General features: G+C 70.8%; 52 protein-coding genes and 1 pseudogene (1 of these 53 only partly in view). 19 read left to right on the forward strand and 34 right to left on the reverse strand.

Annotated features, from left to right (window positions below; genetic code table 11):
* Window positions 1-1,497: condensation domain-containing protein (locus MTF65_RS24115; protein ID WP_243631020.1), on the forward strand; the 1,497-nt coding region annotated here is incomplete at its 5' end.
* A gap of 103 nt (window positions 1,498-1,600) precedes the next feature.
* Here the strand turns inward: MTF65_RS24115 and leuD are convergent.
* From leuD to MTF65_RS24130, 3 genes are read right to left on the reverse strand one after another with little or no spacing between them, the layout of a single operon-like run.
* On the reverse strand, window positions 1,601-2,188 hold the full coding sequence (gene leuD / locus MTF65_RS24120) for a 3-isopropylmalate dehydratase small subunit (protein WP_243631021.1): 588 nt from the start codon (window positions 2,186-2,188) through the stop codon (window positions 1,601-1,603).
* A 4-nt stretch (window positions 2,189-2,192) separates the two neighbouring features.
* Entirely contained in the window at window positions 2,193-3,602 is a 1,410-nt protein-coding gene (leuC, locus tag MTF65_RS24125) for a 3-isopropylmalate dehydratase large subunit (RefSeq protein ID WP_243631022.1), read from the reverse strand.
* Complete coding sequence (locus MTF65_RS24130) at window positions 3,599-4,780, reverse strand: pyruvate carboxyltransferase (protein ID WP_279399481.1); 1,182 nt, start codon at window positions 4,778-4,780, stop codon at window positions 3,599-3,601. The genes leuC and MTF65_RS24130 overlap by 4 nt, the downstream gene beginning before the upstream one ends.
* A 266-nt stretch (window positions 4,781-5,046) precedes the next feature.
* On the opposite strand from MTF65_RS24130, the pseudogene MTF65_RS24135 reads away from it, so the two are divergent.
* Together MTF65_RS24135 and MTF65_RS24140 are read left to right on the forward strand one after the other, a co-directional pair.
* Window positions 5,047-5,541 (forward strand): annotated as a pseudogene (locus tag MTF65_RS24135) (thymidine kinase); the annotation flags it as partial.
* A 193-nt stretch (window positions 5,542-5,734) separates the two neighbouring features.
* Window positions 5,735-7,702, forward strand: coding sequence for an NAD(P)/FAD-dependent oxidoreductase (locus MTF65_RS24140; protein ID WP_243631024.1), 1,968 nt, complete (start codon window positions 5,735-5,737; stop codon window positions 7,700-7,702).
* 20 nt (window positions 7,703-7,722) lie between these two features.
* On the opposite strand, the gene MTF65_RS24145 is transcribed toward MTF65_RS24140, so the two are convergent.
* Together MTF65_RS24145 and MTF65_RS24150 are read right to left on the reverse strand one after the other, a co-directional pair.
* A complete protein-coding gene (locus tag MTF65_RS24145) occupies window positions 7,723-9,693 on the reverse strand; it encodes a CASTOR/POLLUX-related putative ion channel (RefSeq protein WP_243631025.1) in 1,971 nt (656 codons plus the stop codon).
* A gap of 182 nt (window positions 9,694-9,875) precedes the next feature.
* Window positions 9,876-10,661 carry a VOC family protein gene (locus MTF65_RS24150; protein ID WP_243631026.1) on the reverse strand — a complete coding sequence of 262 codons (786 nt, stop codon included), beginning with the start codon at window positions 10,659-10,661 and terminating at the stop codon, window positions 9,876-9,878.
* 177 nt (window positions 10,662-10,838) lie between these two features.
* Between MTF65_RS24150 and MTF65_RS24155 the strand changes: the two genes are divergently transcribed.
* Entirely contained in the window at window positions 10,839-11,675 is an 837-nt protein-coding gene (locus MTF65_RS24155; protein WP_243631027.1) for a sulfurtransferase, read from the forward strand.
* 86 nt (window positions 11,676-11,761) lie between these two features.
* On the opposite strand, the gene sepH is transcribed toward MTF65_RS24155, so the two are convergent.
* The 3 genes from sepH to MTF65_RS24170 all read right to left on the reverse strand — a co-directional run bounded on the left by sepH (window position 11,762) and on the right by MTF65_RS24170 (window position 15,780).
* On the reverse strand, window positions 11,762-12,778 hold the full coding sequence (gene sepH / locus MTF65_RS24160; protein WP_243631028.1) for a septation protein SepH: 1,017 nt from the start codon (window positions 12,776-12,778) through the stop codon (window positions 11,762-11,764).
* A 460-nt stretch (window positions 12,779-13,238) separates the two neighbouring features.
* A complete protein-coding gene (locus MTF65_RS24165; protein ID WP_243631029.1) occupies window positions 13,239-14,573 on the reverse strand; it encodes a D-arabinono-1,4-lactone oxidase in 1,335 nt (444 codons plus the stop codon).
* On the reverse strand, window positions 14,518-15,780 hold the full coding sequence (locus MTF65_RS24170; RefSeq protein WP_243631030.1) for an MFS transporter: 1,263 nt from the start codon (window positions 15,778-15,780) through the stop codon (window positions 14,518-14,520). The genes MTF65_RS24165 and MTF65_RS24170 overlap by 56 nt, the downstream gene beginning before the upstream one ends.
* 166 nt (window positions 15,781-15,946) lie before the next feature.
* On the opposite strand from MTF65_RS24170, the gene MTF65_RS24175 reads away from it, so the two are divergent.
* Window positions 15,947-17,101 carry a ferrochelatase gene (locus MTF65_RS24175; protein WP_243631031.1) on the forward strand — a complete coding sequence of 385 codons (1,155 nt, stop codon included), beginning with the start codon at window positions 15,947-15,949 and terminating at the stop codon, window positions 17,099-17,101.
* A gap of 3 nt (window positions 17,102-17,104) precedes the next feature.
* Window positions 17,105-17,920 (forward strand): inositol monophosphatase family protein, encoded by an 816-nt coding sequence (locus tag MTF65_RS24180; protein ID WP_243631032.1) that lies wholly within the window; start codon window positions 17,105-17,107, stop codon window positions 17,918-17,920.
* A 62-nt stretch (window positions 17,921-17,982) separates the two neighbouring features.
* Here the strand turns inward: MTF65_RS24180 and MTF65_RS24185 are convergent, their stop codons facing one another.
* A complete protein-coding gene (locus tag MTF65_RS24185; protein WP_243631033.1) occupies window positions 17,983-18,150 on the reverse strand; it encodes a hypothetical protein in 168 nt (55 codons plus the stop codon).
* 246 nt (window positions 18,151-18,396) lie between these two features.
* On the opposite strand from MTF65_RS24185, the gene MTF65_RS24190 reads away from it, so the two are divergent.
* The 4 genes from MTF65_RS24190 (at window position 18,397) to MTF65_RS24205 (ending at window position 21,957) form a co-directional block, all read left to right on the forward strand.
* A complete protein-coding gene (locus MTF65_RS24190) occupies window positions 18,397-19,050 on the forward strand; it encodes a response regulator transcription factor (RefSeq protein ID WP_243631034.1) in 654 nt (217 codons plus the stop codon).
* 5 nt (window positions 19,051-19,055) lie between these two features.
* Window positions 19,056-20,300, forward strand: coding sequence for a HAMP domain-containing sensor histidine kinase (locus MTF65_RS24195; protein WP_243631195.1), 1,245 nt, complete (start codon window positions 19,056-19,058; stop codon window positions 20,298-20,300).
* A gap of 403 nt (window positions 20,301-20,703) precedes the next feature.
* A complete protein-coding gene (locus MTF65_RS24200; protein WP_008741351.1) occupies window positions 20,704-21,000 on the forward strand; it encodes a DUF4193 domain-containing protein in 297 nt (98 codons plus the stop codon).
* A gap of 12 nt (window positions 21,001-21,012) precedes the next feature.
* Complete coding sequence (locus tag MTF65_RS24205; RefSeq protein ID WP_243631035.1) at window positions 21,013-21,957, forward strand: hypothetical protein; 945 nt, start codon at window positions 21,013-21,015, stop codon at window positions 21,955-21,957.
* A gap of 29 nt (window positions 21,958-21,986) precedes the next feature.
* On the opposite strand, the gene MTF65_RS24210 is transcribed toward MTF65_RS24205, so the two are convergent.
* Complete coding sequence (locus MTF65_RS24210; protein ID WP_243631036.1) at window positions 21,987-22,472, reverse strand: DUF3093 domain-containing protein; 486 nt, start codon at window positions 22,470-22,472, stop codon at window positions 21,987-21,989.
* A gap of 58 nt (window positions 22,473-22,530) precedes the next feature.
* Here MTF65_RS24210 and MTF65_RS24215 point away from each other — a divergent pair, with 58 nt between their 5' ends.
* The 7 genes from MTF65_RS24215 (at window position 22,531) to MTF65_RS24245 (ending at window position 29,148) form a co-directional block, all read left to right on the forward strand.
* Entirely contained in the window at window positions 22,531-23,115 is a 585-nt protein-coding gene (locus tag MTF65_RS24215) for a PaaI family thioesterase (RefSeq protein WP_243631037.1), read from the forward strand.
* Window positions 23,115-23,660 (forward strand): dUTP diphosphatase, encoded by a 546-nt coding sequence (gene dut, locus MTF65_RS24220; RefSeq protein ID WP_243631038.1) that lies wholly within the window; start codon window positions 23,115-23,117, stop codon window positions 23,658-23,660. Before MTF65_RS24215 ends, dut begins: the two co-directional genes overlap by 1 nt.
* Before the next feature lies 1 nt (window position 23,661).
* On the forward strand, window positions 23,662-24,450 hold the full coding sequence (locus tag MTF65_RS24225) for a DUF3710 domain-containing protein (RefSeq protein WP_243631039.1): 789 nt from the start codon (window positions 23,662-23,664) through the stop codon (window positions 24,448-24,450).
* Window positions 24,451-24,661: 211 nt separating this feature from the next.
* Window positions 24,662-27,298, forward strand: coding sequence for a sensor histidine kinase KdpD (locus tag MTF65_RS24230; protein WP_243631040.1), 2,637 nt, complete (start codon window positions 24,662-24,664; stop codon window positions 27,296-27,298).
* Window positions 27,295-27,981 (forward strand): response regulator, encoded by a 687-nt coding sequence (locus tag MTF65_RS24235; RefSeq protein WP_243631041.1) that lies wholly within the window; start codon window positions 27,295-27,297, stop codon window positions 27,979-27,981. The genes MTF65_RS24230 and MTF65_RS24235 overlap by 4 nt, the downstream gene beginning before the upstream one ends.
* Window positions 27,982-28,005: 24 nt before the next feature.
* Complete coding sequence (locus MTF65_RS24240) at window positions 28,006-28,425, forward strand: OB-fold nucleic acid binding domain-containing protein (protein ID WP_243631042.1); 420 nt, start codon at window positions 28,006-28,008, stop codon at window positions 28,423-28,425.
* A 3-nt stretch (window positions 28,426-28,428) separates the two neighbouring features.
* The gene (locus MTF65_RS24245) at window positions 28,429-29,148 is read left to right on the forward strand and encodes a DUF3159 domain-containing protein (protein WP_243631043.1); all 720 of its coding nucleotides are present in this window, start codon (window positions 28,429-28,431) and stop codon (window positions 29,146-29,148) included.
* Between the two features lie 196 nt (window positions 29,149-29,344).
* On the opposite strand, the gene MTF65_RS24250 is transcribed toward MTF65_RS24245, so the two are convergent.
* Both MTF65_RS24250 and MTF65_RS24255 read right to left on the reverse strand, forming a co-directional pair.
* Window positions 29,345-30,007 carry a TrkA family potassium uptake protein gene (locus tag MTF65_RS24250; RefSeq protein ID WP_243631044.1) on the reverse strand — a complete coding sequence of 221 codons (663 nt, stop codon included), beginning with the start codon at window positions 30,005-30,007 and terminating at the stop codon, window positions 29,345-29,347.
* Window positions 30,004-30,672 carry a TrkA family potassium uptake protein gene (locus MTF65_RS24255; protein ID WP_243631045.1) on the reverse strand — a complete coding sequence of 223 codons (669 nt, stop codon included), beginning with the start codon at window positions 30,670-30,672 and terminating at the stop codon, window positions 30,004-30,006. The genes MTF65_RS24250 and MTF65_RS24255 overlap by 4 nt, the downstream gene beginning before the upstream one ends.
* 265 nt (window positions 30,673-30,937) lie before the next feature.
* Between MTF65_RS24255 and MTF65_RS24260 the strand changes: the two genes are divergently transcribed.
* Together MTF65_RS24260 and MTF65_RS24265 are read left to right on the forward strand one after the other, a co-directional pair.
* Window positions 30,938-32,989, forward strand: a complete 2,052-nt coding sequence (locus MTF65_RS24260) for an APC family permease (protein WP_243631046.1) — start codon at window positions 30,938-30,940, stop codon at window positions 32,987-32,989.
* Between the two features lie 93 nt (window positions 32,990-33,082).
* Window positions 33,083-34,420, forward strand: a complete 1,338-nt coding sequence (locus MTF65_RS24265; protein ID WP_243631047.1) for a class I SAM-dependent RNA methyltransferase — start codon at window positions 33,083-33,085, stop codon at window positions 34,418-34,420.
* A gap of 79 nt (window positions 34,421-34,499) precedes the next feature.
* Here MTF65_RS24265 and MTF65_RS24270 read toward each other — a convergent pair whose 3' ends face one another.
* From MTF65_RS24270 to MTF65_RS24375, 22 genes are all read right to left on the reverse strand, one after another.
* The gene (locus tag MTF65_RS24270; RefSeq protein ID WP_243631048.1) at window positions 34,500-35,378 is read right to left on the reverse strand and encodes an anchored repeat-type ABC transporter permease subunit; all 879 of its coding nucleotides are present in this window, start codon (window positions 35,376-35,378) and stop codon (window positions 34,500-34,502) included.
* Window positions 35,375-36,076, reverse strand: a complete 702-nt coding sequence (locus MTF65_RS24275) for an anchored repeat-type ABC transporter ATP-binding subunit (protein ID WP_243631049.1) — start codon at window positions 36,074-36,076, stop codon at window positions 35,375-35,377. Before MTF65_RS24275 ends, MTF65_RS24270 begins: the two co-directional genes overlap by 4 nt.
* A gap of 2 nt (window positions 36,077-36,078) precedes the next feature.
* On the reverse strand, window positions 36,079-37,776 hold the full coding sequence (locus MTF65_RS24280) for a TIGR03773 family transporter-associated surface protein (RefSeq protein WP_243631050.1): 1,698 nt from the start codon (window positions 37,774-37,776) through the stop codon (window positions 36,079-36,081).
* Between the two features lie 14 nt (window positions 37,777-37,790).
* Complete coding sequence (locus MTF65_RS24285; protein WP_243631051.1) at window positions 37,791-39,338, reverse strand: anchored repeat ABC transporter, substrate-binding protein; 1,548 nt, start codon at window positions 39,336-39,338, stop codon at window positions 37,791-37,793.
* A complete protein-coding gene (locus tag MTF65_RS24290) occupies window positions 39,335-40,507 on the reverse strand; it encodes a choice-of-anchor M domain-containing protein (RefSeq protein WP_243631052.1) in 1,173 nt (390 codons plus the stop codon). The genes MTF65_RS24285 and MTF65_RS24290 overlap by 4 nt, the downstream gene beginning before the upstream one ends.
* Window positions 40,508-40,603: 96 nt before the next feature.
* Window positions 40,604-41,257, reverse strand: a complete 654-nt coding sequence (locus MTF65_RS24295; protein ID WP_243631053.1) for a choice-of-anchor M domain-containing protein — start codon at window positions 41,255-41,257, stop codon at window positions 40,604-40,606.
* 114 nt (window positions 41,258-41,371) lie between these two features.
* On the reverse strand, window positions 41,372-43,555 hold the full coding sequence (locus tag MTF65_RS24300) for a cation-translocating P-type ATPase (RefSeq protein ID WP_243631054.1): 2,184 nt from the start codon (window positions 43,553-43,555) through the stop codon (window positions 41,372-41,374).
* A gap of 2 nt (window positions 43,556-43,557) precedes the next feature.
* Window positions 43,558-43,854: a DUF1490 family protein gene (locus MTF65_RS24305; RefSeq protein WP_243631055.1), complete on the reverse strand. Its 297-nt coding sequence runs from the start codon at window positions 43,852-43,854 to the stop codon at window positions 43,558-43,560.
* 100 nt (window positions 43,855-43,954) lie between these two features.
* Complete coding sequence (locus MTF65_RS24310) at window positions 43,955-44,875, reverse strand: metal ABC transporter permease (protein WP_243631056.1); 921 nt, start codon at window positions 44,873-44,875, stop codon at window positions 43,955-43,957.
* Complete coding sequence (locus tag MTF65_RS24315) at window positions 44,872-45,756, reverse strand: metal ABC transporter ATP-binding protein (RefSeq protein WP_243631057.1); 885 nt, start codon at window positions 45,754-45,756, stop codon at window positions 44,872-44,874. Before MTF65_RS24315 ends, MTF65_RS24310 begins: the two co-directional genes overlap by 4 nt.
* Entirely contained in the window at window positions 45,756-46,688 is a 933-nt protein-coding gene (locus tag MTF65_RS24320; protein ID WP_243631058.1) for a metal ABC transporter solute-binding protein, Zn/Mn family, read from the reverse strand. The genes MTF65_RS24315 and MTF65_RS24320 overlap by 1 nt, the downstream gene beginning before the upstream one ends.
* Window positions 46,689-46,915: 227 nt before the next feature.
* On the reverse strand, window positions 46,916-47,740 hold the full coding sequence (locus MTF65_RS24325; protein WP_243631059.1) for an SAM-dependent methyltransferase: 825 nt from the start codon (window positions 47,738-47,740) through the stop codon (window positions 46,916-46,918).
* An 83-nt stretch (window positions 47,741-47,823) separates the two neighbouring features.
* Window positions 47,824-49,215: an aldehyde dehydrogenase family protein gene (locus tag MTF65_RS24330; protein ID WP_243631060.1), complete on the reverse strand. Its 1,392-nt coding sequence runs from the start codon at window positions 49,213-49,215 to the stop codon at window positions 47,824-47,826.
* The gene (locus MTF65_RS24335) at window positions 49,215-50,315 is read right to left on the reverse strand and encodes a phenazine antibiotic biosynthesis protein (protein WP_243631061.1); all 1,101 of its coding nucleotides are present in this window, start codon (window positions 50,313-50,315) and stop codon (window positions 49,215-49,217) included. The genes MTF65_RS24330 and MTF65_RS24335 overlap by 1 nt, the downstream gene beginning before the upstream one ends.
* A 49-nt stretch (window positions 50,316-50,364) precedes the next feature.
* Complete coding sequence (locus MTF65_RS24340) at window positions 50,365-50,787, reverse strand: VOC family protein (RefSeq protein WP_243631062.1); 423 nt, start codon at window positions 50,785-50,787, stop codon at window positions 50,365-50,367.
* A 70-nt stretch (window positions 50,788-50,857) separates the two neighbouring features.
* Window positions 50,858-51,496: a phenazine biosynthesis FMN-dependent oxidase PhzG gene (phzG, locus tag MTF65_RS24345; RefSeq protein ID WP_243631063.1), complete on the reverse strand. Its 639-nt coding sequence runs from the start codon at window positions 51,494-51,496 to the stop codon at window positions 50,858-50,860.
* 10 nt (window positions 51,497-51,506) lie between these two features.
* Window positions 51,507-52,361 (reverse strand): PhzF family phenazine biosynthesis protein, encoded by an 855-nt coding sequence (locus MTF65_RS24350; RefSeq protein ID WP_243631064.1) that lies wholly within the window; start codon window positions 52,359-52,361, stop codon window positions 51,507-51,509.
* 32 nt (window positions 52,362-52,393) lie between these two features.
* Window positions 52,394-52,729 (reverse strand): hypothetical protein, encoded by a 336-nt coding sequence (locus MTF65_RS24355; protein WP_243631065.1) that lies wholly within the window; start codon window positions 52,727-52,729, stop codon window positions 52,394-52,396.
* Window positions 52,726-54,621 (reverse strand): anthranilate synthase family protein, encoded by a 1,896-nt coding sequence (locus MTF65_RS24360; RefSeq protein ID WP_243631066.1) that lies wholly within the window; start codon window positions 54,619-54,621, stop codon window positions 52,726-52,728. The genes MTF65_RS24355 and MTF65_RS24360 overlap by 4 nt, the downstream gene beginning before the upstream one ends.
* Window positions 54,618-55,241: an isochorismatase family protein gene (locus MTF65_RS24365; RefSeq protein WP_243631067.1), complete on the reverse strand. Its 624-nt coding sequence runs from the start codon at window positions 55,239-55,241 to the stop codon at window positions 54,618-54,620. The genes MTF65_RS24360 and MTF65_RS24365 overlap by 4 nt, the downstream gene beginning before the upstream one ends.
* A 43-nt stretch (window positions 55,242-55,284) precedes the next feature.
* Entirely contained in the window at window positions 55,285-56,457 is a 1,173-nt protein-coding gene (locus MTF65_RS24370; RefSeq protein WP_243631068.1) for a 3-deoxy-7-phosphoheptulonate synthase, read from the reverse strand.
* Between the two features lie 65 nt (window positions 56,458-56,522).
* Window positions 56,523-56,910, reverse strand: the 3' portion of a protein-coding gene (locus tag MTF65_RS24375) for a PhzA/PhzB family protein (protein WP_243631069.1). Its footprint extends 74 nt past the window's final position; the window shows 388 of its 462 coding nt (coding positions 75-462); the start codon falls outside the window, past its right edge; the stop codon is at window positions 56,523-56,525.

The raw sequence follows: 56,910 nt of genomic DNA on the forward strand, positions 1-56,910 counted from the left end.
CTGAATGTCGAGGTGTCGATCCGGTCGCTGTTCGAGGCGCCGACTGTGGAGGGCCTGGCGCGGCGTCTGGACGTGGGTGCGGGGGTGCGTCCGCCGGTGGAGCGGGTGGAGCGGCCCGCGGTGCTGCCGCTGTCGTATGCCCAGCGCCGCCTCTGGTTCCTGCAGCGGTTCGAGCAGTCATCGACCTATCACATTCCCGTAGCCTTGCATCTGAAGGGTGACCTGGCCCTCGATGTACTGCGCTGGGCGCTGGGTGATGTGGTCGCCCGGCACGAGAGCCTGCGTACGGTGTTCCCCGAGGTCGACGGTGTGCCGCACCAGCTGATCCTCGACCCGGCCGAGGCGCGCGTCCAGTTCGACTCGACACCTGCCGACGCAGAGGACTTGGAGCGTCTGGTGCTGGAGGAGTCCTGCAGGCCCTTCGACTTGAGGGTCGAACTTCCTTTGCGGGTCCACGTGTTCACCATGGCCCCGGACACCCATTTGCTGCTGCTGGTGCTGCACCACATTGTCGGCGACGGCTGGTCGATGGGGCCGCTGACCCGTGATCTGGCCGAGGCCTACGGAGCACGTTCACGTGGTGAGATTCCCGCGTGGGAGCCCTTGCAGGTCCAGTACGCGGACTACTCCATCTGGCAGGAGAAGCTGCTCGGAGACCGGGATGAACCGGATAGTCTCCTCAGCCGGCAGATCCAGTACTGGACGCAGACGCTGGCTGGGCTTCCGGACCGGATCGCGCTGCCGGTCGACCGGCCGTACCCCGAGGTCAACTCCTATCGGGGAGAGTGGCTGCCCTTCGGGTTCGACGACAGCATTCACCGCGGTGTCCTCAGGCTCACCCAGGACTCCGATGTCACGCTGTTCATGGTGCTGCAGGCTTCATTCACAGTGCTGTTGACGCGCCTCGGCGCGGGCACGGACATCGCGCTGGGCAGTGCGATCGCGAACCGTACGGATCAGGCGCTCGAAGATCTCGTCGGGTTCTTCGTCAACACCCTTGTGCTGCGTACGGACACGTCCGGAAATCCGACCTTCCGTCAGCTGCTGAAGCAGGTCAGCAAGACCGACCTGGCCGCGTACGCCCACCAGGACCTACCGTTCGATCTCCTCGTGGAGACGCTCAACCCGCAACGGAACCTGTCCCATCACCCGCTGTTCCAGATCATGTTCGCCCTGCAGAACACCGCTCAGGGACGCCTGTCGCTGGAGGGGCTCTCCGCTTCGTACGAGAAGGTGGACACCGGTACGGCCAGGTTCGACCTGTTCCTCAGCCTGTGGGAGCGGCACGACGCCGGCGGCCAGCCAGTCGGTATCGACGGCACGATCGAGTACTCCGTGGACCTCTTCGACGCGACGACCATCGAAACGCTCATGCAGCGCTGGGCGCGGGTTCTGGAGGCGGTGGTGGCCGATCCGGATCAGCCCATCGACGGAATCGAGATCACGACGGACGAGGAGCGTCAGTGGCTGCTGGGTGACTGGTCGTACGGCGACTGAGGACACCGCGGGCGGCGCCTGGCGACGCGAGCACGAAGGGCCGGGGCCTTCCTTCAGAAGTGACTGAAGGGAGGCCCCGGCCCGTGTGCGGTGATCCGCCGCGTCAGAGGGTCAGAGGCATGGCGGCCCGGCGTCTGCTCTCGTACGCCGCGATCTCCTCCGTATGGCCGAGGGTGGCGGCTATGGGGTCGAGTCCGTTCAGCAGTCTCTGCCGTACCTGGGCGTCGAGGGGGAACGACTGGGTCCGGTCCAGCCAGTGGACTTCGAGGCGTTCGAGGTCCACGGTGATCTCGGCCGACGGATCCGCCTCGATCGTCTCCCAGAGGGATTCGACCACGTCGTCTGGCACGGCAACGGTCAACAGGCCGTTCAGTGCCGCGTTCCCGCGGAAGATCTCACCGAAGCGTGACGAGACGACGACTCGGAAGCCGTAGTCCTGGAGCGCCCAGACGGCGTACTCCCGGGAGGATCCCGTACCGAAGTCGATACCGGCGACGAGAACGGACGCCCCTTCGAACTCCGGCTGGTTGAGGGCGAAAGAGGGGTCGTCACGCCAGTCTGCGAACAGCGCGTCCGCATGGCCATGGCGTGTAGACCGGGTGCAGAACCGCACCGGGATGATCTGATCGGTGTCGGTGTTGCTTCGGCGCAGCGGCACCGCGGTGCCGTGGTGAACGGTGAACCTCTCCATGCTCTCAGCCCTGCCCTTCGAGATCGGCCGGGCAGGCGAGCCGGCCGACGACGGCGGTGGCGGCGGCGACCATGGGCGAGAGGATGTGCGTACGCGCCCCCTTTCCCTGGCGGCCTTCGTAATTGCGGTTCGTGGTGGACGCGGCGCGCTGGCCCGATCGGAGCCGGTCTTCGTTCAACGCCGCACACATCGAGCAGCCCGCGGCGGCCCGGAAGTCGGCGCCGGCCTCGGCGAATACCTGGTCCAGCCCCTCGGCCACGGCCTGGCGCCGTACTTGCGCCGAGCCGGGGACGATGATCACGTCGACACCTCGATCGACCTTCCGCCCCTGCAGGACCTGGGCAACCTGCCGCAGGTCCTCGATCCGTCCGTTGGTGCAGGAGCCGATGAACACCGTGTCGACCGGGATGTCCCGCATGCGGGTGCCTGGCGTCAAGTCCATGTACTCCAGGGCTCGTTCCGCAGCAGCGCGTTCCTGCTCGTTCTCGAAGTCCTCGGGTGCGGGAACCGTGCCCGCCAACGGAATGCTCTGGCCGGGATGGGTCCCCCATGACACATAGGGGCTGAGTTCCCCGGCGTCCAGCACGATCTCCTTGTCGAACACCGCGTCGGGATCGGTGTGCAGGGACTTCCAGAAGGCCACTTCGGTGTCCCAGTCGCGGCCCTGGGGCATGCCGGGGCGCTGGCGCAGGTAGTCGAAGGTGGTGCGGTCGGGGGCGATGAGCCCTGCCCTCGCCCCGGCCTCGACGGACATGTTACACAGTGTCATCCGTCCCTCCATGGAGAGGGACCTGACCGCCGAGCCGCGGTACTCGATGATGCATCCCTGGCCGCCGGCCGGGCCGATCCGGGCAATCAGGGCAAGGACCAGATCCTTCGCGGTGACTCCGGCCGGCAGTTCGCCGTTCACCGTCACGGCCATGTTCCCCGGCCGACGCAGCGCGAGGGTCTGGGTGGCCAGTACGTGCTCCACCTGGCTGGTGCCGATACCCAGCGCCAGAGAGCCGAACGCGCCGTGTGTGGTGGTGTGTGAGTCGCAGCACGCGATGGTCATACCGGGGCGGGTCAGGCCGAGTTCCGGCCCGATGACATGGACGATGCCTTGACCGGGATCCCCGAGACGGTGGAGAGGGATGCCGAACTGCGCGCAGTTCTCCCGCATCAGCGCCGACTGTTCGACTGCCAGAGGGTCTTGGATTGCCCTGTTGATCGCAATCGTCGGGGTGTTGTGATCCTCGGTGCCGACCGTCAGATCCGGCCTGCGTACCGTGCGCCCCGCGGCCCGCAGCCCGTCGAAGGCCTGAGGCGTGTTGACCTCGTGCAGAAGGTGCATGTCGATGTACAGGAGGTCATCGTCACCCTCAAACCGCACCACATGAAGGTCCCAGAGCTTCTGTGCCAATGTTGAGCTCATACGGTTTCTCGGCCCTGTACTGGTGCGCCCTCGGAACCGGGGAAACTTTCGGCGAGACGTGCCTTGAGTATCCCGAGTTCTTCGCAGTCCGCCTCCACCCGTTCGGCGATGTGGACCTGGTAGAGCTTGGTGAGCTGCTCGTTGTCGACCTGGACACCGAGCTCGTCCAGCAGGTGGCGTAGCACCGCACGTCCGGAGTGACGCCCGATCAGGAGGGAGCGCTCACGCCCGAACCGGGAGGGCTCGACGTATTCGTAGGTGGCCGGATTGCGCAGGACGCCTTGCTGGTGGATGCCCGCCACCGTGCCGAACGCATAGTCGCCGAAGATGGACTTGGTCCGAGGAGCGGGGAGGCGGATCACTTCGCGGAGTGCGTTGTAAGCCTCGTACATGGACTCGGTGTTGATGTCCGTGTAGAAGCCGTAGTGCTCCTTCTTGTACAGCAGCAGGGCGGCCAGCTCCTCCAGAGGCGTATTGCCCGCTCGTTCGCCGATCCCCCCGAGGGTGACCTGTGCCTCATCCGCTCCCGCCTGGAGACCGCTCACCGCGTTGGCCAACGACAAGCCGAAGTCGTCATGGCAGTGGGTCGAGACCCCGACCGACGGCGGAGCCCACTCGCGGAACGCCGCGATGGTGTCGGCGTACTGATCGGGAGTGGAGTAGCCACAAGTGTCCGCTGGTACAAGCCGTGTGGCACCGGCCTCGACAGCACCCTCGGTATAGGCTCGCAGCAGGTCGTGCTCGCCTCGGCTCGCGTCCTCGATGGCGAGGGCGATCGACTCGACTCCGCAGGAGCGTGCGTACGCTACAGCGTCAACGACCTCACGGATGCCTTCGGCGCGGCTGATCCCGCGCTTGTGCTCCAGGTGAAGGTCGCTTCCCGATACCAGCACTTGAATCTCGTGGCGTTCGGTGCCACCGGCTCGCACAGCGGTTTCCACGTCGCCGCGAACGGCCCGGGAGAGCGTGGCGATCCTGGCTGTTTTGAGGTGCTGGGAGGCGAGTTGGGCGGCTTCGAAGTCACTGGGAGACGAGGCTGGGAAGCCCACCTCGATGCGGTCGACTCCGAGAGTTTCCAGCCGGAGTGCCACACCGAGCTTCTGCTTGGGGGACATCGCATTCCCGGGCGCCTGTTCGCCGTCTCGCAAAGTTGTGTCGAAGATGGATATTCGGCGCATTGTACAGCAGCCTTCCTGTTGTCAACTCCATGATGCGGCAGGGGGAGTGAACAGCGGACCTCTCGCGTCGACCAGCCGCCAAGTCGATGAGAGCAGGAGATCATCGGTCTTGATCAAGGATAGCGACTGGTAGCTGGCTGGAGAGGTGGCGGAAGCAACGGTTTACGGGGCGCTGCCACCACTCGGATACCGCCCGCCTCGACCGGCCCGGTCAGTTTCGCCACCGTAGGCGCGGCATAGAAGTCGCGGACGCGCACGCGGAACTCGTCCTGACGGAGGCGGTCGAGGCCGGTGAGGGCATGGACCTGTACGCGTACCTCGTCGGCCAGCTCTCGGCGGGCGGCAAGGCGGACTACGTGATCGTGGACGAGGCCCAGTTCCTGGCCCCGGAGCAGATCGACCAGTTGGCGCGCATCGTGGACGACCTCGACATGGACGTTTTCGCCTTCGGCATCACGACGGACTTCCGCACGAAGCTCTTCCCCGGCTCGCAGCGCCTCATCGAACTCGCCGACCGCATCGAGCAGCTCCAGGTCGAGGCCCTGTGCTGGTGCGGCGCCCGCGCCACCCACAACGCCCGCACGATAGACGGCGAGATGGTGGTCGAAGGCGCCCAGGTCGTCGTCGGCGACGTCAACCGCCCGGCGGAGGAGATCGGTTACGAGGTCCTCTGCCGCCGCCACCACCGCAAGCGGATGACCTCGGCCGCGGCCCACGCCGGCGCCCTCTCCCCGGACGTCCTCCCGGTCAACCACGCCTGACGGTCCCATCGGCCCTCATCGCCCCTGACCCCGACCGCCCTCGCCTAGCGGCCACCCGGCGCCGGACCCAAGGCCGCCCGTGCGAAACCCAGTTCGTCAGCACGGGACCGCGCGCGACGCACGTCCGGGTGGTACTTGCCCGCGCGGGCGCATTCTGCACGTTCGGACCCGGGCGGGCGGCAAGAGTTGGGTCATGATCACGGATCGCGATGCCAACTCCGAAACCCCTGAAGCTCCCGGAACCCCCGGCGAGCCCGCACCGGCGACCTCCCGCCGGCCCTCCCGCCGTACCGTCATCGCCGGCGCGGCCGCGGTCGCGGCAGCGGGCGGGCTGACGGTCGCCGTCACCTCCGCCGAGACCTCGCAGGCCGTCCCCGGCGCCGCGGTCGCCGACTGGGGCGCCTGCCTGACGATCGCCCGGGCCATCCTCGTACGGGACGACGAGGACCAGCCGCTCGTACCGCGCTACGCCGACATCCTCCTGAAGAACGGCCTGCCCCGCTCGCGCCGCCCCGGCAAGAAGGTGCTGGTCGTCGGCGCCGGGCCGGCCGGCCTCACCGCCGCCCACCTCCTGCGCGAGGCCGGCCACCAGGTCACCGTCATCGAGGCCAACGCCAACCGGGTGGGCGGCCGGATCAAGACCTTCCGCACCGGCGGCCACGAGAACGCCGCCCCGCCCTTCGCCGACCCGAAGCAGTACGCCGAGGCCGGCGCGATGCGCATCCCCGACAGCCACCCGCTGGTCACCGGACTGATGGACAGCCTCGGCCTCAAGCGCCGGCGCTTCCACCTGGTCGACGTGGACGGGGCCGGCCGCCCCGCCTACCGGACGTGGATCTATGTCAACGGCATCCGCGTCCGCCGCGCCGACTACGCGCGCGCCCCGCAGGCGCTCAACCGTTCCTTCGGAGTGCCGCAGGCGTACGAGTCCGTCCCCGCCTCGCAGATCGTCCGCGACGCCTTCGCCCCCGTACGCAAGGAGATCGAGGGCAAGAAGGACAAGGAACTCGTCGAGGGCTGGGCGCGCGTCATCCAGCGCTACGGCCACATGTCGATGTATCGCTTCCTGACGGAGGAGGCCAAGCTCGACGAGCGGACCATCGACCTGATCGGAACCGTCGAGAACCTCACCTCCCGCCTGCACCTCGCCTTCGTACACAGCTTCATCGGCGCCTCCCTGATCAGCCCCGACACCGCCTTCTACGAACTGCCCGACGGCACCGCCACCCTGGCCGACGCGCTGTACGCCCGCGTCAAGGACCTCGTACGGCTCGATCGCCGTGCCACCCGCATCACCCACGGCGCGGGCAAGGTCACCGTCGAGACCGTCTCCGAGGGCCGCGGCGGCAGCCCCGTGCGGCGCGAGACCTTCACCGCCGACACCGCCATCATCACCGTTCCCTTCTCCGGACTGCGCCACATCCCCATTTCCCCCGCGCTCTCCTACGGCAAGCGGCGCGCGGTCACCGAGCTGCACTACGACGCCGCCACCAAGGTGCTCCTCGAATTCAGCCGCCGCTGGTGGGAGTTCGACGAGGCCGACTGGGAGCGCGAGCTCGAAGCCGTGCAGCCCGGCCTGTACCGGAAGTACCAGACCGGTCAGACCCCGGCGAACGGAACCCTGCTGGGCGCCCACTCCTCCGTAGCCGAGGGGCACATCTCCGCGGGCCAGCGCTCCCACTACGCCGCCTGCCGCGTGGTCACCCGCGACCAGCCCGAGGCGGCCGGTGTCATCGGCGGCGGCTCGGCCACCGACAACCCCAACCGCTTCATGTTCCAGCCCTCTTACCCCGTCGAAGGCAGCGCCGGCGGCGTCATCCTCGCCTCCTACAGCTGGTCGGACGACGCCCTGAAGTGGGACTCCCTGGACGACGAGGAGCGCTACCCGCGCGCCCTCGCCGGAGTCCAGGAGGTGTTCGGGCAGCGCATCGAGGTGTTCTACACCGGCGTCGGCCGCACCCAGTCCTGGATGCGCGACCCGTACGCCTACGGTGAGGCGTCCGTACTGCTGCCCGGCCAGCACACCGAGCTCTTCCCCCACGTCCGAAAGGCCGAGGGCAACCTGCACTTCGCCGGATGCCACACCTCCATCAAGCCCGCGTGGATCGAGGGAGCCCTGGAATCCGCGGTGCGGACCGCCCTGGAAGTGCACACGGCGTAGCGGCCGCCCGGGCGGGGCCGTCAGCTCTCGGCGAGCACGATCAGCCAGTCCTCCTCGGAGAACCGGACCCGCTGCCGCTTGTCGGGGTTGATCCGCACCCCGTAGTCGGGGCCCGTGGCGCTCCGCGCGCGCAGCCGGTAGCCGACCGCGCATTCCCGGCGCCGCCGCGCCGACTCGACGGCGGTGGCGAACGAGACCTCATGGCCGGCCCGGACGTAGTCCGCGGCCGGCTTGAGGTGGAACTCGTGGCCCTCCGCCTTGAACAACTCCTCGAAGACCGCGGCGAGATACGGGCTCTCCGAGATCTGCGTCATCAGCAGGCTGATCAGCCTGCCGCTCACGATGAAGTCGGCGCCGTCCCGGGCGGGCGCGAGGAGCCGGTTGCCGTCGTCGGACATCTCGGTGGTGACCGCGAGTTCCCGCTGTGCGGCGTCCCCGATGGCCCGCAGATGCAGCAGGGTGACCAGCGTCCTGTCGTCCGCCCGCACCTCCGGATCCGTCACCGGAGCGAGGGCGGCCATGGGCGCGTCCGAGGCCCCGGGCTCCGTCTCACCGATCACGATCACGCTGTCGTACGAGGGCACGTCCAGCTTGGCCAGGGTGAGCGGGTCGGTGATGTCCCCGTCGTGGAAGGACACTTCGAGGCGGGGCGGCGCGGCTGTGACGGCGTCGCGGGCGCCGCGCGTGGCCGCGTACTCGCCGAGTGCCACGACGTCCAGGGTGGTTCCCGGGCTCACGTACTGGTCGAGCTGCTCGATGACGAGCGGGGCGCGGCGGTTCCAGCCGAGCAGGAGCAGGCGTTCGGCCTGGGCGATCCTGGGCGCGGCCGTCACGATCGCGGCCTCCTCGACATGGGAGGCCACGTCCGCCCGCACGGCCGTGTCGTCGTCCTGGGAGATGACGATGATCCGGTCGGCCGGGCCGATCGTCGCCCCCGGATCCGGATTGAGGGTGACGCTCCCGCCGGCGTGCAGCAGGCCGACCGCCGAGGACGTGGCGAACCACAGCAGCACCTCGCCGAACGTACGCCCCACGAGGCCCTCGGCGGCGACCGGATAGAACTCGTCGCCCTCGAAATCCAGCAACTCCGAGTAGACGAGCGAGAGGCCGGGCTGCCGGGCCGTCTGGACCAGGAGCCGGGCGACGATGTCATCGACGCACAGGACGTGTCCCGTGGGCCCGGCGGCCAGCCTGGCGGTCATGTGGTTGCGCGCGTCACGGACGGCGGCGACCACCACCGCCTCCTCCTCCACCTGTCCGGACCTGGGGACGGCCGCGCGGGCCGGCGCGGCGAAGGCCAGCAGCGTCTTCACGACATGAGCGTCACCGGTGTCCCCCGTGTCCCCGGTGGGAGGCAGCACCAGCACCGCCTTTGCCGTTCGCGGACTCACCCGGCACAGCTCGGTGGGGTCGGTGGTGCTCCCGTTGCGGCAGATGATCCGCGTCCTGCCACTGTCGGTGACGCGGGTGGAGATCTCGTCCTCCATCCACACCTTGTCCTGCGGGGCGAGCACGGCGATGGCGGAGCGGCGCTGGTTCGCGTTGGCGGCCACCAGCTCCCCGATCACGGGAAAGACCTGGTCCGACCACCCCAGTACGACGGTATGCCGGGTCTCCAGCACGGTGGAGTGACCGAGGCGCAGCGACATGATGCGCCGGTTGATGCCGGTGGTGATCAGACTGACCAGGGTCGACACGAAGAGCAGCGCCACCAGCGCGAGCGATACGGAGGCCAGCACGTGGAGCGGGGAGCCGACCGCACCCCCGATCTTCAGCGTCTGACCGACGCTGACCCACACGGCGGTGAGCCGGCCGGAGAGCGTGGCCGGAGCGGCCCGGTCGGACCAGACGAGGACCATGCTCGCCGGAACGACGACGGCGAGGCAGGCCAGGGCGAGCCAGCCGATGAGCGCGGTCGTTCCCCCCGAGACCAGATGGTCGAACCGGTACCGGAGGCGGAGCCGGAGTGACGTCGTGTCCTGCTGCGCCACACGAGCTCCCGAACATGAGTCGACGCGCCGATCGGAGCGGCTGCCCGCCACCCCAGGAGCCACCCTAGGCAGATCTCTGCCCCCGCCCCCCTCGAACCCCACCGACCTCACTCAGAGGTATGAACGCCCACGATGGACGCCGGCCCGGGCGGGCTCTGGGCCGCGCGTAGGACTCCGGGAGATCAGCCCGCGCTCCGGATGATCGTGAAGACCGCGCCTTCCAGGTCCGCGACCGTGGCCAGCCGGCCGCCGGGTCCCTCGTGCGGCGGCCGGACGACCGTCCCGCCCAGCCGTACGACCTGGTCGGCGGCCGCGTCGGTGTCCGCCACCTCGAAGTGCGTCATCCAGTGCGGGCCCCGGTCATGCGGCAGCGAACGGCCCACGCCGTGCACGGCGGCCACCGGCCGGCCCTGTAGGCAGAGGGTCAGGTAGTCGAAATCGGCGGAGGCCTCCGGGTGGGTCTGCGCCTCGTGGCCGAAGACGTGCTCGTAGAACTTGCCGACCGTCGAGGTGTCCTGGGTGACCAGCTCGTTCCAGACGGGGGTGCCGGGCGCCCCGTGCAGCCGGGTGCCCATGTGCGTCTCGGCCTGCCAGATGCCGAAGATCGCGCCCAGCGGGTCGGAGCAGATCGCCAGCCGGCCCGCGATCCCGGCGTCCAGCGGACCCACCGCCACGGTGCCGCCGCAGGAGCGGATCGACTCGGCGGTGGCGTCGGCGTCGTCCGTCGCCAGGTACGTAGTCCAGGCCACCGGAAGATGCCGGTCCGGCGGCATCTCGCCGATGCCGGCCACCTCCCGGCCGTCGAGCAGGGCGCGGACGTACGGGCCGAGCGGCTGGGGGCCCGGTTGGTACTCCCAGCCGAAGAGACCGGTGTAGAACTCCTCGGTGGACCGGAGGCCGTGCACCATCAGGCTCACCCAGCACGGCGTGCCCGGCGTGCGCCGCGTCGCTTCCGATGCCTCGGTCATGTCAGGTGTCTCCTCCGTCGTAGCCCGTGTCGAGGCCTGATGCTTCCACTCCGCGGAGCCCGGCGCGCCCCGACCGGGCCGCGTATCGCGGGTGCGGAGACGAGATGACCGAATCAGTGCGGCGTGTGCGTGTCCGGCTTGTTACACGGGTTGTGGGGTGGGGAGGAAGATGGGTCCATGACTGCGATCCTCTCCGCTTCCGAACTGATGAGCGCGCTGGCCGGACCCCGGCCGCCGGTGCTCCTGGACATCCGCTGGCAGCTCGGCGGGCCCGACCAGCGTCCCGCGTACGAGGCCGGGCACATCCCGGGTGCGGTGTACGTGGACCTCGAACGCGAACTGGCCGGTCCGGCGGGGTCCGGCGGTCGGCACCCGCTGCCGGACCCGGAGGCGTTCGGGGCGGTGATGCGGCGCGCCGGGGTCTCGGCGGACACGCCGGTGGTCGTGTACGACGGCGGGCTCGGCTGGGCGGCCGCGCGGGCGTGGTGGCTGTTGCGCTGGACGGGTCACGCCGAGGTGCGGGTGCTGGACGGGGGCCTGGCCGCGTGGACGGCGGCGGGCGGTGCGGTTTCCGCCGACGCGCCGTCTCCCGTGGAGGGCGATTTCAAGCCAGCTCCGGGGGCGATGGGGCTGCTCGACGCGGACGAGGCGGCGGCGTTGGCCCGCTCGGGGCTGCTGCTGGACGCGCGGGCGGGGGAGCGGTACCGGGGCGAGGTCGAGCCGATCGACCGGGTCGGTGGGCACATCCCGGGCGCGGTGTCGGCGCCGACGTCGGAGAACGTGGGTCCGGACGGGCGATTCCTGCCGGCCGACGCCCTCCGGGCCCGGTTCACGGAACTGGGTGCGACGGGTGACACCCGCGTCGCCGTGTACTGCGGGTCGGGTGTTTCCGGGGCGCACGAGGTCCTCGCGCTGGACGTGGCGGGGGTCCCGGCGGCGCTGTATGCGGGCAGCTGGTCGGAATGGTCCTCGAACCCCGCCCGCCCGGTCGCCACGGGCCCGCTGCCGCAGTAGCCCCTGATCCGCCCGCCTGATCCGCCCGCCGCCGTCGCCGAACGCCGCCCCCCGGCACCGGCATTGCCGGGGGCCGAGGAGGACGGTTACTCCTGCTTCTTGCGCCGCGTACCGAAGACGATCTCGTCCCAGCTCGGGACCGCCGCGCGGCGGCCCGGGCGGACGCCGTCGGCCTCGGCCTGACGGTCCGTGGTGCCCGTGAGGCGGTCCCGGTGGCCCGCCACCGTGCGCGGCATCAGGACGTCCGCGTACGCGGCCCCGGCCCCCGCCGACGCGGCCGGGGGCTCCTCCGCCTCCGGCTCCTCGGCCGGCGCGTCGGCGCGCTCCGGAACCACCAGGTCGCCCCGGAAGCTCGGCACGGCCTCCAGCAGGCTGGTCAGCGTGTCCCGTTCGTCCTCCGGCTCCGGCGGCGGCGGCGCGGGGCGCTCCAACTGCCGGTCGAGCGCGCGATCCAGCGGTCGGTCCCGCGGCAGCCGCGCGATCCTCGGCACGAAGGGGAAGCTCGGCTCCGGCGTCGCCGGCAGGTCGTCCGACTCGCCGATCAGGGAGCGGGCCTCGTCGTCCACGGCCACGACCAGCCGGCGCGGCGGGTCGTACGTCCAGCTCGCCGAGTGCGGTTCGCCCGCGACCCGGTACACGAGCAGGACCTCCCACGTGCCGTCGTCGCGCCGCCAGGAGTCCCACTGGACGGATTCCTTGTCGGCCCCGCGCAGCGTCAGCCGCTCCTGCACGGCCTCGCCCAGCTGGGGTCCCTGCCCGGTGTTCTCGCCGGGGCGCCGGACGGGAGTCTTGCGGGCGCGCTCCGCCATGAACGCGCGCTCCGCGAGCACCGGGCCCTCGAAGCGGCGTACCCGGTCGACCGGGATGCCCGCGAGTTGAGCGACCTCCTCCGCGGAGGCACCGGCCCGTATACGGGCCTGGATGTCGCGGGGACGGAGGTGGCTCTCCACCTCGATCTCGATCTGGTTCAGGCGCGCGCGGTCATTGCGTACGGCAGCACGCAGCCGCTCGTCGATCGGAAGCGTGTACTCCGTACTGTCCGCAGCCTTGAGCACCAGTCGTGTGCCGTCATTTGAGACGGCCACGACACGCAGTTCGGGCATGGGGACCTCCCGGGTGGTGCCTGCCGACGTCACGTGCGTCGCTGCTTCCGCTAGTCGAGTGTGGCCTGCCCGGGTGCAGCCTGCCACAACCTTGCCGAGTTAAACCGGCGTGTCGGGCATGCGCCCTTGATCGCCGTTATGGCACGGTTACCTGTTGGGCACGCACAGTGACCGAACGATTACTGTGCGCAGCAGGAACCCGTGCAACACCGCGGCATCGCCGGTCTCGAGTGCCGTTTCATCATCGTCCGGCCCCCTCTCCCGAGTCCGGACATCCGTAAGGAAGGACGGCCCCAGGGCTCGCCACAGTACTCCATTCGGGCCACCTGAGTGGACCGCCGCGCCGCCGAACTTGTCTCCGACGGCGGGAGTTGGGCTGCCCTGAATCGGCCCCGGATCCGCCCGGGCCCGCAACCGCGTCCGTTTTCGGGTGACTTTGGACGAGCTCAGGTGCCGGGGGTCATTCCCCCAGCACGCGCCGCAGGTAGTCGTTGCCGAACACCCGCTCCGGGTCCAGCCGGTCCCGCAGCGCCGTGAACTCGCCGAAACGCGGGTACACCCCGGCGAAGTACTCCGCGTCCCGGGTGTGCACCTTGCCCCAGTGCGGACGGCCGCCGTGGGCGGTGAAGATCCGCTCGGCCGCCGTGAAGTAGGCGTGGTACGGAGTGCCCTTGTACATGTGCACCGCGATGTACGCCGTCTCGCGCCCGGAGGCCGTGGACAGCGGGATGTCGTCGGCCGGAGCCGTCCGTACCTCCACCGGGAAGCTGATCCGCAGGTCCGAGCGGTCGACCTGGGCCTTGAGCTCCCGCAGCGCCTCGACGACGCGCTCGCGCGGAAGGGCGTACTCCATCTCCACGAAGCGCACGCGCCGCGGGCTGGTGAACACCTTGTACGGGATGTCCGTGTAGGTGCGCGCGGACAGGGCGCGGCTGGCGACGCGGGCGATGGAGGGGATGGCCGCCGGGACCGCGCGGCCCAGCGAGTTGACGGCCTGGAAGAGGCCGTTGGAGAGGAGTTCGTCCTCGATCCACGCGCTCACCGCCCCGGGCGGGGCGGCCGGGCCCTGGCTGCGGTTGTTGCGCTTGGTGTTGCAGTTGCCGGTGTGCGGGAACCAGTAGAACTCGAAGTGCTCGTTCTCCGCGACGTGCTGGTCGAACTCGGCGGTCACCCGGTCGAAGGCCATGGGCTCCTCACGGGCGGTCAGGAAGAAGACCGGCTCGACCGCGAAGGTGAGGGAGGTGACGATGCCGAGCGCCCCGATGCCGAGCCGGGCTGCCGCGAAGACCTCGGGATGCTCCTTCTCGGAGCACGTCAGCAGCCGCCCGTCGGCGGTGACCAGCTCCAGGCCGCGGATCTGCGCGGCGATGGAGGCCGAGTCGCGGCCGGTGCCGTGGGTGCCGGTGCTGGTGGCACCGGAGACGGTCTGCTCCATGATGTCGCCCATGTTCGTGAGCGACAGGCCCTCCCCGGCGAGGGCCAGGTTCAGGTCCTTGAGCACCGTGCCGGCGGCCACCGTGACGGTCCCGGCGTCCCGGTCGATCGACCGGATCCCGGTGAGCGCCTGCGGACGTATGAGCACCCCGTCCGTGGCGGCGGCCGCGGTGAAGGAGTGGCCGGTGCCGACCGCCTTCACCTTCAGCCCGTCCTCGACGGCCCGGCGGACCGTGTCCTGAAGCTCCCCGACCGAGGCCGGGGTCACCACGCGGGCGGGCGTGGCGGTGACGTTGCCCGCCCAGTTACGCCACGCGGTCGGTGTCCCCCGCCCTGACTTCCCTGCTGTCGCCGTCCCCATCGCTAGCTGGCTCCTCCCCTTGCGCCGGCCTCGTCAGCCGGCGGTAACCCGCGAACGCCACCGCCGCCGCGGCGGTCCCCGCCGAGATGGAGACGACGTACCCGGTCTTCGCGCCGGCCGCGTCGATGACCCAGCCGGCCACGGAGGAGCCGAGCGCGACCCCGACCGCGAGGCCGGTGCTGATCCAGGTCATGCCCTCGGTCAGCTTCGCGCGTGGTACGTGCGCCTCGATCAGGGCCATCGTGGTGATCATCGTGGGAGCGATGGCGAGGCCCGAGACGAAGAGCGCCACGGCCAGAAACGGAAGGTTCCCGGCCAGTAGGAGGGGGATCATACTCACGGCCATCGCGCAGATGCCCAGTACCCAACGACGCTCTGTCCTGCTCTTGAGGTGCAGAAGGCCGAAGACGATGCCCGCGAGGCAGGATCCGGCCGCCCAGATGGCCAGGATGAAACTCGCGGAGGACTTGTGGCCCTGCTCCTCCGCGAAGGCGAGGGTGGCCACGTCGATGGAGCCGAAGATCGCGCCGGTCGCGACGAACGTGGCCGTCAGTACCTGGAGGCCGGGGGAACGCAGGGCCGAGGTGCGGTCGGTGTGCTCGCCGCGCGGGTGCGGCGCGGGCTCGGTGGAGCGCTGCGCGGTGAGCAGCCAGACGCCGACGAGCAGGCAGACGGCGGCGATCAGCGGGCCGGCCTCGGGGAACCAGGTCGTGGACAGTCCGATGGCGATGATCGGGCCGAAGATGAAGCAGACCTCGTCGATCACGGACTCGAAGGAGTACGCGGTGTGCAGTTCGCGGGCGGAGTCCCGGTAGATGACGGTCCAGCGGGCGCGGACCATCGAGCCCACGCTCGGTACGCATCCGGCGATCGCCGCGAAGACGAAGAGGGTCCAGTCCGGTAGGCCGTTGGCGGCCGCGAGCAGCAGTCCGGCCACCGAGGCGACGGAGATGAGAGTGGCGGGGCGCAGGACGCGCCGCTGCCCGTACTGGTCCACCAGGCGCGACACCTGCGGGCCGATGACCGCGGCGGCCAGCGCGAGGGTGCCGGTGAGGGCGCTGGCCATCGCGTAGCGGCCGGTGATCTCGGAGATCATGGTGAGGATGCCGACGCCGACCATGGAGATCGGCAGTCGGCCTATGAGGCCGGCGGCGCTGAACCCCTTGGTGCCGGGGGCCGCGAAGATCGCGCGGTAGGGACTGGGCAAGGGCCCTCCGTAAGGGACGTCATTGGCCCCCACAGGTTACGACTGCCGACACGGCACGCGCATGGGGAAGGTTCCGAACAACTTAGGGTCACCTTACCTGTGGGGCGGGTCGGGTCACGGCCGGGCCGGTTCCCGCCCGAGGACGCCGGGTGGCAGGATTCGATCCATGTCAGACCAGCTCCTCCCGCCCGCCGGCGGGCCCGCCGCCCCCTACGACGCCCTCCTGCTGCTGTCCTTCGGCGGCCCCGAGGGACCCGACGACGTCGTGCCCTTCCTGGAGAACGTCACGCGCGGGCGCGGGATCCCCCGCGAGCGGCTCAAGGAGGTCGGGCAGCACTACTTCGGGTTCGGCGGGGTCAGCCCGATCAACGAGCAGAACCGGGAGCTGCTGGCGGCGCTGCGCGCGGACTTCGCCGAGCACGCCCTCAACCTGCCCGTGTACTGGGGCAACCGCAACTGGGCCCCGTACCTGACCGATGCGATGCGGGAGATGGTCCAGGACGGGCACCGCCGCATCGCGGTGCTCGCGACCAGCGCGTACGCCTCGTACTCGGGCTGCCGGCAGTACCGGGAGAACCTCGCCGACTCCCTCGCCGCCCTGGCCGGGGAGGGCCTGGAGCTGCCGAGGGTCGACAAGCTCCGGCACTACTTCAACCACCCCGGGTTCGTGCGGCCGATGATCGACGGGGTGCTCGCGGCGCTGGAGTCGCTTCCGGCCGAGGCGCGCGCCGGCGCCCACCTCGCCTTCACGACCCACTCGATCCCGACGGCGGCCGCGGACACGTCCGGGCCGGTCGAGGACCACACCGGGAACGGCGAGGGCGGCGCGTACGTCAAGCAGCACCTGGACGTCGCCCGGGTGGTCGCGGACGCGGTACGGGCGCAGACGGGCACCGAGCTGCCCTGGGAGCTCGTCTATCAGTCGCGCAGCGGCGCCCCGCACATCCCCTGGCTGGAGCCGGACATCTGCGACCACCTGGAGGCCCTGCACGGGGCCGGCGCCCCGGCGGTGGTCATGGTGCCCATCGGCTTCGTCTCGGACCACATGGAGGTCCTCTACGACCTCGACACGGAGGCCACGGCCAAGGCCGCCGAACTCGGCCTGCCCGTGGCCCGGTCCGCGACGGTCGGAGCGGACCCGCGGTTCGCGGCCGCGGTACGCGACCTCGTGCTGGAGCGGGCCGCGGCCGAACGCGGCGAGAGCGTGGAGCGGTGCGCGCTCGGGCTGCTGGGCCCGAGCCACGACCTCTGCGCCGTGGGCTGCTGCCCGGCGCGGGCGCCCCGGCCGGCGGCCGCGGGCGCCGACAGTCCGTACGCCTAGGAAATGGGAACGATAGTGATCTCCGAGGAACTGAAGGCCGAACTGCTGGCCGTGGGTCTGGACGCCGCCCGGCAGGCGGGAGAGCTGCTGCGCGACGGGCGGCCGACGGACCTGGGGGTGGCGGCGACCAAGTCCAGCCCGATCGACGTGGTGACCGAGATGGACATCGCGGCGGAGAAGCTGATCACCGCCCTGATCGCGGAGCGGCGGCCGCAGGACGGGCTGCTGGGCGAGGAGGGCGCGGACGTCCCGGGCACGAGCGGGGTCCGGTGGGTCGTGGACCCGCTGGACGGCACCGTGAACTACCTCTACGGGCTGCCGAGCTGGGGCGTGTCCATCGCCGCCGAGTACGGCGGCGAGACCGTGGCCGGGGTCGTGGCGGCCCCGATGCGCGGGGAGACGTACCACGCGGTGCTGGGCGGCGGTGCGTGGCTGGGGACGAGCCGGCTGGCCTGCCGGGCGGCCGCGCCGCTGGACCAGGCGCTGCTGGCGACCGGGTTCGGGTACCTCCAGGCGCGGCGGGCGCACCAGGCGGAGGTCGTCCGGCAGGTCATCCCGGTGGTGCGTGACATCCGGCGGGGCGGGGCGGCGGCGCTGGACCTGTGCGACGTGGCCGCCGGGCGGCTGGACGGGTACTACGAGCGGGGGCTGGCCCCGTGGGACCTGGCGGCCGGCGGGCTGATCGCGCGGGAGGCCGGTGCGGTGACGGGCGGCCGTCCCGGCATGCCCGCCTCCGGGGAACTGGTCCTGGCGGCCACGCCGGCCGTGTTCGCCTCGTTGCAGCCGCTGCTGGAGGAGGCCGGGGCCTGGCACGACTGAGCGGGCCTGAAAAAACGGGGAACCCCGGCCGCCCTGTCGGGCAGCCGGGGTTCCGGTGAAGGTCAGCAGGCGGATACGGGTACGCCGTGTTCGGCTGCGAGGCGCTGGAGATCCTCCAACTCCGCCTGCTCCACATCCGCGAGGTAGTCGTCGCCCGTCTCGCGGGCCTGCTTGAGGTCCGACTGCGTGTTCCTGATGCGCTGCAGGAGACCCGCGGTGAATGCGTCCATGGGTGCGCCCCCTCTGCGTGGGTCGCGGCGGGCGAGCACGTGGCTGTCCGCCGTCAGGGAGTGATTGGGGTGTGGAGAGGGTCCTCCCCGGCACCCTGGGCGCAGAAACCTCGTGAGGCCAGGGAATCCTCACTTCCGCCCCCGCACGGGTGCGGAGCGGCGTCTTACAGCCGGTTTACGGCCGAAACCGGCAGGATGGACGCGCCATACACGTGTGCCCTACCGGGCTCTGAGGAAGGAAACGACGTGCGCGTACTCGTCGTCGAGGACGAGCAGCTGCTCGCCGATGCGGTGGCCACCGGACTGCGCCGGGAGGCCATGGCCGTGGACGTCGTGTACGACGGCGCCGCCGCCCTGGAGCGCGTCGGTGTGAACGACTACGACGTGGTCGTGCTCGACCGGGACCTCCCGCTCGTGCACGGTGACGACGTCTGCCGGAAGATCGTCGAGCTCGGCATGCCCACCCGGGTGCTGATGCTGACCGCCTCCGGTGATGTGAGCGACCGGGTCGAGGGGCTGGAGCTGGGCGCTGACGACTATCTGCCCAAGCCGTTCGCCTTCAGCGAGCTGACCGCCCGCGTGCGCGCCCTGGGGCGGCGTACGACGGTGGCGCTGCCGCCCGTACTGGAGCGGGCCGGCATCAAGCTCGACCCGAACCGGCGCGAGGTGTTCCGGGAGGGCAAGGAGGTGCAGCTGGCGCCCAAGGAGTTCGCGGTGCTGGAGGTGCTCATGCGCAGCGAGGGGACCGTGGTCTCCGCCGAGCAGCTGCTGGAGAAGGCCTGGGACGAGAACACCGACCCGTTCACCAACGTGGTGCGCGTGACGGTGATGACGCTGCGCCGCAAGCTCGGCGAGCCGCCCGTCATCGTGACCGTGCCCGGTTCCGGATACCGGATCTGATGACGATGCCCGCCACCCCGGCGCCACCGGCGGCGCCACCGAAACCGACCTGGGACCCCGGCCAGCCCGAGGGTCCTTTCCCTTGGCTGCGGCCGACCATCCGGATACGCCTCACGCTGCTGTACGGCGGGATGTTCCTGATCGCCGGCATCCTGCTGCTGTCGATCATCTACCTGCTGGCCGCGCAGGCCCTGCGGGAGGGCAATGCCCTGCCGTTCAAGATCGTCGGAGGTACGAAGGTCGAGGTCGCGAGCAGCACCTGCTCCGGGGTCGGCACCGACCAGTCGATCGACCAGTTCAACGCCGCGATCAGCCAGTGCATCCTCGACCAGCGCAAGCACGCCCTGGACGACCTGCTCAGCCGGTCGCTGATGGCCCTGCTGGGCCTCAGCATCATCGCCTTCGCCTTCGGCTACGCGATGGCCGGACGGGTGCTCTCGCCGCTCGGCAAGATCACCCGGACCGCCCGCCGGGTGGTCGGCTCCGACCTGACCCGGCGCATCGAACTGGACGGTCCGGACGACGAGCTCAAGGAGCTCGCCGACACCTTCGACGAGATGCTCGACCGCCTGGAGCGGGCCTTCACGGCCCAGCAGCGATTCGTGGCAAACGCCTCGCACGAGCTGCGGACGCCCCTCGCCATCAACCGGACGCTGCTGGAGGTGCACCTCTCCGATCCCGGCGCGCCCGTGGAGCTCCAGCAGCTGGGCAAGACGCTGCTGGCCACCAACGAGCGCAGTGAGCAGCTGGTGGAGGGCCTGCTGCTGCTGGCCCGCAGCGAGAACCAGATCGTCGAGCGAAAACCCGTGGACCTGGCGGAGGTCGCCTCGCGCGCCCTCGACCAGGCGCGCGGGGAGGCCGAGGCGAAGGGCGTGGAGATCCGCGGCGAGCGCGCGCCGGCCGTCGTCCAGGGCAACGGCGTGCTGCTGGAGCGGATCGCCCTCAACCTGGTTCAGAACGCCGTCCGGTACAACGTGCCGGAGGGCGGCTGGGTGGAGGTCACCACCGAGGTCCAGCACGGCCACGCGGTGCTGCTGGTTTCGAACACGGGTCCCGTGGTTCCCGCGTACGAGGTGGACAACCTCTTCGAGCCCTTCAGACGGCTGCGTACGGAGCGAACGGGCAGCGACAAGGGTGTGGGGCTCGGTCTCTCGATCGCGCGCTCCGTGGCCCGCGCTCACGGCGGCCGCATCCAGGCGACCCCCCGCGAGGGCGGTGGCCTCGTGATGCGTGTCACGTTGCCCCTGTGACCAGCCGCTACCAACTGCGACCAGGGCGTCGAGCTGTTCGCTGTTGGCTGAACGGTCCAATGCGCGAGACAGTGGTAGCTGTGTGATCGATCACATGGTCGAGTGTCCGGTCATGTGCGTTCAGTGACCTCAGGAAGGCCGGAAAGCCCGGGAAGTCCGGGTTTCCGGTGCCTCCAATGGCGGGAAATACACGGGGTGGCGTTCGTGCAGGACGGCCCCCGGACCGTGTACGGTCCCGGTCGTCATCCCAGCCAATTGCTCCTTCGGGCAGGCGGCTGGGTGTCGATTGAGTAACAGACCTTGATGTGAGGCAAAATCTCCGCCTCAGGTCGGGCACAAGTCCGGCCTCTCGCGCGTTACGTGCGCTGAGACACCGCTAAATCCCAGAGGGGGAGAGCGAACAATGGCAACGGACTACGACACCCCGCGCAAGACCGACGACGACGTCGACAACGACAGCATTGAAGAGCTGAAGGCCCGGCGCAACGAAAAGTCGTCCTCAGTCGTCGATGTGGACGACTTCGACTCGGCGGAAGGAATGGAACTTCCGGGAGCGGACCTCTCCAACGAGGAGCTGGCCGTCCGGGTCCTGCCCAAGCAGGCCGATGAGTTCACCTGCATGAGCTGCTTCCTCGTGCACCACCGCAGCCAGCTGGCGCGCGAGAAGAACGGTCAGCCGATCTGTCGCGACTGCGACTGAGCGGCCAGGGCCGTGACAGGCTCGACGCCCTTTCGGAAGCGAAGCCTCCGGCGACGTCTCCGAAAAGAGGGTGGTCCGGCGGAGACGCAGGCGGGATCCACGGGCCCGGAAACGGGCCCCGGAGCCCCCGGCGCCCCCGCTTTCGAGACGAGTGCCGTGACCCCCGACACCGCCCCAGCGGTGCCGTCGGCCACAGACGCTGATGAGGGGTCCCGGAGCAAGACCGGGGCCCGTCGGATGCAAGCCGTCCGGAACGGTGTGCGCAAGGGCCGCGACAGTGTGAGGGCCGCCGGCCTGCACGTCGCCGACCGGATCATCGAGAACGCCCCGCGCGTTCCGGTGCGGGACCTCGCGACGCTGCGCGCGCAGTTCCCGGGCCTCGGTCCCGATCAGCTTGCCGACAAGCTGATCGCGGGCGCCGCCAACGCCACCTCGGCCGTGGGTGCGGGGATCGGCGCGGCGGCCATGCTTCCGGTGCCGCCCGCGATGCCGGCGGAGCTGGCGGCCGAGATCACCGCGGTCGCGGCGATCGAGCTGAAGCTCGTCGCCGAACTCCACGAGGTGTACGGCCTGCGGCCGCCCGGCGGTCTCAAGGACCGCAGCCTCGCCTTCCTCGCCGCGTGGACGGAGGAGCGCGGGGTGGACCTGACCAAGCCCGCGACGCTGAACGCGGCCCTCGGTCTTCAGATGAGGCGCGAATTGCGCCAGCAGATCATGAAGCGGACGTTCCGCAACCTCCCCAACCTGATGCCGTTCATGGTGGGCGCGGCCGTGGGCGCCGTCATGAACCGCCGGGACACCCGCAAGGTCGCTGAGAAGGTACGTGCCGACCTGCGGAGGCGCGCCGTGGCGTGGGATGCCCTGCCGCAGCTGCCGCCCCTGGAACAGCCCGCCCAGCCCCTTCCCGAGGCCATCGCGGCCGCCCTTGAGGTCGCCGACCAGGACGCGAAGGACTGAGCGCCGCCGCCGGGCCTCAATCTCCCCGGCTACGGCTGGGAGGTGCCCCCGGCGGAGCTGCTGGACCTCGCCGCGAGGATGGCCGCCCGCAGGGCCTCCGGCTCGCGGGTGGAGAGGTAGACGTACGGGGTCGGGTCCGCCGGGTCGGTGACCTCGACGCGGACCGCCGTCGGAACGTAGCTGCGCATCACCATGTAGGCGCGGGTGTCGGCCTTGTGCGTCCGCCAGGCGCGGGCCTCCTCCGCGTCCAGGATCTCCGGTTCGCCGAGGGCCGTCGCCGGGATCCGGGCGTCGCCGGCCGCCAGCACACCGTTCACCACGCGCACGCGCGCGGAGCCGTACGAGCTCACCAGCGTCCCCGCCAGCGCGGTGCCGCCGATCAGGCCGGCCAGCAGGGGCAGCCCGCCCAGCGGCAGCAGCATCAGCGCGCAGGCCAGACCGGTGAGCGCGGCGATGCCCCACCAGGAGCGGGGGGCGGTGAGACGTTCGTCGTGGTGCGCGGGGGAGAGCTGCATGGCGTCAAGCCTGCCACGGGGCGACCGGTGGGTAGCCGCGCGGGTAAGGTCTGCGGCTGTGAGTGGACGAAACACAGCGTTGACGCCCCCGGCCGAGGCCACCGCGCCGGTCCGGCACCCCGATGCCCCGGCCCCCGGTGAGCTCCTCGGCGCGCACTACGAGCACTGCTTCGGCTGTGGCGGGGGGCAGCCGCACGGACTCCAGCTGGAGGCCCGGGCGGGCGAGGGCGTGCGCGTCACCGCCGAGTTCACCGTCAAGCCCGCCCACCAGGGGGCTCCCGGCCTCGCCCACGGCGGCGTCCTGGCCACCGCACTTGACGAGACGCTGGGCTCGCTGAACTGGCTGCTGCGCGTCATCGCGGTGACCGGACGGCTGGAGACCGACTTCGTGCGGCCCGTGCCCGTGGACACCGTGCTGTGTCTGGAGGCCGAGGTCACCGCCGTCGCCGGCCGGAAGATCTACTGCACGGCCGTGGGCCGGATAGGCGGCCCGGCGGGCCCGGTCGCGGTGCGCGCCGACGCCCTCTTCATCGAAGTGAAGGTCGACCACTTCATCGACAACGGTCGGCCCGAGGAGATCCAGGCGGCCATGGCCGACCCGGACCAGGTCAGGCGCGCACGCGCCTTTGAGGTGAACCCCTGATGTCCCAGAACAACCACGCCCCGCGTCATGCGATCGACGTGCTGATCCGCCGCATCGACCCGGAAGTTCCCATTCCGGCGTACGGCCACCCCGGCGACGCCGGCTGCGACCTGGTCACCACCGAGGCCGCCGAGCTGGAGCCCGGCGAGCGCGCCGTACTGCCCACCGGGGTCTCCGTCGCGCTGCCCGACGGGTACGCCGCCTTCGTGCACCCGCGCTCGGGCCTCGCCGCCCGCTGCGGGCTCGCGCTCGTGAATGCCCCCGGGACGGTGGATGCCGGGTACCGTGGAGAGATCAAGGTGATCGTGGTCAATCTCGACCCGCGCGAGAGCGTCAGGTTCGAGCGTTTCGACCGCATTGCCCAGCTGGTTGTCCAGAGGGTCGAGAAGGTGCGCTTCCACGAGGTGGCGGAACTTCCCGGCTCGGCCCGGGCCGAGGGGGGTTTCGGCTCCACCGGCGGTCATGCGGCCGTGGCCGGATCCGGCGCTGGTCAGCAGGGTGGGAATGGCTACGCTTCGGTCGTAACCGACCGGGAAGGACAGTGACGTGTTCGGACGTCGCAAGAAGAACGACTCCGTCAAGGACGGCGGCGCGGCCGAGCAGGTCGTCGACGGCGCGCACGCCGATGAGCGGGACGGCGCCGAAGACCTCGACGCCACCGCCACGCCGCGCAGGGTGAACCTGCCGCCGGCCCCGCGCCCGGACGGGCCCTGGGACGTCTCCGAGGTGCTCGGCAACCCCGAGGACGGCAGGGTCGACCTGGGCGGCATTCTCGTACCCGGTGTCGAGGGCATGGAGCTGCGTGTCGAGGTTGCGGGTGACGCGATCGTGGCCGCGACCGTCGTCCTCGGCGACAGCGCCGTGCAGCTGCAGGCCTTCGCGGCGCCCAAGAAGGAAGGCATCTGGGGCGAGGTCCGCGAGGAGATCGCCGCGGGCATCACCCAGCAGGGCGGAATCATCGACGAGGTCCAGGGTCCGCTGGGCTGGGAGCTGCGCGCGCAGGTGCCCGTGCCGCTGCCGGACGGGCAGACCGGCGCCCAGCTGGTGCGCTTCGTCGGCGTGGACGGCCCGCGCTGGTTCCTGCGCGGCGTCATCTCCGGTCAGGGCGCGGTACGCCCCGAGTCGGCCGGTGTGCTGGAGCAGATCTTCCGGGACACCGTCGTCGTCCGCGGCGAGGGCCCGATGGCCCCGCGCGACCCGATCGTCCTGAAGCTGCCGAACGACGCCCAGATGGTGCCGGACGGCGTGCAGACGGCCGAGGAGTCCGAGGGCTCCCGCTTCGGCGGCGGCATGGGCCAGCTGGAGCGCGGTCCGGAGATCACCGAGGTCCGCTGATCCCGCCCGCGGGGGCCGGCAGGCCTCCGCCGTACGCCTGCGTACACATGTTTCCGGCCGGTGGGCCCTCCTCCTTCGGGGGACGGCCCACCGGCCTTCGCATGCCCGGCCGCGGCCGGCCCGGCCGCGACCGCGTCAAAGCTGCGTCAGGGATGGCCGTAAAGGCGCACACAGGTACGTGAACGGGGCAAACGTCCCCGAGAATGAGCGCATGGGACGCGGCAAGCTACGGATCTACCTCGGCGCGGCACCCGGCGTGGGCAAGACGTACGCGATGCTTTCCGAGGCCCACCGCCGGGTGGAGCGGGGCGGCGACTGCGTCGTCGGCTTCGTCGAGCACCACGGGCGGCCGCGTACCGAGGTGATGCTGCACGGCCTGGAGCAGGTGCCGCGCAGGACCATGTCGTACCGGGGCGCCGACTTCCCCGAGATGGACGTGGACGCGGTCCTGGCCCGCGGGCCCGCCATGGCGCTGGTGGACGAGCTGGCGCACACCAATGTCCCGGGCTCGCGCAACGCCAAGCGCTGGCAGGACGTGGAGGAGCTGCTGCGGGCCGGCATCGACGTCGTGTCCACCGTGAACATCCAGCACCTGGAGTCCCTCGGGGACGTGGTCGAGTCGATCACCGGGGTGCGCCAGCGCGAGACCGTACCCGACGAGGTGGTCCGGCGCGCCGATCAGATCGAGCTCGTGGACATGTCCCCGCAGGCGCTGCGGCGGCGGATGGCACACGGCAACGTCTACGCGTCCGACAAGGTCGACGCGGCCCTGTCCAACTACTTCCGGCCCGGGAACCTGACCGCGCTGCGCGAGCTGGCGCTGCTGTGGGTCGCCGACCGGGTGGACGAGTACCTGCGGGAGTACCGGGGCGAGCACGACATCCGCTCCACCTGGCAGGCCCGCGAGCGCATCGTCGTGGGCCTGACCGGCGGGCCGGAGGGGCGTACGCTCATCCGCCGCGCCGCCCGGCTCGCCGAGAAGGGAGCCGGCGGGGAGGTGCTCGCGGTCTACATCGCCGCCAGCGACGGCCTCACCTCCGCCTCGCCCAAGGAGCTCGCGGTCCAGCGGACCCTGGTCGAGGACCTCGGCGGAACGTTTCACCACGTCATAGGCGACAGCGTCCCGGACGCGCTCCTGGAATTCGCGCGGGGGGTCAACGCCACCCAGATCGTTCTCGGGTCCAGCCGCCGCAAGGCCTGGCAGTACGTCTTCGGCCCGGGCGTCGGCGCCACCGTGGCCCGCGACTCGGGACCCGACCTCGACGTGCACATCGTCACGCACGAGGAGGTCGCCAAGGGCCGGGGCCTGCCCGTGGCCCGCACGGCGGCGCGGCTCGGGCGGACGCGGATCACCGCCGGCTGGGTGGTGGGGGTGGTTCTCCCCGTCCTGCTGGCCGTGCTGCTCACGCATGTGGACGCCGACCTCGGGCTCGCCAACGACATGCTGCTGTTCCTGTCGCTGACGGTGGCCGCCGCCCTGCTGGGCGGGCTGTTCCCGGCACTGGCCTCGGCGGCCGTCGGCTCGCTGCTGCTGAACTACTACTTCGCGCCGCCCCTGCACCGGCTCACCATCTCCGACCCCAAGAACGTCGTGGCCATCGCGGTCTTCTTCGGAGTGGCGGTCTCCGTGGCCTCCGTGGTGGACCTGGCCGCCCGGCGCACCCACCAGGCCGCCCGGCTGCGCGCCGAGTCGGAGATCCTCTCGTTCCTGGCCGGCAGCGTGCTGCGCGGCGAGCACACGCTGGACGCGCTGCTGGAGCGGGTGCGCGAGACCTTCTCGATGGAGTCGGTGGCCCTGCTGGAGCGCGCGAGCGAGGTCGAGCCCTGGAAGCCGGCCGGCAGCGTCGGGCCGAGCCCGGCCGGCCGGCCCGAGGACGCCGACGTGGACATGCCGATCGGGGACCACATGGCGCTGGCACTGTCCGGGCGGGTGCTGCCCGCCGAGGACCGGCGCGTGCTCGGCGCGTTCGCCGCGCAGGCCGCCGTCGTACTCGACCGGCAGCGGCTGGTCGGCGAGGCCGAGGAGGCGCGCCGGCTGGCGGAGGGCAACCGGATCCGGACCGCGCTGCTGGCCGCCGTCAGCCATGACCTCCGTACGCCGCTGGCCTCGATCAAGGCGTCCGTGTCCTCGCTGCGCTCCGAGGACGTGGACTGGTCCGAGGAGGACCGGGCCCTGCTCCTCGAAGGCATCGAGGAGGGCGCGGACCGCCTCGACCACCTGGTGGGCAACCTGCTGGACATGTCCCGGCTGCAGACCGGCACCGTGACCCCGCTGATCCGGGAGATCGACCTCGACGAGGTGGTTCCGATGGCGCTGGGCGGCGTACCGGAGGACACCGTGGTGCTGGACGTGCCCGAGACGCTGCCGATGGTGGCGGTGGACCCGGGGCTGCTGGAGCGGACCGTGGCCAACGTGGTCGAGAACGCCGTCAAGTACAGCCCGCTCGGGGAGCCGGTGCTGGTGGCGGCCAGTGTCCTCGGCGACCGCGTCGAGGTGCGCGTCGTGGACCGCGGGCCGGGCGTGCCCGACGAGGCCAAGGACCGGATCTTCGCCCCGTTCCAGCGGCACGGCGACGCGCCGCGCGGGGCCGGGGTGGGGCTCGGGCTGGCGGTGGCCCGCGGCTTCGCGGAGGCCATGGGCGGCACCCTGGCGGCCGAGGACACCCCCGGCGGCGGACTCACCATGGTGCTCACCCTTCGCGCGGTGACACCCGACCGCGCACCACATGCCACCGCGGACGACGCGGCGGGCCCGGACGGTGCCTTCGGTGCCTTCGGCGCCGATTCACCCACGCGCACCGAGCGCGTGGACCTTGACCCGATACGACAGGAAGCAGGACCTCAATGACCCGGGTGCTCGTGGTGGACGACGAGCCGCAGATCGTCCGAGCTCTCGTGATCAATCTGAAGGCACGCAGATACGAGGTCGACGCGGCCGCCGACGGGGCGGGCGCCCTGGAACTCGCGGCCGCCCGCCACCCCGACGTGATCGTCCTCGACCTCGGCCTGCCCGACATGGACGGCGTCGAGGTGATCAAGGGCCTGCGGGGCTGGACCCGCGTCCCGATCCTCGTCCTCTCCGCACGGCACAGCTCCGACGAGAAGGTGGAGGCCCTCGACGCGGGCGCCGACGACTACGTCACCAAGCCCTTCGGCATGGACGAGCTGCTGGCCCGGCTGCGCGCCGCCGTCCGCCGGGCCGAGCCGGGCGCCGGCACGGGCGAGGACGAGGTGATCGTGGAGACCGACGGCTTCACGGTGGACCTGGCCGCCAAGAAGGCCGTGCGCGAGGGGCGCGACGTACGCCTCACCCCTACCGAGTGGCACCTGCTGGAGGTACTGGTCCGCAACGGCGGCAAGCTGGTCAGCCAGAAGCAGCTCCTCCAGGAGGTCTGGGGTCCCACGTACGGCACGGAGACGAACTACCTGCGGGTCTACATGGCCCAGCTGCGCCGCAAGCTCGAAGCGGATCCGTCGCACCCGCGGCACTTCATCACCGAACCGGGCATGGGATACCGCTTCGAGAGGTAGTGGGGGCGCCGGTACGCTTCCTCTATGAGTGCTGAACCGCGTCCCGAGAAGCCCGCGAAACCGGCAAGGCCGGCGGGCCGGTTCCGCCGGATGATAGAGCGGCTGTCCACCTCGCAGGAGGAGCTGCATTCGGCGGAGCTGCAGGAGGACGCAGAAGCCGCGGGATGTACGCGGATCTCCGACTCCCACGACCGCGAGATAGTCAAGGTGACCGGAACCCTGCGTACCGTCACCCTGCGGCCGCGGGCCGGCGTACCGGCACTGCAGGCGGAGCTGTTCGACGGCTCGGCCGCGCTGGACGTGGTGTGGCTCGGACGTCGCTCGATCGTGGGAATCGAACCGGGGCGGCGCATGATCGCCTCCGGCCGGATCTCGATGAGCCATGGGCGACGGGTGCTCTTCAACCCGAAGTACGAACTCCGACCGCTCGGACAGGAGCAGTAACCGGTGACGTCACTCGACAAACCGACCAGCCCGGAGCCCTCGGCGGATCCCTCCGCCGACCAGAAGGCCGTGACCCAGGCGGCCCTCTTCGACGCCTTCGGGGGCATTCGCGGCACCGTGGAGACAATGCTCCCCGGGCTGCTCTTCGTCATGATCTACACGATCAACAGGGACGTGAAGATGTCCGCCATCGCGGCGGGCGCGGTCGCGGTCCTGCTGGTGATCGTGCGGCTGCTGCGCAAGGACACCGTCAAGCACGCCTTCAGCGGGGTCTTCGGCGTGGGCGTGGGCGTGGCCTTCGCGCTCTTCACCGGCAGCGCGAAGGGCTTCTACCTTCCCGGCATGATCTACGGGGCCGGTCTGGGGGTGGCCTTCACGCTGTCGGCGCTCGTGGGCTTCCCGCTGCTGGGCGTGGTCCTGGGACCGGTGTTCAAGGAGAACCTGTCCTGGCGCACCCGCAACCCCGGGCGCAAGAAGGCGTACACCAAGGCCAGTCTGGCCTGGGGCATCATCTTCCTCGCCAAGTACGCGATCCTCTTCCCGCTGTACTGGTGGGGCGACGCGACGCAGCTGGGCTGGGTGCTGATCGCGCTGAAGCTCCCGCCGATGGTGCTGGCGGTGTACTTCACCTGGCTCTTCCTGGCGAAGGCGCCGCCGCCGATCGACGTGATCGCGGAGTGGGAGGCCAAGGACGCTGCCGCTCGGGACCGGGGTACGGGCTGAGCCGCACTCCGCAGGCCCGGTGCGGCGCCGCGGCCGGGGCTCTGCCCCGGACCCCGCGCCTCAAACGCCGGCGGGGCTGAATTGCCGGGCGGTGACGCCGGCGGGGCTGAACTTGCCGGGCGGTGACGCCAGAGGGGGCGGGGTGACCTGGTGGTCACCCCGCCCCCTCCGTGTTCCGTCGAGCGTGCCCGCAGGGCTAACGGCGGGCCTGGAGGAGGTCCTCCAGTTGCTCCTCGCGGGCCTGGGCGGCCACGAAGAGGAGCTCGTCGCCCGGCTCCAGGGTCTCCTCGCCGTGCGGGGTGAGCACCCGGTTGCCCCGGATGATCGTGACGAGCGAGGTGTCCTCCGGCCAGGTGATCTCGCTGATCTGGGTGCCCGCCATCGAGGAGTCGGCCGGCAGGGTCAGTTCGACGAGGTTGGCGTCGCCGTGGCTGAAGCGGAGCAGCCGCACCAGGTCGCCGACGCTGACGGCCTCCTCGACCAGGGCCGACATCAGGCGCGGCGTGGAGACCGCGACATCGACGCCCCAGGACTCGTTGAAGAGCCACTCGTTCTTGGGGTTGTTGACCCGCGCCACGACGCGGGGGACCCCGTACTCGGTCTTGGCCAGCAGGGAGACGACCAGGTTGACCTTGTCGTCACCGGTCGCGGCGATGACCACGTTGCAGCGCTGCAGCGCGGCCTCGTCCAGCGAGGTGATCTCGCAGGCGTCGGCCAGCAGCCACTCGGCCTGCGGCACCCGCTCGACCGAGATGGCGGTCGGCGCCTTGTCGACGAGGAGCACCTCGTGGCCGTTCTCCAGCAGCTCGCCCGCGATGGAGCGTCCCACGGCGCCGGCTCCGGCGATCGCGACTCTCATGCGTTTGCCTCCTCGGGACCCTGGGCGAAGGCCTCTTCGACCTTGGCGATCTCGTCCGTACGCATCATCACGTGGACAAGGTCACCCTCCTGCAGCACGGTCTGGGAGCTCGGCAGCATCGCCTCGCCCAGCCGGGTGAGGAAGGCCACGCGTACGCCGGTCTCCTCCTGGAGCCTGCTCACCTTGTGACCGATCCAGGCGTCGGCGATGTGCACCTCGGCGAGCTGCACGCCGCCGCTCGGGTCGCGCCACAGCGGCTCCGCGCCCGAGGGCAGGAGGCGGCGCAGCATCTGGTCGGCCGTCCAGCGCACGGTGGCGACGGTGGGGATGCCGAGGCGCTGGTAGACCTCGGCGCGCTTGGGGTCGTAGATGCGGGCGGCGACGTTCTCGACGCCGAACGTCTCGCGGGCCACGCGCGCGGCGATGATGTTGGAATTGTCACCACTGCTGACGGCGGCGAACGCTCCCGCGTCCTCGATCCCGGCCTCCCGCAGGGTGTCCTGGTCGAAGCCGACTCCGGTGACGCGACGGCCGCCGAATCCGGCTCCCAGCCGGCGGAATGCGGTGGGGTCCTGGTCGACGACTGCGACCGTATGCCCCTGCTGTTCCAGGGTCTGCGCGAGGGCGGAGCCCACTCTTCCGCAGCCCATGATGACGATGTGCACGGCCGTCCTTCCGGCTGCCAGCGTGCGCTGGTTCCCAGCCTCATTGCATGCTCTGGCTTAACAGGGTCTCAGACCATGGCCCAAGCTACACACGGGCGGTCACCGATGTGGCCTCTTCGGGCGCGGTCGGGGTTAGCGGTCGGGGTTAGTCGGGGGCGTAGTCGGCGGCATATAGGTGGCGTATGGACGACGTACGGGCCGCGTATTGCCGTTATCAAGGGGCGCGGGTTCGTCAGGCGCATTTCGAACGCTTACGATCCTCTGCGTGTCCAAACTGACCGACGTGCCCAAACGGATCCTGATCGGCCGGGCGCTCCGCAGCGACCGCCTCGGAGAAACACTCCTCCCCAAGCGGATCGCCCTTCCTGTCTTCGCGTCCGACCCGCTCTCCTCGGTGGCATATGCCCCGGGCGAGGTTCTGCTGGTCCTGTCGATCGCGGGCGTGTCGGCGTACCGGTTCAGCCCGTGGATCGCCGCGGCGGTCGTCGTGCTGATGTTCACCGTGGTCGCCTCCTACCGGCAGAACGTCCGCGCCTACCCCAGCGGCGGCGGTGACTACGAGGTCGCCAACACCAACCTCGGGCCCAAGGCCGGTCTCACCGTGGCGAGCGCCCTGCTCGTCGACTACGTCCTGACCGTCGCCGTCTCGATCGCCTCCGGCGTCGAGAACCTGGGCTCGGCCGTCCCGTTCGTCGTCGAGCACAAGGTGCTCTGCGCCATCGGGATGATCCTGCTGCTCACGCTGATGAATCTGCGCGGCATGAAGGAATCCGGCAAGCTCTTCGCGATTCCGACCTATGTCTTCGTCGCGGGCGTATTCATCATGATCGCGTGGGGTGCCTGGCGCGGCTTCGTCCTCGACCAGCCCATGAAGGCCCCGACCGCCGATTTCGAGATCAAGGCGGAACACCAGGGACTGGCCGGGCTCGCCCTGGTCTTCCTGCTGCTGCGGGCCTTCTCCTCCGGCTGCGCCGCCCTCACCGGCGTCGAGGCGATCAGCAATGGCGTGCCCGCCTTCCGCAAGCCCAAGAGCAAGAACGCGGCGACCACTCTGGCCCTGATGGGCGGCCTGGCCGTCACCATGTTCTGCGGAATCATCGGCCTGGCCATGGCCACCGACGTCAAGATGGCCGAGAACCCCGCGACGGACCTGCTCCAGGACGGTCAGGCAGTCGGCTCCGAATACGTCCAGAACCCGGTGATCTCGCAGGTCGCCGAGGCGGTCTTCGGCGACGGCTCGTTCCTCTTCGTCCTGCTCGCCGCGGCCACCGCACTCGTGCTGTTCCTCGCGGCGAACACCGCGTACAACGGCTTCCCGCTGCTCGGCTCGATCCTCGCCCAGGACCGCTACCTGCCGCGCCAGCTGCACACCCGCGGCGACCGGCTCGCCTTCTCCAACGGCATCGTGCTGCTCGCGGGCGCCGCCATGCTGCTCACCTGGCTCTACGGGGCCGACTCGACGAAGCTGATCCAGCTCTACATCGTCGGCGTCTTCGTCTCCTTCACGCTCAGCCAGACCGGCATGGTCCGGCACTGGAACCGCCACCTGAAGAGCGAGACGGACCCCGCCAAGCGCCGCCACATGTTCCGCTCCCGCGCGATCAACACCTTCGGCGCTTTCTTCACCGGCCTGGTGCTGGTCGTCGTCCTCGCCACCAAGTTCACCCACGGCGCCTGGGTCGCCCTGCTGGGCATGGTGATCTTCTACGGCACGATGACAGCGATCCGGAAGCACTACGACCGGGTCGCCATGGAGATCGCCGCCGCCGAGGAGCGCCCCGACGAGTACGTGCGGCCCTCGCGGGTGCACTCCGTCGTCCTGGTCTCCAAGCTCCACAAGCCCACCCTGCGCGCCCTCGCCTACGCAAAGCTGCTGCACTCCAACCAGCTCGAAGCGCTCAGCGTCAACGTGGACGAGGACGAGACCAGGGCCCTCAGGGCGGAGTGGGACCGGCGCGGGATCAACGTGCCGCTGAAGATCCTCGACTCCCCGTACCGCGAGATCACCCGGCCGGTGGTGGAGTACGTGAAGGGGCTGCGCAGCGAGAACCCGCGCGACGCGGTCAGCGTGTACATCCCGGAGTACGTCGTCGGCCGCTGGTACGAGCACCTGCTGCACAACCAGAGCGCGCTGCGGCTCAAGGGCCGGCTGCTCTTCACTCCCGGTGTGATGGTCACCTCGGTGCCGTACCAGCTGGAGTCCTCGGAGCTCGCGAAGCGGCGGGCGAAGAAGCGGCAGGAGTGGAACGCCCCGGGCGCGGTGCGCCGCGGACCGGTGGACACCGCGCGGCCGAAGGAACCGTCGCCGAAGCCCTGACCTGGTTGGTGAACGGCCGGACGAGATCCACGTAAACTGGTGGGTCGGTCGTCCGGCCGTTCCCCTTTTTCAGTTTTTTGGAGTCTCCCCACCATGACGAGCGCCGAGCAGAACGAGAAGCAGTCACTGGTCGGGGAGGAGTACGAGGTCGAGGTCGGCCCCGTCGCACACGGCGGGCACTGCATCGCCCGGACCGCCGAGGGCCGGGTTCTGTTCGTCCGCCACACCCTGCCCGGCGAGAAGATCGTCGCCAAGGTCACCGAGGGCGATGTGGACTCCCGCTTCCTGCGCGCCGACGCGATCACCGTGCTGGAGGCCTCCAAGGACCGCGTCGAGGCGCCGTGCCCGTACGCCGGCCCCGGCAAGTGCGGCGGCTGCGACTGGCAGCACGCCAAGCCGGGCGCCCAGCGCCGGCTCAAGGGCGAGGTCGTCGCCGAGCAGCTGAAGCGGCTCGCCGGACTCACCCCGGAGGAGGCCGGCTGGGACGGCACCGTCATGCCGGCCGAGGGCGACAAGCTACCGGCCGGGCAGGTGCCGCAGTGGCGCACCCGCGTGCAGTACGCGATCGACGACGACGGCCGGGTGGGCCTGCGCAAGCACCGCTCGCACGACATCCAGCTGATCGACCACTGCATGATCGCGGCGCCGGGCGTCAGCGAACTGGGCATCGAGAAGCAGGACTGGCCCCAGATGGCCACCGTCGAGGCCATCGCGGCCTCCGGCTCGAACGACCGCCAGGTCGTCCTGACCCCGCGCCCCGGCGGCCGCCTGCCCCTGGTCGAGCTGGACAAGCCGGTCTCCGTCCTGCGCGTCGAGGAGAAGGACGGCGGAGTCCACCGCGTCCACGGCCGCCCCTTCGTCCGCGAGCGCGCGGACGGCCGTACGTACCGTGTGGGCATGGGCGGCTTCTGGCAGGTCCACCCGCAGGCCGCCGACACCCTGATCAAGGCCGTCATGCAGGGCCTGATGCCGCGCAAGGGCGAGATGGCCCTCGACCTCTACTGCGGCGTCGGCATCTTCGCGGGCGCGCTGGCGGAGCGGCTGGGTGACACGGGCGCGGTGCTCGGCATCGAGTCCACGAAGCGCGCGGTGGAGGACGCCCGGCACAACCTGGAGGAGTTCCCCCGGGTCCGGATCGAGCAGGGCAAGGTCGAGGCGGTCCTGCCGAAGACCGGGATCACCGAGTGCGACCTGGTCGTCCTCGACCCCCCGCGCGCCGGCGCCGGCAAGCAGACGGTCCGCCACATCGCCGGCCTCTCGGCCCGCCGCATCGCCTACGTCGCCTGCGACCCGGCGGCCCTGGCCCGCGACCTGGGCTACTTCAAGGAAAACGGCTACAAGGTCCGCACCCTGCGCGTCTTCGATCTGTTCCCGATGACCCATCATGTCGAGTGCGTCGCGATCCTTGAGCCGATGGCAAAGGGCGTCTGACCTGCGGTTTAGGGCGTGTGCATGACGTGCGGTGTGCGCGTTAAGGGCGATATGTTGACGCACGTTTGTCGTGCTGGGTTCAGGCGGCTGCCGGACCCGCTCCTGAACGACCACGGGAGCGGGTCCGGGCGAGTAGGCCGTGGCGGGGTGCCAGGCACCAGACGACGGCGAAGAGCGCCGTCAGGACCACCACGACGGAACCGCCCGCCGCGAGGTCATAGGCGTACGACACGTACAACCCGGCCAGCGACCCCGCGCAGCCGAAGGCCGAGGCCAGCAGCGTCATCGGGCCCAGCCGCTCGGTCAGCAGCCGGGCCGTGGCCGCCGGGGTGATCAGCAGGGCCAGGACGAGTACGTTGCCCACCGCCTCCAGCGACATCACGATGGCGCCCGTCACCACCAAGTACAGCGTCAGGTCGAGGCGGAGCACCGGAAGTCCGGCGGCCCGGGCGGTCTCCCGGTCCAGGCACACCGCGACCAGTTCCTTGCGCAGGGCCAGGACAACGGCAACCAGCACGGTGCCCGTCACGGCGACGACCGCCACGTCCTCGGCGCTCACCGCGAGCACCTGCCCGAACAAGAAGGAGGCCAGGTCGGTGGTCCAGCTGTCGCGCGTCGAGACCAGGACGATGCCGAGCCCGAAGGCGAAGGCGAAGAAGACACCGATGACGGTGTCCTCCTTGAGCCGACGGTTCTGCGAGACCAGTGCGATCAGCGCGGCGGTGGTGATGCCGGCGGCCGCCCCGCCGAGAAGGAGATTCCCCTCGAAGGTGTAGGCGAGGGCCACACCGGGGAAGGCCGAGTGGGCGACCGCGTCGCCGATGAAGGCCATGCCGCGCAGGACGACGTAGACGCCGATCACCCCGCACACCAGGCCGACGATGCCGGAGACGAGGAACGCCCGCTGCATGAAGGGCAGATGCCAGGGATCGGTGAAGAAGGCCAGCAGAGCGCTCACGGTGCGACCACCTCGGCCGCCTTGTCCAGGCCGAAGGCCCGGAGCATGCGCGCGGGATCGGACAGCAGCTCCGGGCCGCCCTCATCGACCACCGTGCGGTTCAGCAGTACCACTCTGGTGCAGGTGCGGGCCGCGGCCGCCAGATCGTGCGTGGTCATCAGCAAGGCGCGTCCCTCTGCGGCAAGTTCGCCGAACAGTCCGTTGAGCAGTTCCTGGGTGGGGACGTCGACCCCGGTGAAGGGCTCGTCGAGGAGCAACAGCCGTGGCTGCGCCGCCAGGGCGCGGGCCACCAGGACGCGCTGTCGCTGACCGCCGGAGAGTTCCCCGATCGGGCGGCGGCGCAGTGCACCCAGCCCGGTGCGCTCCAGCGCTTCGTCAACCGCCGCGCGGTCGGCCGCCCCGGCGCGCCGCAGCCAGCCGATGGTCCGGACCCGGCCGCTGAGTACGGCGCCCGCGACGTCGATGGGGAAGTCCCAGGCGAATTCGTGCCGTTGGGGTACGTAGGCGGTCGCGCCGGCTGTGTGTACCGCGCCGGCGGAGGTGGGGACCAGGCCCAGCACCGCCCGTAGCAGCGTGGTTTTGCCGGCTCCGTTGGGGCCGAGCAGTCCGACCAGTTCGCCGGCGGCCACGGCGAGGTTCGCATCCTCGACCGCGGGCCGCCCGCCCAGTCGTACCGACAGGTCGTCGATCTTCAGCACGCTCAGGTCCCCGATTCCGTTTCCGCTTCGGCCGGGGCCCCCGCCGCGGCCCTGCGTCGCCGGGCCGCGTACACAGCCGCCGCGCCGAGCGCCGCGAGTGCAGCCGCCGTACCGCCGATGACCGCTGTGCCCGGCGCTCCGGTGGCAGCCATCGAGCCGCCCCCCGCAGATCCGCCGGTGGCGCTCCCGCCCGTGGCCGAGCCACCCGTGGAGCCGCCTGTCCCACTGCCGCCTGTCCCACTGCCACCGGTCCCACCGCCGGCGCTCGCCGAGCCACCCGAGGCGCTCCCGCCTCCCGGCGGTACGGACTTCGGGTCCGCGGACCCCACGGCGAAGGTGACGGTCTCGGTGTCGCTGACGGGCGCACCGGAGGCCAGTGTTCCGCTCATCTTCAGGGTCAGGTGGTAGATGCCTTCCTTGGAGAAGGCCCAGCCGCCGTGCGCATGGGTGTTCTGGGGTACGGGGAAGGCGTCCGGGAGTCCATCGCCGCTGTTGAAGCGGACGGCGGCGCCCGACATCCCGTCGAAGTTGTAGAGGACCACCTGCCCGGGCCCCTCGACCTTGGTGAGGGCGAACTCCAGATCACCCCGCGTCGCGCCCGCCTCGATGTTGTCGGTGCTCCAGCCCGGCCACAGGAGACCTGGCTGCTGTACCTGGTCCAGCAGCCAGACCGGGTCCCCGGCCTTGCCCAGGAAGGAGAAGGCCGGGTTCGCCGGGATCTGCTTCTTGGCCGCGGGCTTGACCTGGAGCACGACCGAGGAGGGCTCGCGCCACTCGGTGCGGCCCGCGACGGTGCCGTCCTTGACGTGCATCTGCAACCGGCCGTCCAAGACCCGTGCGGCGAGGTCGACATGACCCTCGCCGAGGACGGTCCGGCTGCCCTGCTGAGGCTGCGCCGGCGGCCCGGCGGGCTGCTGCGCCGGCACTTGCGCGGGCCGGGCCGCCGCAACCAGTGGACCAGCGTCCGCACGCAGGGATCGCGCGGGCTGCCGGTTCGCGTCCGACCCCGCACCCGGGGCGGGAGTCCCGGGGGAGGCGGCAGCCGGAGGGGGCGCCGCCGCGGCTGCCGCCGCGTCGCCGACGAGCACGTTGTACGAGACGTGGGCGGGCGCCAGAGCCGACGAGTCGGCGGCCTCGGCCTTCGCGGTGAACGTCACGGTGTAGCTGCCGGGCGCCGTGAAGGCCCAGCGCAACGGACCGCTGCCGCCGACGGGCAGCTCGTATCCGTCGGGGAGCCCGTCTGCGCTGTGGAAGCGGACCGTCGGCATCCCGTTCTCGGCCCGTTCGTACACGGCCAGTGCGCCCGGGCCCTCGACGCCGGTCAGCGACCACCGCACCCGGTCGTCGCGTACCGCACCGGCGGACACCCCGCGGGTGTCCCAGGCCTCCGGAAGCTCCCAGACCTGGGCGCCGGGCTTGCCGAGGAAGGCGTACGCGCCCCCCTCCGGCAGCACCGCGCGGCGGGTGTCGTCGACCACCACGGTGGTCGGCCTGCCCGCCGGATCCCCGCCCAGCCCGAGCCGTCCGTCGGCCAGCGTCATCCGGGCGAGTCCGGCCGGCTGCTGCGCTTCGGTGGTGGGCGCGGGCGGCTCCGTGCCCGATCCGGCGGCGACCGCCGTCCCGGCCAAGGTCACCGCCAGTACGACACCGGTCGCCGCGACCAGGGTCCTGTTCCCGCGTTCTGCGTGTCCGCCCCTCACGGGGGTCCTCCCTTTCACTTCTTCGTGCCTGCGAGGCAGCGGGCCAGTTCGGCCGCGTTGTGGCGCATCATCGAGACGTAGTCGTGCACCCGGTCGTCGAAGGAGTCGCCGTAGAGGGTGCAGACCGCGACGCCTTCGTCCGCGGCGACCCGGCGCAGGACGTTCGCGCGGGCCGCGAGGTTCGGTTCGACGAACACCGCGGGGACGCGCTTCTCGCGGATGGTCCTCCCGAGCCGCTCCACCTCGGCCGCGCTCGGCTCCTGGCTCGGAACGGGAACGACGAAGCCCGCGACCTCCAGCCCGTAGGCGTGCGCGAGGTAGCCGAAGGCGTCGTGTGTGGTGATGAGCTTGCGGGCGTCCGCCGGAATCGTGGCGAGTCGGCGTGCCACCTCGTCGTCCAGCTCGTCGAGTTGCTTGAGGTACCGCGCCGCATTGCGTTCGTACGTGGCCTTGCCCGCGGGGTCGGCCTTGGTCAGCTCGGCTGCGATCCTGCGGGCGTAGGCCTGGGCGTTGGCGACGTCCTCCCAGGCGTGCGGGTCGAGATCGCCGTGCACGTGCTTGCCGAGTACGGCTTGCGGCAGCACCCACAACGGTGTGCCGGGCGCGCCGAGGAAGCGGAAGGCCTCCTCCTGGGGTACCTGCTCCTTGGCCGCGTCCGGTACGGACAGCAGCACCTGGTCGGCGGCATGCCGGGTGCGTTTGCCCGTCGCCGGATCGTCGGAGCGTACGTACACGGACTTGGCGGCGGTGTCGATCGCGACGTCGGCGTGCCCTGCATCCAGGACGGTGGTGCCGGGCGCGGCCGTGGGCGCACCTCCGACGGCGAAGGTGATGGTCCCGCGCCCGATCGGGGTGCTCTGTCCGTCGAGGGTCTCGGTCTTGCCCTCGACCGTCAGGCGGTAGGTGCCGGGCCGGCTGAAGGCCCAGTTGACGTGGGTGTGCGCCTCGGGCGGCAGAGTGAAGGAGTCCTTGGTGTCGAAGCCGTCGGTGGAGTCGATGGAGGTCTGGGGGGTGCCGAGGGTGTCGGTCAGATAGACGTGAAGATCTCCCGGACCGTCCAGACCAACCGCCGTCGTACGTACGTGAGAACCATCGCCTGCCACTTCTCCCTCGACCGCCCAGCCGAGCCACAGCACATCGAGTCCGAGGTCCTCCTCCAGCTTGATCACCGAGCCGCCGTGCTGCTCCAGTTGCTCGGCGACCGCGACCTTGGGCGTGCCCTTGCGGGCGTTGGAGTGGACCATCTTGAGAATGCCGGGCTCTTCGAGCAGAAGCCCGTTGCTGAACACCACATCGGCCGCCGCCACCTTCGCGGCGTCCCCGGGGCTCGGCTCGTAGGAGTGCGGGTCGCCGTGGTGCGGGACGACGGAGGTGACGTCCACCCGGTCCCCGCCGACCTGGCGGACCAGGTCGGCGAGGATCGCGGTGGTGGCTGACACCTTCAACGCGCTGTCAGACGCGCCGTGCTGATGGGGTGCGGTGCAGCCGGTCACCGATGCCGCGACGGTCACCGCCAGGGCCGCCGCGGCACGTATCGGGGTGCGGAAGGGTGTACGGCTCATCGCGCGGCCCGCTTTCTGCGGGCGACCCATACGGCTGCGCCGCCGGCGGCGACCGCTCCGGCGGCCAGGCCGGCGGGCAGGGCGATCGCGGCGCCGGTGGCGGCGAGTCCGCCGGCCGCCGCCGGCGCCTGCGGGCCGGCCGGGGCAGGCAACGGCGCTGAGCCGCCCGTGGCCACGGACTCAACGGGGACCGAGGGCGAGGGCGCGGACGGGGGAGCCGTGGTGCCGCGCGTGGGCGCGGGCGAAGGCGTGGGGATCATGCTCGGCGTAGGGCCGGCCGTCGCGGTCGCGGACGGACTGGCCGAGCCGGTCGGCGTCGAGGTCGGCGTGGGCGTGGGCGTGCGCGTGGGAGTGGGCGTGGGCGTCGGGGTCGGTGACGGTTCGTCGGGCTTGCCGTCACCGGGTTCCACGGTCGAGGGATCGACGTTTCCCACCGCCACCGCGAAGGTGTCCTCGTCGGATACCTGTTCACCGGACGGCAGGGTGGCGCTCATCCGCAAGGTGATCCGGTAGACGCCCTCGGTGTCGAAGTACCAGAGCGGATGCGCGTGTGTGTTGAACGGGAGCTCCACCGCGTCCGGCAGCCCGTCAGCGGTGTCGTAGTCGAGGCGGAACTTCATGCCCCACTCCGGGTCGTCCGCCCACTGGGCGTGGACGAACCGGCCGGGCCCCTCGGCCTTGGCCAGGGTGACCGTCACCGGGCCGGTCAGGTCATCGGCGTCCAGTGTCTCGGTGCTCCAGCCCGGCCACAGCATCGTGGTGCTGTCGTTGCCTTCGCCGTCTTTCCACAGGACATCGCCCGGCTTCCCGAGTACGTCGTAGATCGGATTGCCGCCGATCTCCTCGTGCGTGGGGATGGTGAACCGGTGGGCCGGGCCGAAGTGCAGGACCAGATCGGACGGCTCGCGCCAGACCTTGGAGCCGGGCACCGAGCCGTCCTTGACGCTGAACTTCAGCCGCCCGTCGACGACGCGGGCGGCGAGGTCCAGATGACCGTGGTCGAGGACCGCCCGCTCACCGGGCGGCGCTTCGCGGGGGACGTCGTCGGCCGCGAGCGCCGGATCGGCCGCCAGGGCCATCGGCACGGCGAACGCGAGGGCGGCGACCAGTCCCCGGCCGAGGCCGGAGCTGAGCACGGGGGTGGGGAGCGTGGCAGTGGCTGCCCGCATGGGGCGGTCTCCTTCGCAGGGCACACCCCGGGGGCGTCGGCGGGGCGGTGGCCAGCTCGCCGACGCCCCCGGGAGAGATCCGGTGGACGCGGACGGTCAGGCGCCGACCTTGAACGTGTAGTTCACGTTGGCCGAGTTCACGACGGTCCCGTTGGTGAGGGTGCCGGTCACCTTGAACGTCAGGGTGTAGGTACCGGTGGCGCTGAACGCCCAGTTGGCGTGCGAGTGCTCCCCGGCCGCGACGTTCTTGGAGTCGGCCGCGGAGATGCCGTCACCCGAGTCGAAGGACTTGGTGCTGCCCGGGCAGAGCCCGTTCTTGTAGACGCTGAACTTGCCGGGGCCGCTGACCGCCACCAGCTGCGCCTGCACCCGGTCGTTCTGGAACACGCCGGTGGCCAGGTGCTCACCGGAGATGCCGGGCCACAGCAGGTTGCTGTTCTGCACCTCGGGCAGCCGGTAGACGGTCGAGCCCGCCGTACCGAGGAAGGAGTAGCAGCTACCGCTCGGAACCGTGTACGCCGAGGCCGGCAGGGCCTGGAGGACGACATCGGCCGGGCTGTACTCGACGTCCGGAGTGACCGACTCGTCGTGCACGTGCAGGTCGAGGACGCCACTCGCGTACTCGACGTCGAGTACGTCGACGTGGCCCTTGGAAAGGGTCACCGGGGTGACGGCCGAGGCGAGCCCGGCCATGGACAGCGACGCAGCGGCAACGCCGGTAACCGTCAGTACCCGCTTGAAGGTACGCAAAAGAGCCCCCACAGAGATCAGAAGGATTGTCCGAACACGAACAAGCGTGACGATAATCGTTTTCATTAAGCGGGCGCAAGTAGCCGAGCGGGGAGCTCGCGGACAACGAGGGCCTCAACGCACCCGGCGTTCCTCCAGCGGTGCGCGCCTGAGCATCTCGTCGCCCACGCGCGGCAGATGGGGAGTGTGGTTGACGAGCCGGGCCGAGTTGCCGACGACCGCGATGCTGCTGGTGTTGTGGAGCAGGGCCGCGAGGACCGGGTTCATCGTTCCACCGGCGCCGGCCACCAGGCCGAGCAGGTTGACGCCGATGGCGAGGCCGTAGTTCTGCCGTACGACGCGCAAGGTGTGGCGGCTGAGTTCGACGACGGCGGGCACCTGGCGCAGGTCGTTGCCGGCAAGCGCGATGTCGGCGGTCTCCAGCGCCACGTGCGAGGAGTGCTCGCCCATCGTGATGCCTACGTCGGCCAGTGCGAGGGCGGGGGCGTCATTGGTGCCGTCGCCGACCATCGCCACCGTGTGGCCTTCGGCCTGGAGGTCGCGGATCAGCTGGAGCTTGGCCTCGGGCAGGGCGTGCGCGTGCACCTCGGTGATGCCGAGCGCGTCGGCGACGACCTGGGCGGTCTCCGGTGCGTCGCCGGTGAGCAGCAGCACGCGGGCCACTCCGAGGTCGCGCAGCTGCTCGATGACGGTGTCGGCCCCGGCGCGTACGGCGTCGGACACCCCGAGCATGCCGATCAGGTCCTCGTCGTGGGCCAGGCAGATGACCGTCTCGCCTCCGCTGCGCAGCCGTTCGGTCCAGCCCTGTGCGTCCGCGGTGAGGCCGACGCCATGCTGGCGCAGCAGGGCGGGGCTGCCGACCAGCAGGCGGGTGCCGTCGAGTTCGGCGCGCATGCCCATGCCGAGGACGACCTCGCAGGCCTGGTGGATGGGGACGTGCAGGTGCTGTTCCTCGGTGCGGGCGACGATGGCTTGGGCGAGCGGGTGACGCGCGTGCAGCTCCCCCGAGGCGGCCAGGCTGAGCACCTCGTCCGCGGTGAACGCGTCGCTGAGAGTGACCACACTGGTGACCAGGGGCTTGCCGAAGGTGAGGGTGCCCGTCTTGTCGAAGACGACGGCGGTGACACGGCCCACGCCCTCCAGGTGGGTGCCGCCCTTGATGAGGGTGCCGCGACGGGCTCCGTTGCCGATGGCGGCGCTGATGGCGGTCGGGGTGGCGAGGCCCGCAGCGCAGGGGCAGGCGATGAGCAGCATCGTCATGGCGCGGCGCGCGTCGCGGGTGACCACGTAGGTCAGTGCGGCCAGGGCGAAGGAGACGGGGACGAAGCGCTGGGTGAAGCGGGTGGCGACGGTCTGGATCGGTGCCCGGTCGGACTGGGCCTCCTCGACTCGGCTGATGATCCGGCCCACGGTGGTGTCCCTGCCGACCGAGTCCGCGCGGACGGTGAGCGAGCCGGAGGTGACGATCGTGCCGGCGTAGACGTGGGAACCGTCCCGGGCGTAGACGGGCAGGGCCTCGCCGGTGACGGCCGCCTGGTCCACGAGGGCCTCGCCGTACATCACGTGTCCGTCGACCGGGATCCGGTGGTGCTCGTACACGGCGACCACGTCGCCGGGCTCCACGGTCTCCAGATCCACCTCCACCTCCACTCCCTCGCGTACCAGCCACACGCGCTCCTCACCGATGGTGAGCAGCTCCTCGATGGCACGGCGGGTACGGCGCAGGGTGAGGGTCTGGAGGAATTCGCCGATGTTCAGCAGCCACAGCACGGTCAGGGCGACCACGTTCTCGCGAAGCACCAGCGAGATGACGGTCGCCGCAGTGACCAAGGTGTCGGTACCGGGACTGCTGCGGCCGCGCAGCGAGCGCAGAGCACCCCGGAAGAAGGGCAGACCGGTGAAGACCGTGACCACGCCGAGGAAGCCCGAGGAGCCGAGGGTGAGACGCGGCCGCCCCAGCAGGCGGCGCAGGGCCACGAGCGCGAGCACGGCGCCGCCGACCACCAGCCGCGCGACCTCACCGGTGGAGGAGTCGGGCATGGACCGGGTGGCTTTCGCCGGGGCGGAAGCGGGCGGGGCCTCTTCGAGAGCGGCGACCAGTTGCTCGACGTCCAACTGTTCCGGCGCCATCCAGATCACGACGCTGCCGGTCCGGGGGAAGATCCGCAGGGCCCGGAAGCCGCCGATGCCGGTCAGCCGGTCGTCGACCAGTCCGGCGCAGCCCGGGCGGGCGCGCAGCCACGGCACGGTCAGCCGGGCCCGTCCCGCCGCCACGGAGCGCACGAGGACGGTCGACATGATCAGTGCTCGTGACCGTGATCGTGGTCCACGTTGACCGCGGAGGGCGGCGGGACCTCCTCGCCGAGCGAAGTGCGGGCCTCCGCGAGCACGTCGCCGGCCTTGAGCCGGGCTTCCTCGGTGGCCGAGGCCAGCCAGCGGCTCGCGACGATGCCGCCCGCGAGACCACCGACGAGTGCCTTGCGCGCGGCCGGCTTGGCGGCCGGGAGGTTCTTGATGATCAGGCCGCCCACCACGCCGGACACCGCGTAGTGGGCCAGCTTGCCGGCTGTCGCGCCGGCGATGGCGAGGGGGTGCATGAGCAGCTCCTTCCGTCCGCACCGGGAGGGCGCGACGGGCCTCCATTCCAGTGTGGACCTGAGGTACCACGGGGTCGAGCGGAGGCCGGCGCGCGGCGATTCAGACTCTCGCCGCGGGCCGCCCCGGTGCTGACGGCACGGAGCGAGGTGCGCGGTCGGCACGCTGGGTGCCCGTCAGCCGGCAGACGACGTAGATCAGGAACGAGATGGTCGTGACGTAGGGGCTGATCGGGATGCTGCTTCCGAGGGCGAGCAGGATCCCGCCCTCCATCGAGACCAGCGCGAAGAGCACACTCAGCACGGGCAGCAGCACGGGGGAGGCCGTGAGCCGCGCGGCCGCCGCCGCCGGAGTGACGAGGAGCGAGAGCACCAGGAGCGCTCCGACGATCTGTACGCACAGGGCCACCGCCAGGCCCAGCACCAGCATGAATGCCAAAGACAGCGAGCGGACGGGAATGCCTCTGGCCTCAGCCACCTCCGGATCGGCGCTCGCGAACGTCAGGGGCCGCCAGATGACAGCGACGGCGATCAGCACGACCGCGGACGTGCCGATGAGCCACGCCATCTGCGGAGTGTCGACGGCGATGATCTGGCCGGTCAGGATCCCGAACTTGTTGGCCGCCCGCCCCTTGTAGAGGGAGAGGAAGAGGACGCCCAGCCCCAGGCCGAACGGCATGATGACACCGATGATCGAATTACGGTCCCGGGCACGCACGCCCAGTACGCCGATGGCCGCGGCCGCCATGAGGGAACCCACGATCGACCCGGGCACGATGTTGACCCCGAGCAGCAGCGCCGCCGAGGCTCCGGCGAAGGACAGCTCACTGATCCCGTGCACCGCGAACGGCAGGTCACGCATGATCACAAAGACTCCGACCAAACCGCCCACCAAGCCGAGCAGAGCCCCCGCCAGCACCGAGTTCTGGACAAGAGCGAGCAGCTCACCGTAGTTCTCGAAATTGAAGATCTGCTGCCAGAAGCCGCTGTCCTCCCCGTCGACGAGCGGTCGGCGTCCCGTCATGGCCCTCGGCCCCCGTTCGGCCCGGTCGCATGGTGGTGCACGGTGGCGGCGTCGGGTGCCCCCGCGACGACGATGCGGCCTCTGACACGGACCACATCGACCTGGGTCCCGTACAGCCGCGACAGGGTGGACGTGGTCATCACCTCGTCCGGCGGCCCTACCCGGAATCCGCCCGGGGCCAGGTACAGGACCCGGTCCACCAGCCCCAGGACCGGATTGATCTCATGCGTCACGAAGACGACGGCGGTGTCGGCGGAGCGACGCCGCCCGTCCACCAGGGTGGTGACCGTGCGCTGGTGCTGCAGGTCGAGGGAGAGCAACGGTTCGTCACAGAGCATGATCCGCGGATCGGTGGCCAGCGCCTGCGCGATACGGACGCGCTGCTGTTCCCCGCCGGAGAGCCGGCCGACGGGGACATCCGCGTAGGGCATCGCTCCGACGGACTCCAGGATCTCGTCGACGCGGCGACGGACCGTGCGGGGGGCGAGCGGCAGCCCCCACCGGTGCCCGTCGATCCCGAGCCGTACGAGGTCCCGGGCCCGCAACATGGTGTGCGCGGGGAGGTACTTCTGTTGCGGGACGTAGCCGATGTTCCTCCCGCCACGGCAGGGGGAGCGGCCGAGAACCGTCACCGTCCCCGCCGTGAGCTGCTGCCGGCCCAGGAGCACGCGCAGCAGGCTGGTCTTGCCGGATCCGTTCGGCCCGAGCACGGCGAGGAATTCGCCGGGCCGTACGTCGAGGTCCAGATCGCGCCACAGTACGCGGTCGCCGTAGGCCAGCGCCGCCCCTCGCAGGCTGACCACCGGTGCGGCGCGGGCCCTGTCGGTGGCGCCCGTTTCCGGTCGGGTGAGCGGCGCAACGGCCTCCGTACGGCGGTCCATCACCGATCCAGAGCGCTCTTGATCGCATCGACGTTGGACGTCATCCAGCTGATGTAATCCTCCCCCTGCGGAAGGGTCTCGGTCACGGGCACGACGGGGATTCCGTTGTCCTCCGCGGCCTTCTTGACCTTCTCCGTCTGGGGACCGGCGGTCTGCCCGTTGTACACCAGCGCCTCGACGCCTCGGCCGGTGAACAACGCGAGCGTCTCCCGCAGACTCGTGGGGGAGACCTCTTCGCCCTCCTCGATGGCCTCACTGAAGTCGCCAGGAGTCCTGTTCACCAGGCCGCTCGCCTCGATCAGGTACAGGGGAACGGGCTCGGTGACCGCCACCGCCGCGCCCGCGTGGTCCGCCTTGACCAACTCCGCCTTGGACTGGAGCGAAGCCAGCTTTTCCTGGAACTTCTCGGCGTTCTCCCGGAAAGTGCGGGAGCCGGCGGGCGCTGCCTTGACCAGCGCGTCCGCGATCCGGTCGGCGAGTTTGCCCATAGTGGGGAAGTCGTACCAGACGTGCTCGTTGAACTCCCCAGCCGCGTTCGGGGTCTTCCCTGAGACCTCCACGGCGTCGATGACTTCGGCTGATGTGTTCTTCGCGCTGCGGAGCATCCGGCTGATGAACTCGTCGTAGCCGCCGCCGTTCTCCACGACGACCTTCGCCTTGGACAGCTCCAGCTGGTTGCGTGTGCTCGCTTCGTACGAGTGCGGATCCTGCGAAGGGTCGCTGATGATCGAGACGACATCGACCTTGTCGGCCCCGATCTGCTCGACGACGTCCCCGTACACGTTGGTCGAGGCGACCACCGGAATGACGGTCGGGGGAGTCAGGCCCCGTACGCTTTCGGCGGAGACGGCAGCGGGGCCGCCGCAGGAACAGGTCAACGCCAGCATGGCCCCGGCAAGGACGCCCGGGCCCCGGGCAAGAGACCCCTGCATGCCGTCCTCCCGACCGTGAGGAAGCCGAAACGGTAATCACTTGAAGTATCTCCCCGCGCCGTCGCTCCCTCTACTGGAACACCATCCGGGGTCACGGCTGTGGCGGCGCGGGCGGCTCTGGCAAAGGGCGTCTGACCTGCGGTTGGCCGCCTTCCGGGACGGGCTGTGCGCCCGGCCCGGAAGGCGGCTTCCGTGCAACTGGGCAGTCCTGCGTTCGCCGAGCGTCGTTACCCGGCGGCGAGCTCCGCGCGGATCAGCCACAGGCGGTTGGCGTGGCGGCGGTCGCGGGGCTGGACCTCGTAGGGCCAGCGGCCTTCGCCGGCGCCGGGCTCGCCCGGCTCCTTGAGGTCCGTGACGCTCCAGCCGTTGGCGGTGAGGAACTCCTCCGGCTGGTCGGTGCCGAAGATCCACGGCGTGCCGTCCGCGGCCAGGGTGTCGAGGAACGGCTTGGAGAAGGGGCTGCGGAGCAGCGCCTTGCCGAGGATGTCGAAGGCGAGCCGGCTGCCGGGCGCCGAGGCGGAGGCGAGGAGCCGCAGCAGGCCGGCGGCCTGCTCCTCGGTCAGGAAGAAGGTGAGGGCTTCGGCGATCCACAGGGTGGGGCGGGCGGGGTCGAAGCCGGCCTTCTCCAGGTCGGGCAGCCACTCCTGGGTGAGGTCGGCGGACACCTCGCGACGGTCGGTGGCGGCCTCGGCGCCCAGGGCGTCCAGGCGACGGCGCTTCTCCGCGATGAGCGGGCCGTGGTCGACCTCGAAGACCTCCGTGCCCTTGGGCCAGGTGAGCCGGAAGGCACGGGTGTCCATGCCGGCGGCGATCAGGACGACCTGCTGGATGCTGCCGTCCGCGAGCAGGTCGCGTATCGCGTCGTCCAGGAAGCGGGTCCGGATGGAGATGAACGGCAGCAAGCCGCCGCCCACGTAACGGTCGATCAGCTCGAAGCCCTTGGGCTCCGCCAGATCGCGCGCCAGCGGATCGACGAACAGCGCGTCCTCCCGCTCCGATTCCAGCGCACGGGCGGCTGCCATCCACTGGGCCGTGTAAGAAACTGCGTGCATGGTGGGATGTCCCTTCTCGGGGTCAGGCGGAAAGACGCCTTCGCAAAGGTGGTAGGAGGTACGGGGCGTGAGCGGAGACCGCATCAGTTCCTGATGACTGTCTTGCTGCGCATGAGGAACTCGGCCAGGAACCCGTCATGAGGGAGCCCTGGCGCTATCTGGTATGTCGGCTGGTCGCCCACGTAGAGGTTGCTGATGCCCGGCTCCGCGAGGAGCCGGTCGACGAGTTCGTCCCGGTGGGTGATCACGGTGAGGACGAGACTGTCCCGCAGCGGGGCCAGACCGTCCTCGGGTGTCCAGGGGGCGACCCAGACACACGGGAACGGCAGCTCGATCCCCAACTGCGGCGCGTCGGAGCGGTCGGCCTGGTGGACGGCGGGACGCAGTACGGCACTGCCGTCGCCGAGGTCGGCCACGACGTCGGCGCTGCCGAGCCAAGGCCGGGTGCCTTCCGCCCGCTGCCCGAGGTACGCCGCGATCGCCCGCGCGCCGGCGGCGGGCTGGACCGGCAGCACCGCCTTCTCGTCCTCGGGCGGGAGACTCGGCAGTGCCGCCAGGCGCTCGGCGAGTGCTGCGCAGAGCGGTGCCGGGTCGCCTTCGACGAGGACCGTGGTGGTGTTCACACAACCGGTGCCGCCGTGGTGGCTGACCGAGGCGACGATGGTGTCGAGGTGCTCGCGCCAGTCGACGTCGGCGGTGAGCAGGATCTTCGAGCGTCCCGGACCCTGGAGCAGCAGGGTCGGGTCGGTCGCGTACTTGTGGACCACGTCCGCGCCGCCGTAGACCATGCCGAGGTCGGCGCCGCGCAGGATGTCGTCGGCGCGCTCGTGGTCGGTGGGAAGCAGCGCCACCTCGTCGTCCCCGAACCCGGCCGTCCGCAGGGCGGTGATCAGGCGGTGAGGGGTGAACGGCTCACGGCGCGACGGGCGGACGGCGACGCGGTAGCCCAGGGCGAGCGCCTCGGGCCACAGGCTGTGGGTCCCCGGGTGGTTGCCGGCGGCGTGGACGGCGAAGACGTTGCCTCGCCGCGTCCACACGGCGTGTCCCGTGCGGGTGAGCGGGTCGCGCCAGTCGTCCGCGGCGCCCCGGGGCTGCGCCTGCCGGACGCTGTAGTGGGCCATCTTCAGCCGGACCGCGATCGACCTGGTCGCCGTGCGGACCACCGTGAGGGGGAGCCCGCTGACCCGGCTGACCGCGTGCTCGTACTCCCCGACCGACTGGCCGTTCACCGTACCGGCCGAGAAGATCTCGGCCGCGCGGGCGATGGCGTCGATCCGCTCGTCCACCGGCCGGCCGGCCGCCTTGCGCAGCGCGGTCATCGTACGGTTGACGAACACGGCCGGTACGAGGCTCAGTTCAGCCACGGCGGCGCCCGACACATCGGTGATCGCCTGGCGGTTGCGGGCCCGGAAGGCCCCCTTGGCTCCCAGCGCGTCGAGGGCGATCAGGCCGGGCTCGGGATGCTCACCCGTCATCAGTAGACCCCTTCGATCACAGGCTCGTTCTCGAACCGCAGGACCGGCGCGATGTCGGCGACGGAGTCCCCGAAGGCGCCGTCGAGCGGCTCCACCCGAGTGGCCAGGTCACGTTCGAGGTTGTTCGGCAGCAGGAACGATTTGCTGAGGTGGTGCACCAGGACCCGGCCGCGTTCGCCGTAGCCGACGGGCTTCAGGCTCTGCGGGTCGACCACCGAGAAGGACACGTACGGACTGAGCGGGTCGAACACGCAGGGGTCCGTGTCGGAGAGGCCTGGGCGCTCCCCGGCGAAGCCGAGGATCATCGTGCTGCCGTAGTTGCCGCTCAGCACGATGTCGGGGAAGACCTCGGTCTTGTAGAGGAAGCGGGAGTCCGCGTCCATCTGCGTGCCGCCCCAGCGGATGGCGTGCACCTTGCTGTTGACCAGGTCGACCAGTTCCTCGCGCCGGGCCAGCCGCTCCAGCAGCGGGGGAGTGATGGTCAGGACGCCGATCCGCTGCGAGCGCAGCAACTCGGCGGCCTGGTCCACGACGTGCTCGGCGTAGGCGTTGGCCTCGCCGGCCCGGCCCTCCGCGATGACCCGCTTGACCCAGCGCGGGTCGAGGTCGACCGAGAAGCCGTGGACCCCGTGCGTGGTGGCGGAGCGGCGGAAGTACTCGCCGACGATGTGCGGCCCGGAGGGGACGGTGCCCAGCCAGTTCGCGCCGCGCCGGAAGCCGTGGGCGTCGAGCTGTGCGTTGCTCCACTCCAGCATGCGGTCGAGCCAGTCGCGCAGCAGGACGACCCGTTTGGGGGCGCCGGTGGTGCCGCCGCTCTCGAAGATGCCGACCACGTCGGGGTTCTTGCCATAGCCGCGGGGGATGAGGTCCTCGGCGGGCACGTCACGCAGTTCGGCGGCGACGTTCGGGAAGAGCGTGAGATCGGCATGGGTCGTGACGTCGCGCCGAGGGTCGAAGCCGAGGGTCTCGGCGCGCTCCAGCCAGAAGCGGGAGCCGGTGTCGGGGTGGAAGTGCCACTCCATCGCGGCACGGACCAGTTCGTCCGGGTCGGGCCGGACGTCTGACGGCAGGTCCAGAATCCGAGTGAGGTCGAGCGTCATGATCTCCCAAGTCCCAGTGCGAGGTGGAGTGGCGGACGGCCCGCCGCGCTCACGCGGTGTGCGTGGAGGCGGCCAGAGCGACGGGGTTGCCGTCCGGATCGGCCACGTAGGCGATCCGTTCGCCCCAAGGCATGTCGACGGGTCCGCGCAGCAGGGGTATGCCGTCGGCGCCGAGCTTTTCGAGCGTGGTGTCGAGATCGCGGACGAGCACGAACATCTCGAACCGCAGCCCCTGGCCGGCCGCCCCGCCGTACCGGGCCGCGGGCCAGGAGGTGTCGACCACGGCGATCTCCGCGGCCCCGCGGCGCAGTCCGACGTACGTCGGCTCTCCGGTGGGCGGGTTCTGGCTGTGCCGGGTGAAGCCGAGCTTCTCGTAGAAATCGGCCGTGACTGGTACCCGCCTGGCGAAGATCAACGGGAAGGTGCGCTCCGGTACGGCGCCGGGCTCGCCGTGATCGAGTGCTGCGGTCATCTGGTCCACCGAACGTGATCGAAGGGATGGGGAAGGGGACGGGAGCACACGGGCACGGCCAGGGGCGGGCTCAGGGCTGGAGGCGGGAGGTACGCCACCCGGCGCCGTCCCGGTCATAGCGGAGCCGGTGGTGCAGCCGGTCGGAGCGTGCGCACCAGAACTCCACCTCGGCGGGGCGCAGTACGTACCCGACGAACCGGGCCGGCCGCGCCAGCGCGGTTCCGGTCGCGCCGAGGCGCTCGGACTCGGCCCGCAGCGCCGCCGGGTCGGGCAGCGGCTCGCTCTGCCGGGACGCGGTCGACATGGCGTGCAGAGGGACGGGACGGGCGTTCCAGATCGCGTCGGACTCGTCGTCGCCGAGCTGTGCCACGGGGCCGGAGAGAATGATCTGCTGCCCGGTCTCGCGCCAGTAGAGCAGGCCGGACGCCCAGGGGCGCGCGGCCAGGTCGCTCGCCTTTCGGCTGCTGCTGTGGGTGGTGAACACCAGCCCGCGCTCCGCCACTTCGGTGATGGCGACGATGCGGCTGGAGGTCCGCCCCCGCGCGTCCGCGGTGGCGAGCGCCAGGGCCCGCGGCTCGCGGACTCCGCGCTCGACGGCGGTCTTCAGCCAGCTCTGGACGAGCCCCATGGGCTCCACCGGCGGGTCTTCGTACTGGGGGAAGTCGAGGTCCGTCTCCCCGGTCAGGCTCTCGAACTTGCTGGCCGTCATACGAGTCTTCCTAGATGTAGAGGGTGCCGCGCGCGACGGTGATGCCGTGTCCGCCCACCCATACGGTCCGCACGTCGTCACCGACGCCGTCGACGGTCGCGAGCATGAGCGAAGGGCGGCGCATTTCGACTCCCTGGAGGATCTCCAGGGGCTGCCCGTAAGCGGCGAGTCCGTGCCGGGCGAGGTGGATGCCGAGCGGGCCGGCCGCGGAGCCGGTGGCCGCGTCCTCCACCACGCCGTAGGCCGGGGAGAACATCCGCAGGCGCCAGTTCAGGCCTTCGCCCGCGAAGCAGATGGCCGCCATGTCGGGGAACGCGGACAGCGCACGGTGGTCCGGGTGCAGGGCCGAGAGCGCGGGCACGCTCTCCAGCCCCACGAACACATGGCGGGGCCCGTTGCGGTACGCCTCCACCGGCACCGTCGAGGAGTCCGGACCGAGCGCCGCCAGGAGTGCGTCGGCGTGCTCGTACGGTTCCCAGCTGGGGATCGGCTGCCGCATGCGGACGGACGCCGCGCCTCCCACGCCGTCGGCGTCGCCGTCCACGGCCTCGACATCGAAGGGGATGACGCCCATGGCCGTCTCCAGCCGCAGCCGGTCCTGCTTCATGGTCTGGCTCAGCGCCACGGCCGTGCCCAGCAGCGGATGCCCGGCGAAGGGCAGTTCGTTCACCGGAGTGAAGATCCGGATCCGGGCGTCACCGCCCTGCTCGGGCGGCAGTACGAAGGTGGTCTCGGACAGGTTCATCTCGCGGGCGATGCGCTGCATCCGCTCCGCGCTCAGGTCGCTCGCGTCGAAGACGACGGCGACCGGGTTGCCTTCCAGCGGTCTGCGGGCGAAGGCGTCCACAACCATGTATTCGTGCATGAGCGTTACCCCCTGTGATGCGGTGGAATACCTCAGTCGGCGAGTGCGGCGCCGAGACCGTGCAGGGCGGAGAGCGCGTGCGCCCCCTCGGCCACGGCCTCGGCCTCGAAGTGCATGCGGTGGCCGGGCGGACGGCCGATCAGCTCGGCCGCCCGGTTGGGCGGCAGCTCCTCGCCGGCGGGCCGGTCCGTCTCCCACACCATGACGGCGCCCCAGCGGTTGCGTTCGCGATCGGCTATCCAGAACTTCAGCTGCAGCCCGGGGACTTCGGCCCAGGTGTCGACCGCGCCGTCCCGCAGGTGCTCCCGGAGGGAGTCGATGGTCTGGGACGAGCCGTCCAGGTCCCACCAGGAGATGTCGACCCTCACCGGCCCAGCACCCCCAGGACCGCCTCGGCGATCAGCCGCGGGCCGTCGACGGTGAGCACCGATTCGGCGTGGAACTGCATCGAGGCGAAGCGGGGTCCCCGCAGCGCGTCCACCACCCCGCTCTCACGGTCCCGGCTCACCTCCACCAGGCCGATGCCCGGCACCTCGTGCTTGTCCTCCGCGCTGACCGCCGCGTAGGTGTTGTAGAAGCCGACCCGCTCGCGCGTCCCGAAGAGACTGATCTCGCGCTGCACGCCCTGGTTGGGCTGCGGCAGCCGCACCAGATCCAACCCGAGCCGCATGCTGAGCAGTTGGTGGCTCAGGCAGACCGCGAGGAAGGGGATGTGGCCGGCGAGCAGGGTGTCCATCGCCGCGTTCATGGAGGCGATCTTCGGGTCACCGGCCGCGCGGGGATCGCCCGGACCGGGCCCCATGACCACCAGGTCGAAACCGTCGAAGTCATAGGGCTCGTCGAAGCGGCGTACCTCCGCGGCCAGGCCGATCGCGCCGAGTTGCTGGACGATCATCGCGGTGAAGGTGTCCTCCGCGTCGACGATCAGCACCTTCAGCCCGGTCAGCCCGGCCACCGCCGACTGGTCCGCGGTGCGCTCCTTCAGCCAGAAGTCCGCGATCCCCGCATTGCGGCGCCGAAGGGCCGTCCGGACCTCGGGGTGCGCTCCGAAGCTCCGCTTCCCGCCCGCCTCCAGCGCACTGAGCAGGGCCGCTGCCTTGGCCCGGGTCTCCGCGGCCTCCGAGACGGGGTCCGAATGACGTACGAGCGTGGCGCCGACGGCGATCCGCACCCGGCCGGCCTCGTCGATGTCGGCCGTCCGGATCAGGATGGCCGAGTCGAGGGTGCGCTCGCCCGAAGCGTCCCGGCCGATCAGGGCGGCGATCCCGCTGTAGTAGCGCCGGCCCTGAGGCTCGTAGCGGTCGATGACCCGCGCCGCACTCTCCAGCGGACTTCCGGTGACGGTCGGGGCGAACAGCGTCTCGTGCAGGATCTCCCGCACGTCGCGGCCGGTCCGCCCCTCGATGAAGTACTCGGTGTGGGCGAGCTGCGCCATCTCCTTGAGGAAGGGGCCGACCACGCGGCCACCCGCCGCGCAGATCCGGGACATCATCTTGAGCTCCTCGTCGAGGACCATGTAGAGCTCGTCGGTCTCCTTGCGGTCCTCCAGGAACTGCGCGATGCCGCGCAGTGTCGGCCCGCCCTGGGGATAGCGGTAGGTGCCGCTGATGGGGTTCATCACCGCGGTCCCGTCGTTCACCGAGATGTGCCGCTCGGGGGTCGCGCCGACGAAGGTCCGACCGCCGACACTGATGACGAACGTCCAGTACGCGCCCTGCTCGCGCTCGATCAGCCGGCGGAACAGCGACAGCGCGGCGTGCGGCGTGTATCCGCCGATGTCGGCCAGCAGCGTTCGCTTGATCACGAAGTTGGCGCCCTCGCCGGTGCCGATCTCGTCGCTGACGACCCGGCGGACGGTCTCGGCGTACTCCTCGTCCGAGACGTCGAAGTGCTGTCCCGACAGGGTGATCGGGGAGTCCGGGATGCGGTGCATGAGCTCCGGCAGGCTCAGGCTCGACTGCTCGGTCACCGACAGGGCGAGCAGCGGAGCACCGTCGTCGGGCGCGGCGAATCCGCGCTCGGCCAGCTGCCGGTACGGGACCATGACGAGGACGTCGTGGACCGCACCCGTGGCGTCGAGGGGCCCCGTGGGCAGCGGGACCTGCGCCAGCGAGGCCGGCCGGGTCACCTCGCCCACCAGGACGTCCACGACACCCGGCGTGCCGCTCTCCGGCCGGTACAGCAGCGCGAAGGAGGGCGTCTCCAGGGCCAGGACCCGGTCCAGGAGGTCACGGCCGGCGGCGGGGGCCTGCCCGGTCACACGAACACCTCCTCGCTGAGGACGGACATCCCGCACCGCTGTGCCACGTAGTCGACGGCGAGCCGGTGCTCGTCCGCGCTGAAGTCGGCGACCGCATCGGCCACCAGGAAGGGCTGGATGTCGTGGGTGAACGCGTCGACCGCGGTGGCCAGAATGCCGACGTGCGCGTAGACGCCGCAGATGACCAGCTGGTCGCGGCCCGCCGCGCGCATCCGCTCCAGCAGGTCCGAGCGGAAGAAGGCGCTGTAACGCCACTTGGTCAGCGTCCAGTCCCTCTCGTCGGGGGCGAGTTCGGGCACCACCTCCCGGTCGTCGGGCGCGGTGCGCATGCCGGGACCCCAGAAATCCCGGAGCAGACCGCGCTGTTCCTCCGTCATGCCGCCGGGCTGGGCGGTGTACGCGACCGGTACGCCGAGGCTCGCGGCCCGCTTGCGCAGCAGCGCCGCGTTGTGGACCACCTCGGAACGCAGCGGTTCGGGGACCGGCCGCAGGAAGAAGTGCTGCATGTCGTGGATGACGAGCACGGCGCGCTCCTGGCGCAAGGTCCAGTCGGCGGTGTTCTCGGGCAGGCTGCTCCTCGTCGGCAGGGGATAGGGCGCGATGGCGGGTATGCCGGCCATGAATCGGTTCCTTCCAGGCGGGAGCGCGGCGGACGGCAGGCGTTCAGAGGGAGTCGGACCAGGCCGAGACGAGGGAGACGGCCTGGCCGGGGTTGAGCCGGGGGTCGCAGAAGGTGGTGTGCCGGTCGCCGACCGAGCCGAGTGCGGAGATGTCGGCGACGCATTCGGTGACCTCGTCGGGCGTGGTCTCCAGATGCAGTCCGCCGGCGACGCCGCCGGTCACGGCCATCACCCCGAGGAAGCTGCGGACCTCCACGAGCATGCTCTGCAGGAGGCGGGTCTTGTTGCCGTCGGGAGCGGTGATCGTGTTGCCGTGCATGGGGTCGCACAGCCAGACCACCGGGTGGCCCGCCGCCCGTACCGCTCTGACGAGCGGCGGGAGGCGGTCGGCGAGGACGTGGGCCCCCATCCGGCTGATGAGGGTCAGGCGGCCGGGGTCACGTCCGGGGTCGAGCTGCTCGCACAGGGCGGTCACCTCGGCGGGGGTCGTACCGGGGCCGATCTTGCAGCTGACCGGGTTGACGACGTCGGCGAGCAGTCGGACGTGCGCACCGTCCGTCTGCCGCGTCCGCTCGCCGATCCAGGGCCAGTGGGCCGAACCGAGCCAGCGGCTGCCGTCGCCGCTCTCGCGGACCATCGGGACCTCGTAGTCCAGCAGCAGCGCCTCGTGGCTGGTCCACACCTTCCCGGCGCGAGGCCGTACGGTGTTGCGCCGGTCCAGTTCGCGGGCGATGTCGTCCGCCGCCCGGTAGCAGGTGAGCATCCGCTCCGGGTCCGGTCGGCGCTGCTGCGGGTCCGGTTCGGGAGCGTTGACCATGTGGCCACGGAAGACCGGGAGAGCGAATTCGCCGACCTGCTCGAAGCGCTCCGAGCGGGGCTTGGCGTACTGTCCTGCGATGCGGCCGACCCGGAGTACCGGCTTCCCGGTGGCCTCACCCAGGATGTCCGCCAGTGCGTCGAGCAGCGCGGACTTCCTGCGGACGTCAGCCGGCGAAGACTCCGCCGGGTCCTCGGCGCAGTCCCCGGCCTGCAGTACGTGGGCCCTGCCGGCGGCCACCTCGCCCAGCAGGGAACGAAGTTCCCCCACGGCGTCCGCCGTGACCAGGGGCGGGAGGGACGACAGGACCTCCCGCACGCGCCGCACCTGGGCGGCGTCTTCCCACTCGGGCTGCTGGAAGGCTTTTAATTCGTGGAGTTTTGGGGCGAGCTGCCTCACGATGTCCCCCGCGAGATGAAGAGTGGAATGGGGCTCGGCGGTTCACTGGCGCCGGCCTCGGTGCCTCAGGTGGGAATGCCGGCCCGCTGGACCGTCGGCACGTCGATACCCAGAGCCCGAAACTGCTGACACGGGTTCATGAATTCACGCTGCTTCTTTATCTTTCCGTTCTCGAACAAGAACGAGTGCAGGAAGTGATTTCGGTAATGTCCGTCCGGGTATCCAGGGAAAAGTATCCGGCCTTCGCCGTCACATTCTACCCAGAACTGGTTCGGGTCCTGGGTGTCGAAGATTTCGACATTCGTCCAGACCCAGTCCGGGAAGCATTTCAACGACCAAACGGCATGGTCGCCCAACCGGTCCCGGCCGGTGATGACGATGGGCTCGCCGCTCTCCGTGGTCCACAGACCGCCGATTCCGTCCTCGGTGAAGAGGAGGTGGCGCCGCAGGCGG

Source organism: Streptomyces sp. APSN-46.1 (assembly GCF_022815725.1).
Classification (GTDB): domain Bacteria; phylum Actinomycetota; class Actinomycetes; order Streptomycetales; family Streptomycetaceae; genus Streptomyces.

Excerpts from the sequence above, each read along its gene's own strand:
- leuD (WP_243631021.1), bottom strand. The coding sequence starts at position 2,188 with ATGGAGAGGTTCACCGTTCACCACGGCACCGCGGTGCCGCTGCGCCGA.
- leuC (WP_243631022.1), bottom strand. The coding sequence starts at position 3,602 with ATGAGCTCAACATTGGCACAGAAGCTCTGGGACCTTCATGTGGTGCGG.
- MTF65_RS24130 (WP_279399481.1), bottom strand. The coding sequence starts at position 4,780 with ATGCGCCGAATATCCATCTTCGACACAACTTTGCGAGACGGCGAACAG.
- MTF65_RS24140 (WP_243631024.1), top strand. The coding sequence starts at position 5,735 with ATGATCACGGATCGCGATGCCAACTCCGAAACCCCTGAAGCTCCCGGA.
- MTF65_RS24150 (WP_243631026.1), bottom strand. The coding sequence starts at position 10,661 with ATGACCGAGGCATCGGAAGCGACGCGGCGCACGCCGGGCACGCCGTGC.
- MTF65_RS24155 (WP_243631027.1), top strand. The coding sequence starts at position 10,839 with ATGACTGCGATCCTCTCCGCTTCCGAACTGATGAGCGCGCTGGCCGGA.
- sepH (WP_243631028.1), bottom strand. The coding sequence starts at position 12,778 with ATGCCCGAACTGCGTGTCGTGGCCGTCTCAAATGACGGCACACGACTG.
- MTF65_RS24165 (WP_243631029.1), bottom strand. The coding sequence starts at position 14,573 with ATGGGGACGGCGACAGCAGGGAAGTCAGGGCGGGGGACACCGACCGCG.
- MTF65_RS24175 (WP_243631031.1), top strand. The coding sequence starts at position 15,947 with ATGTCAGACCAGCTCCTCCCGCCCGCCGGCGGGCCCGCCGCCCCCTAC.
- MTF65_RS24180 (WP_243631032.1), top strand. The coding sequence starts at position 17,105 with ATGGGAACGATAGTGATCTCCGAGGAACTGAAGGCCGAACTGCTGGCC.
- MTF65_RS24185 (WP_243631033.1), bottom strand. The coding sequence starts at position 18,150 with ATGGACGCATTCACCGCGGGTCTCCTGCAGCGCATCAGGAACACGCAG.
- MTF65_RS24195 (WP_243631195.1), top strand. The coding sequence starts at position 19,056 with ATGCCCGCCACCCCGGCGCCACCGGCGGCGCCACCGAAACCGACCTGG.
- MTF65_RS24200 (WP_008741351.1), top strand. The coding sequence starts at position 20,704 with ATGGCAACGGACTACGACACCCCGCGCAAGACCGACGACGACGTCGAC.
- MTF65_RS24210 (WP_243631036.1), bottom strand. The coding sequence starts at position 22,472 with ATGCAGCTCTCCCCCGCGCACCACGACGAACGTCTCACCGCCCCCCGC.
- dut (WP_243631038.1), top strand. The coding sequence starts at position 23,115 with ATGTCCCAGAACAACCACGCCCCGCGTCATGCGATCGACGTGCTGATC.
- MTF65_RS24230 (WP_243631040.1), top strand. The coding sequence starts at position 24,662 with ATGGGACGCGGCAAGCTACGGATCTACCTCGGCGCGGCACCCGGCGTG.
- MTF65_RS24235 (WP_243631041.1), top strand. The coding sequence starts at position 27,295 with ATGACCCGGGTGCTCGTGGTGGACGACGAGCCGCAGATCGTCCGAGCT.
- MTF65_RS24240 (WP_243631042.1), top strand. The coding sequence starts at position 28,006 with ATGAGTGCTGAACCGCGTCCCGAGAAGCCCGCGAAACCGGCAAGGCCG.
- MTF65_RS24250 (WP_243631044.1), bottom strand. The coding sequence starts at position 30,007 with ATGAGAGTCGCGATCGCCGGAGCCGGCGCCGTGGGACGCTCCATCGCG.
- MTF65_RS24265 (WP_243631047.1), top strand. The coding sequence starts at position 33,083 with ATGACGAGCGCCGAGCAGAACGAGAAGCAGTCACTGGTCGGGGAGGAG.
- MTF65_RS24285 (WP_243631051.1), bottom strand. The coding sequence starts at position 39,338 with ATGAGCCGTACACCCTTCCGCACCCCGATACGTGCCGCGGCGGCCCTG.
- MTF65_RS24290 (WP_243631052.1), bottom strand. The coding sequence starts at position 40,507 with ATGCGGGCAGCCACTGCCACGCTCCCCACCCCCGTGCTCAGCTCCGGC.
- MTF65_RS24300 (WP_243631054.1), bottom strand. The coding sequence starts at position 43,555 with ATGTCGACCGTCCTCGTGCGCTCCGTGGCGGCGGGACGGGCCCGGCTG.
- MTF65_RS24305 (WP_243631055.1), bottom strand. The coding sequence starts at position 43,854 with ATGCACCCCCTCGCCATCGCCGGCGCGACAGCCGGCAAGCTGGCCCAC.
- MTF65_RS24310 (WP_243631056.1), bottom strand. The coding sequence starts at position 44,875 with ATGACGGGACGCCGACCGCTCGTCGACGGGGAGGACAGCGGCTTCTGG.
- MTF65_RS24315 (WP_243631057.1), bottom strand. The coding sequence starts at position 45,756 with ATGGACCGCCGTACGGAGGCCGTTGCGCCGCTCACCCGACCGGAAACG.
- MTF65_RS24320 (WP_243631058.1), bottom strand. The coding sequence starts at position 46,688 with ATGCAGGGGTCTCTTGCCCGGGGCCCGGGCGTCCTTGCCGGGGCCATG.
- MTF65_RS24325 (WP_243631059.1), bottom strand. The coding sequence starts at position 47,740 with ATGCACGCAGTTTCTTACACGGCCCAGTGGATGGCAGCCGCCCGTGCG.
- MTF65_RS24330 (WP_243631060.1), bottom strand. The coding sequence starts at position 49,215 with ATGACGGGTGAGCATCCCGAGCCCGGCCTGATCGCCCTCGACGCGCTG.
- MTF65_RS24335 (WP_243631061.1), bottom strand. The coding sequence starts at position 50,315 with ATGACGCTCGACCTCACTCGGATTCTGGACCTGCCGTCAGACGTCCGG.
- MTF65_RS24340 (WP_243631062.1), bottom strand. The coding sequence starts at position 50,787 with ATGACCGCAGCACTCGATCACGGCGAGCCCGGCGCCGTACCGGAGCGC.
- phzG (WP_243631063.1), bottom strand. The coding sequence starts at position 51,496 with ATGACGGCCAGCAAGTTCGAGAGCCTGACCGGGGAGACGGACCTCGAC.
- MTF65_RS24350 (WP_243631064.1), bottom strand. The coding sequence starts at position 52,361 with ATGCACGAATACATGGTTGTGGACGCCTTCGCCCGCAGACCGCTGGAA.
- MTF65_RS24365 (WP_243631067.1), bottom strand. The coding sequence starts at position 55,241 with ATGGCCGGCATACCCGCCATCGCGCCCTATCCCCTGCCGACGAGGAGC.